The sequence below is a fragment of the Psittacicella hinzii genome (assembly GCF_003585885.1).
GTDB lineage: Bacteria > Pseudomonadota > Gammaproteobacteria > Enterobacterales > Psittacicellaceae > Psittacicella.
In genome coordinates this window covers 1-44,419 of the sequence record NZ_NRHC01000048.1, presented here as the reverse complement: position 1 = coordinate 44,419, position 44,419 = coordinate 1, and the positions used below count along the sequence as shown (strand labels likewise).

The following is a 44,419-nucleotide window of genomic DNA, read 5'->3' as shown; positions in this document are numbered from 1 at the left end:
GGTCCGCAAGTGCATTGAGTGCCACAGTTACAACCACATGAACATTTGTTATTTTCTAATGTCATAATAAACTCCTTTAATTAAGATAAACTTATCTTTTAGAAAATTTAGGGGAAGTTGACTTTGCTAGATGTGTAACTTTAAATTTTTCACTTCAACTTTGTAAAAATTTAAAAATTATTTTTCTTTGAAAGTCTAAAAAGATTTAATTAAATTATAAGGCAATTTTAATTAATTTAAAGTAGTTAAAGAAAAATATTTTTAACTTTGTTATTTAGTGTTTCTATTGTAAAGTTAGATTTTCTAACTTAAGATAATCTTGTTTATCAATATTTTAGGCTAGAGTATTTTGTCTTGTAGAGCTGTTTTTTTCCTAAAAATACTTATGTTTGTGATAGGTGTTAGTTATCTTTTGTAAGGTTGTTTTGTTAAGTAAAAATAAGCATGGTATTGATAGTTTTTACCTATAGTAAAGTGAGGTTTATCTAGGAACTACATAGGTTTTTACACAATACCATAAAATAGCAAGGAGAATAAAATTTGCTTTTTATGTACTTCAAATTCATAAAAAAGTATAGATTGGAGATTTGAAGTCTTTAATAAAATTTTTCTTTTAGGGAAAAACCTAGGAGATTGCGACTTAATTATTTGATTTTACTTCATTAAAAGTAAAAATTAGCTAAGTCTGAGTTAAAAATAACCTTACATTTTGTAAGAGAATTTAGGTTAAGAGACTAGTTTGCAGATAAAATAAATTAGCATTTTGCTAAATTTATTTTAGAAGTTCTAGAGGCAATGTTGCAGAAGAAAGTATACCTCGAGCCCCTGATACAAGGAAGAAAGACTTTTAGTGTAATCTTGAGAGTACTTTGGAAAGAGGATACAGGGAAGCAAGGATATTTTTAGCTTTAGTTTGAGATTTAGTTTGAGTTTGAGCTTCTTGAGTTCGATAAAGGAAAGGCTTTTAAGTAAAGGAAAGGCTTTTAAAAATTGGAGAAAGGCTTTATTGAGAATTTTACAGTCACCGAAGCGTTTCTTAGTAAAACTAATAAGCTTAAATGTGTATAGGTGATATAATAGAGCCAACATTATATTATTTTAGTTTATAGGAAATATTATATGGCTCAATATTCAATTGAAATCTTTGGTCGTGAAAGCTGCCCTTACTGTGTACGTGCTAAAACAATTATGGAAGAGTTAAAAGCTCAAGGTTTAGCTGAAGGTGTTTATCACGATATGGTAGTTGAAGGTATCACTAAAGAAGACCTAGCTGCAAAAATTGGTAAAGAAGTACGTACAGTACCTCAAGTTTTTGTAAATGGTCAACACGTTGGTGGTTGTGATAACTTTGTAGCGTTCTTAACGAACGAAGGCGTAAAATTTAGTAACTAATTTTTTAGAGCTGTTTACGTATTTATAGCTATATACATAGTTATTGGTATTTACAATTTATAGCTCAATAGCTTATTGTAAAAATTTAGAGAGGTAGTTTTACCTCTCTAAATTTTTATTTTCAGTAAAATTAATTCAACTTAATTAACTTCTCTGTTAGTTTAAGTGAGCAAATAAAACTTTTTATAAGTTTAATTAGCTTTCAGGTTATAATTAAAGCTTAAATTATTTTCTTTTATTTTTCAACAGGTTGATTGTCAAATTGACAAAAAATTGTAAAAAATTATAAAATTTACTAGTCGACCGGTCTAATTTAGTGTATTATATTTTTATGAAACAGGGAGAAGAAACAAAAAACCATATTCTTCAAGTAGGAATGGATCTAATCCTGCAAAAAGGTTTTACTGGTGTTGGCATTAGTGAAATCTTAAAAGCTGCAGATGTACCAAAAGGTTCTTTTTACCACTACTTTGCTTCTAAAGAAGTTTTTGGGCAAGAGCTAATAGACTTTTATTTCGATGATTATCTAGCTAGACTAAGTGAAATCTTTGCTGATAATAGTCTAAACTTTAGTGAAAAGTTGCTCAAATACTGGCAAGTGTGGCAAGAAAATGAAATATCAGGCATAAGATGCCTTATTGTAAAATTAAGCGCAGAAGTATCAGATGTATCTGACTTAATGCGTAAGCATATCCAACAGGGAATGCAAAGAGTGATGAATAAAGTTGTTGAGGAACTTGAACGCGAGCAACAAGCAGGTAAGTTTGAGCAAGTTTCTCCGCAATTTTTAGTATCAAATATCTTTAGTTCTTTTTTAGGAGCATGCTTAATTTATAAAGTTAATCGACCATCAACAGAGAGCTTTACTTTAGTAGAGCAAAACCTTAAGCAACAGTTAGCACTATTGCAAAAATAAAAAGACCAATTTTATGAATAGAACCATTCAGAGGCGGTTCGATTTCATTTTTATCAATTTATTAACTGTTTATCACTTTATTAATAAATTTTATTTTTATCTTTTCAATCTTTTCTAACTATGACCAAGTTTAGAAAAGCTTAAAATTATCTAGACTTATTTTACTTTCTACTTTCAACATTCATTTTACATTCAACAATTAACACTTATTTTTTCAACAACGAGGAAAATCTCATGAAACTATTTTATCAAACACAAGCAACAGCAACTGGTGGACGCGCAGGTAGAACTGAGTTAGATGACGGCTCTTTAGGCTTTGACTTAACTCCGTTTACAAGTGAAAAAGAAGGTGTAAATCCTGAACAATTATTTGCTTTAGGTTACGCTGCATGTTTTGACGGTGCGTTAAACTTAGTTGCAGAGAAAATGGGTTTACCTTTAACTGGTAGCAAATGTTCTGTACAAGTAGGTATTGGTCAAGAATTAACTACTGGTGCTTTCAAATTAGAGGGTAAAATTACCGTTCGTACTCAAGGTTTAACAGCGGAACAAGCTCAAGAGTTAGCGGAAAAAGCTCACGAAGTTTGTCCTTACTCAAACGCAACTCGCAATAACATGAAAATTGAATTAGCAGTAGTTGCTGAATAATACAAATAATTTTTTGGAAGAGGAAAGAATGCAAGCGGTAATTCACAAAGTATTCGGTGAACCGCAAGATGTTGTGGAATTAGCTCAAGTTGAAGTACCTAAAGCGCAAGCGGGGCAGGTTCTTCTTGAGATGATCATGTCACCAATTCATAATCATGATCTTTGGACAATTAGAGGTACTTATGGCTACAAGCCTCAATTGCCAGAGGTAGCAGGTTCTGAAGCTGTTGGTAGAATTGTAGCATTAGGTGAGGGTGTTGAACACCTTCAAGTAGGGCAAAGAGTAAGCGTTGCAGGCATCCATCAAACTTGGGCGCAATACTTTGTTGCACCTGCTAGTTCAGTAGTACCTATTCCTGACGCTATGACTGATGAGCAAGCAGCGCAATTAATAGCTATGCCCTTTAGTGCAATAACTCTGTTAGAGTTTTTACAAGTACAAAAAGGTGATTGGATTATTTTAAATGCTGCTAGTGGTATGATTGGTAGAACTACGGCAATGTTAGGTAAAGCGCGTGGGATTAATGTAATCAATTTAGTACGTCGCTCTAGTGCTATAGCTGAATTACAGGAATTTGGCATTGAACATGTTGTTGCAACTGATGCAGCAAATTGGCAAGATCAAGTACGCGCAATTTTGGGTGAGAATAAATTAGTAGCTGGAGTTGATTCAATTGGTGGAGCTGAAAGTAAAGCTATGAGCCAATTGCTGGGTGAAAAAGCTCTCTTTGTTTCTTTTGGAACTATGGGAGGAGAACCTGTACAAATTCCAGTAGGTGATTTAATTTTTAAACAAATAGTAGTTAAAGGTTTCTGGGGAGCTCTTGTTTCGCAAGAAATGGAGAAAGAAACCCGAGCTGCATTAATGCGTGAGTTGATTGGCTATGTGCTTAATGAACAAATTAAATTACCAGTTGCGCAAATTTTTCCTTTAGAACAAGCTGCTAAAGCTTGTGAAGCTAGCCTAGCGCAAGGTAAGAAAGGAAAAGTTCTGTTAAAACCCTAACGCAAAAGATAATCATTGAATCTTACATTCCTTAAAAGAGCTAGTGACTTTAGTTATTTTTAACTAGATTATTAGTATCTAAATACGTAAAGAGAAGAGTTTTACCTCTTCTCTTTTTTTAATGCGTAGATTATTGTAACCAGTTATTATGTGGTTCTTGCTGTTCTTCTTGTTTTTTCAGTACTTATTGTTTTTCCAGTACTTCCTTTTTTTCTGTTCTTTTTACCACAAGAGCAATAAATTTTATCTCTTACACTTGCCAGTTAAAAACGATAAATCCAGGATTACTCTTAGCTTGTTCAAGATAAACTTCACGTTTATCGAGCCAGAGCTGTTCGAGTTCTCTTTCTTTAATTAAGAGACGCTCAACTAAGCGCGCATCGAGTTTTGCTTTACTATCACGGACATCTTGGGCTGCTATTGGTAAAGCATTTTTATTAAGCAGCACACAAGGCCAGTCTTGACGTTCCCCTATATAACTAGAAGCAAAATAGTATTCTTGAGGTACAAGATATCTAGGAGGTAAAACTTTTGCTTGGTAACCTATTTGCAGAGCATAGCAATTTAAATGACTTTCATCATGCCAGATGGCAATTATGCCATTAGCAAGATCTTGATCAACTCTTTGCGCTAAAGTTTTTGCCATTGTCAGAAACTCTTGGGCTGTACCTCCATAAAAAGCTCCAGCTACGTAAGTAGTTGCTTGCTCTTCAGGAATGTAAGCCAGAGAAGCAGGATTACGCTCATACGAGCGTAATCTCTCTGGTAAATGATTTTGCCCAAAATGCTCCACAAAGATTAGTCCTTTTTCTCCCTCTGGGAGCAAAAGTTCAGAAGCAAGAATTTTATTCTTACAATAGTAATTGGCATTAGCGAAGAAGATATAGTCAAATTGTTCAAGGTGAGAACTTGCCTGACTAAAGTAGTGAAAACGCTTTAAAGTTGCTCCAGGCCATGCTTCGTATGGAGTTTTTATAATTTTTACGATAGGATTGTAGCGATACAACTCTTCTAGTTCACTACTATCAGTAAAGACTACAAAAGTTAACTCACAGTCTGGTAAAAAGTTAGTATAAAAGTAAGGGAACAATACTTTGAAATAAGTATCATAAGCTCCGGTGTTAATACTAACTAAAGCTACCTTAGGTTTTTGCATAACTATAATTGGGAAATGTTAATTGCTGAAGCGTGCTTTTTCACCTCAGAGTAAAGTTTAAAACTTACTTTGTCTGCTAAATTATTAAAAATAGCAGTGATTGGGCTCTCTGCTCTTACGGCTGTGGTAATGATTCCATCGTCTAAATCTTGACGAATACTTGGATCTAGAGGCACTGAAGTTAGTAAATCAGTTTCTAAGAAACGACTAATTTCTTCAACTCCTTGACTACCAAAAATATGAGCTTGGTGACCACAGTTTGGACAAATATACATACTCATATTTTCTACAACTCCAAGCACCGGAACATTCATTTCACGGAACATGTTTACCCCTTTAAGAACGTCAAGGAGAGCAATATCTTGAGGTGTTGAAACAATAACGCTACCAGTTACCGCAAGATCTTGTGATACCGTAATGTGGATATCACTTGTACCTGGTGGCATGTCAATTACAAGATAATCTAAATCCGGCCAGTTAGTTTCTTCAATTAGTTGTTTTAACATCGAAGAAGCCATAGGTCCACGCCAAATAGTTGGATCAGTTTCCGGTACTAAAAAGCCCATAGAGTTAGCGTAGATATTGCCTACTTTTACTGGGTGCATAGTTTTATTATCATCAGAGGTAGGTTTAGTATCGCTAGCGCCTAGCATATGAGGAATTGACGGACCATAAAGGTCTGCATCAAGAATACCAACACGTGCTCCGCTATTAGCAAGACCTGCCGCTAAGTTAATTGCTACTGAAGATTTACCTACGCCTCCTTTCCCCGAAGACACGGCAATAATATTTTTTACTCCAGGGAATGGTTGTCCCTTACCTGAAGCTTTTCTTTGGCTAATATTAAAAGTAACATTTACGCTAACTTTACTAATTTCAGGATGTTGTTCTTTGATATAAGCTGTAAAAGCGTCAATAAAATCTTGCTTAGCATTTAAAGCAAAAGGTAATTGTACCGTTACCGCTAGTTGTTGATTAACCTGATTAAAAATAATATTTTGTGAAGTTAAGGCATTAAGTTCATTTAATGACTTTTGCCAAGCGGGATAAGTAAAGTTCCCTAAAGATGTAAACATTGTTTCTCCTAAAAAAGAGTAGTTAATTTTTTGTCGTCTATATTTTACCGTAAATTAAAATTTTATTATGGACTATTGCAGAGGATATAAATATATGCTAAACTAAATCGTAGGTTAAAAAGAAACGCTAAGTTTTTCGTTTTTTTTTTAACTAAAAAAGGATAGTTTAATCCATGCTTAATGATGTAAGAATCTTTGACTACGAAGATATTCAGTTAATTCCAAACAAATGTATCGTTAATAGTCGTGCTGAATGTAACACTAGTGTTAAGTTAGGTAAACATGAATTTCGTATTCCTGTAGTACCGGCAAACATGCAAACTATTATTGATGAACCTTTAGCTGAAGAATTAGCTCGTCGTGGTTACTTCTATATCATGCACCGTTTTGCTCCAGAAACTCGTGAGAATTTTATTCGTCACATGCAAGCGCAAGGTTTATATTCTTCTATTTCTATGGGAGTAAAAGAAGATGAATTTGCTTTTGTAGAGTATCTGGCAAAAAATAATCTTGTACCTGACTACATTACGATTGATATAGCTCATGGTCATTCTAATTCTGTAATTAGCATGATTAAGCATATTAAACAATATTTACCTGAATCTTTTGTAATTGCGGGTAATGTAGGAACTCCTGAAGCTGTACGTGAATTAGAACTTGCAGGAGCAGATGCTACTAAAGTAGGAATTGGTCCTGGTAAAGTTTGTATTACTAAATTAAAAACAGGCTTTGGTACAGGTGGTTGGCAGTTATCAGCAGTACGTTGGTGTGCAAAAGCTGCTACGAAACCAATTATTGCTGACGGTGGTATTCGTGATCATGGTGATGTTGCTAAATCAATTCGTTTTGGTGCAACTATGGTTATGATCGGTTCTTTATTCTCAGGTCATCAACAAAGCCCTGGTGAAACTATCGAAATCGACGGTAAATTATATAAAGAATATTTTGGTTCAGCGTCGGAATTCCAAAAAGGTGCACGTAAAAATGTTGAGGGTAAGAAAATTTTAACTCCATTTAAAGGTGATCTTTTTGACACTTTAGAAGAGATGCAACAAGATTTACAAAGTTCTATCTCTTATGCAGGTGGTAAAGAATTAGATGCTTTACGTAAGGTTGATTACGTTATCGTTAAGAACTCGATTTTTAACGGTGACCGTTAAGAACTATAGTTAGTAGATGTTTGGTTAATAACTTCTCTTAGTTAAGAATTAATAACCAGTGTCTTATAACTAACGCTTAAGCTTTTATAACAGTTTGAATTTAAGTCATATTTGTTTTAGTAGAAGAAATGTTATATTTTTTAATACTATCTCCTACTAAAAAATAAATGAAACGTAAAAAAGTCAGATCTATGATCTGACTTTTTTACGTTTTTCTTTTAGAGCAATTAGTGCTCACGAGTTGAGAAGAATCTAACGTCTGGATATTTTTCTTGAGTTAGATTTAAGTTCACCATGTTTGGCGCAATATAAGTTAAGTTATCTGCACCATCAAGAGCTAAGTTACCTTCACAACGACGTTTAAACTCTTCGAATTTTTTCGCGTCATCGCATTCAACCCAACGTGCTGTTGCTACGTTTACTGGTTCATAAATAGCTTCAACGTTGTATTCATTTTTTAAACGGTTAACCACAACGTCAAATTGTAGTACCCCAATTGCCCCTACAATGAGATCATTGTTAATTAGCGGACGGAATACTTGTACAGAACCTTCTTCTGATAGTTGAATTAGACCTTTAAGAAGTTGTTTCATTTTTAAAGGATCTTTTAGACGAATACGTTTGAAAAGTTCTGGAGCAAAGTTTGGAATCCCAGTAAATTTAACTGGCTCTTTAAAGGTAGAGAAAGCATCACCAATTTGGATAGTACCATGGTTGTGAATACCAATAATATCACCTGCGTAAGCTTCTTCTGCATTGGTACGGTCACCGGCTAAGAAAGTTAAGGCATCGTTAATGGTTATTTCTTTACCAATACGGTGTTGGTTTACTTTCATACCGCGAGTATATTTACCGGAAACAATACGCATGAAAGCAACACGGTCACGGTGTTTTGGATCCATGTTTGCTTGGATTTTAAAGATAAAGCCCGAAAATTCCGGAGCTGTAGCCGCAACTTCACCATCTAGAGTTTTACGTGCTTGTGGTGCTGGAGCATAAGCTGTTAGGTAATCTAACATGTGATCAACCCCGAAGTTACCTAGAGCAGTACCGAAAAATACTGGAGTAAGTTTACCTTCAAGGAACTCTTCTTTATCAAACTCGTTACTTGCACCTTGAACTAATTCAAGTTCATCTTTAAGTTGTTGGTGAAACTCTTCACCAATTGCTTGAATTAGATCAGGGTTATCAATACCATCAAAACGTACTACTTCTTGGATTTTACTACCTTGGCCTGATTTATACATTACAGCATAATCACCAACGATGTTGTAAACCCCTTTAAAGAATTTACCTGAACCAATTGGCCAAGTAATTGGCGCACATTTGATTTTTAAGATATCTTCAACTTCATCAAGAAGTTCTAATGGATCACGAATATCACGGTCTAACTTGTTCATAAAAGTTAGAATTGGCGTGCTACGTAAACGAGTTACTTCCATTAGTTTAATTGTACGTTCCTCAACCCCTTTAGTTGCGTCAATCACCATTAACGCAGAGTCTACTGCGGTTAGAGTACGATAAGTATCTTCAGAGAAGTCTTCGTGCCCTGGGGTATCAAGCAGGTTTACCATGCAACCATTGTATGGAAATTGCATAGCTGAGGTTGTAACCGAGATACCACGTTGTTTCTCGATTTCCATCCAGTCTGATTTAGCTTTTGCTTGGTTACCTTTACCTTTTACGGCTCCGGCAGTTTGAATAACTTGTCCGACAAGTAAAAGTTTCTCGGTAATAGTTGTTTTACCGGCATCCGGGTGAGAGATAATTGCAAAAGTTCTACGTTGTTGGATCTGTTCTAAAGTATCGTTAGACATAAAGAATATGAAAAATTAATTTGTTTCGCTTGGCGTTGCTAGGATATTGGTTGCTTCAGGAATTGCAAGAGTACGAGAAACATAATTAGTGTAATTATCGATTACTCGACTGTTACCTGAAACAGAAATACTAATTAAAGCTGCATTTAAAGCAGGACCTTTAAAATAGTTAACTAGGTTTAAACCTAAAACATTTTGAGAATGTTGTTGGGCAATATTGCTTTGAGCAATGGCAACAGCTACAGCATTAAAAGCTGGAGCTATGTCTTTATAGTTATTTAAAGAAGCAATCTCTAGGAAAGAATTAACCATTTGACAAGATTGAAGTAATAACTTACTGACATCCTTTAGATCATTAGTGTAGTATTCATTTAAAGCACCTACTCCTTTTTGGATATAGTCTAAATCTAAATCAAAACTACCAATCTGACATTTGGTATTGTACTGCTGTAAATATTCTGCAAAGTTTGCAGTATTAAAGTTTATGCTTACTCCATTTTGTTCCATTAATTCTTGCCAATTAAAGGTTGTATGGTCGTATAAGTAACGATATTCCGCCATAATATAATCAAAATAGAGATTTAACGCGCGAAAGATTTCGAGTTTATTTTCAGGGGTAGCATTAGCATATTGATCAGCATAAACGCGTAGCATACTTCCCATGTATCTAATACCGATTAAAGAGTAGCTAGATACGTAAGAGGTACGACGCAGACTATAAAGAAACTGATCTTCACCTTCTTGCGCTGAGAGTAGAGGGTTGCTTGGAGAAGTTTGCGTAAAAAGTTCACTAAGGGGATCTGGTTTTACAGAAGCTGGAAGCTCTGTAGTGATCCCATATCTTTCTTCGGCAACCATACGTAAAAGAGATTCAATCACGACTTTATTAAAATCAAAGTCCTCACTAAAGTAGATATTACCTTGATAGAAACTAGGATCGATCTGTACACTTGGATAAAGTTGATGAGTGAAATCTAAATTTTCCGTATAGGTGTTTGTAACTTGAGGTTCGGGATCTGATTTCCCGCAACCAACTAAGGCAAGAGCTAAACATGCTACCATAAAAGCTCTTTTAAGCATATATAGTCCTTAGGAATTTAGCAAACTATAATCGTAATGGAAAGTTTGCCCTTTAACAGGTTTTAAAAGCAATTGAGGCGTGTTAGGTAAAGCTGGTAAGTAAAAGTAATTACGTGCTTTAATAAAATCAACTAGCTCTTTGTTTTCCTCTTGCTCGTTAATCCAGAAATAAAGCTCTTGGTTACTTAAACTCACAAGTTGTACTTGTGAGCTAGTTGTTTGTTCCAGAGCTAGTTCAATTGTTTGACCTTGATCTTGATTTGCCTCCAATTGGTTGCTTTGTTCTTGGCTCTGTTGAGCTAGCAGGATACGGTGCGCAACCTCTTGAGCTTGAGGATCTAAAGTTTGCCAAGCAGGTGTTAAGCTAAGCTGGTAAAAAATTTCACTTAAACTCCCCAGACGATTTAAAGAAAATTGATAGTCAAAAGGAGTAGTTAAATTTTGACAAGCTTGGCATACTTGTTGTAAATGTTGTAAATCAACACGGTTAAACATTGGATCACGAGGGTTAATCTCTAAATGTCCTTGTTGTACCCATGCGTATAAAGCGCTTAAATAGTTAGTAAAGGTAATATTCTCGAGATCGATATTATAGCCATTTTGTTGTAAACGACTAATTTGCTCTGGGTACTTTTGTCCTACTTGTAAATTGTAATCTTTTACTAAGTAGAACTGCACAGCCATTTGTTGCATGATTTTTAATAACTCAAGATTGATAAAGTCTAACTTTTCTTGGTAAGAAAGTGGTTCTTCATCTTGGTTATTAAAGTCAAGACTGTAAATACGGTAAGTTAAATTGTTAGCTTCACGATAAAGTAAAGAGAGAGGATATTCAAAAGAGTTAATTGAAACGCCTCTAAAATTAAAGTTAATTAGCTCTTGCGCTGGTAGTTGGTAACCATAGTTAGCAACAAAATCAGCAGTCATTTGCTTTCTTTCATCTTCGATTTGTAAAGCTACACGAGTATCACTTGAATTAGTATAGTAAAACTCTTGGTAAGCTTTTTGCATATGACTAGCTAAAGCTAAAAATACTGGTTTGTAAAGATCGTAAGAGCGATTAAAAACTGGATTGTCTTGACTAAAGTTTATGCGTGGCAGTACTTGATCTGGATTGTTAGGATCAACTTTAACTAAAACGCTAGAGTTTACATAGGTTGCTTGATAGCTATTAGCATAAGCATTTGCATCAAAGTCTTCGAGGGATTGATTGTACTCGCATTGTGGAGCAAGCTCATTAGCTTGTTGATTGCAATAATCTCCACTTAAAACATCGGTATCGATCGCATCGCTTGATGTATGCGCTGTAATTTCTTGGGCTGGCTGGGGATCGCAAGCTGTGAGAAATAGCACAGCAACCAGTGGTAATAGTTTTTTCATATTCATCAAAAGGATAGATTGATAAAGCTCTGCTAGTTAATGAGGATATTCATCAGAAATCTCATTAGGTGATTAACCGGATTTCTGCCTAGTTCTAAGTAAAAATTTGCTTCTATATTGTATCACTTTTGACAAAAAAAAGCCCGTAAATAATTTACGGGCTTGGAGATTTATACTAATATTATTTAGCTAAAAATTAGCTTAATGCACGGTAGATTGCACGAGTTTCTACTGCATAATTATCAAAATCTTTTAATAGACGGTAACCGCGTGGGTTAGCTTGTCTAAATTGTAATTTTGCTTGATCTTCAATAAAGTCGTCAGTTAAGTTATCGTAAGTTAAGTTTACGCCGTAAGTACCAGCTTGTTGTCTATACACTTGGTACACGTGCTCAGCATACTCAGAGTAAAGAGCTAAGTAGCTTTTGAACTCAGGTAAGTTGATTAAACTAGTGTATTGCTCAGATAGAGTACATAAGTTTTCGAAATCACGTGCGTAACCATTTACTTTACGAGCTTCTTTGCTAGTTAAAGAAACTGATAAATTGTTGTTTACTGCGCTACGGTTAACTGTTAATTGACCTGTATTACATGCAGCTGTTAAATCTCTTAAGTAAGAGTTTAAAGTAACTTGACTTGCATCAAAACCTAGTTTGTTGTCTTGAGTTTGTGCAGCTACTTTAGATACTACGTAGAAAGTTACAAAAACATCTTCAAAATGTTCAGCTTTATCTTCTACCGAGTAGAAGTCATCATCTTTAGCTAAATCAAATAAAGCACGAGTAACTTGTTCGTAAGCTCCAACACCTGGTAATGGTAAGCGGTAAGAGTTACCTTCAATGTAGCTAGCTACTGCTTCGTTAGCTGTGTAGTCACCAAAGAATTTGTTTGAACTATAGTTAGCAGTTTGGCTTGTTGCTGAAGCAAAAGCTAAAGTAGGGATTGCTACTGCTAAAGTTGAAAGTGCAAATAATTTTTTTAATTTCATATTAATGTCCAGATAGAAGTCTCTCTATTTGTTGTTTTATAAATGTTTGAATTTATCACAAACTTTGAGTTTGTTTCAATAGTATATACACGAAAATTTTATTTCCAAGTTTTTCAAGGTGAAAATTTTACTAAAGATTTCTTAAGTTGTTGAATATTAGGTTATCGCTTAGCACTATTCTCGTAAGGAAAAAATGGTTATCAGGGGTAAATTTGCTTTATGAGTTGTTTATTTAAGCAGCAATAAGAAAACGGGATCTAGCAGAGCTAAATCCCGTCAAGACTAATTTACTTTTAAATTAGATATTATCGTTTAAATGTTCGTAGTTACGATCATCGTCCTCATCATCCCAATCGCGAGGTTTACCTGCAGGTTGACGATTCATAATGCGCTCTACTTGCCATTTGTCGATAGTTTCATATTCCATTAAAGCGTCTTTCATTGCTTCAAGGATATCGCGGTTTTGTTGTAACACTAAACGCGCTTTATCGTAGTTACGTTTGATAATCGCTAATACAGCTTGGTCAATACGTTCAGCAAAAGCGTCTGAAGCTTGTGGACGACCATATGGATCATTTTGATCAGGAGCGTAGTTAATTGGACCTAACTCATCATCAAAACCGTATGCAGTAACCATAGCACGCGCCATGCGACTTGCATATTGAATATCAGAAGAAGCACCAGTTGATACATAGTCTTTACCGAAGATAATTTCTTCAGCTAAACGACCAGCGTAAGCCATTTGTAACTTAGCTTCGTAGATTGAGAAGCTTTGGTATACTTGATCTTCTGTTGGTAAGAAGTGAGTAACCCCTAAAGCACGACCACGAGGAATAATTGTAACTTTGTGTACTGGATCGTTACCTTCTACTAAGTAGCCAACAATTGCGTGTCCAGCTTCGTGATAAGCTGTACGTAATTTATCAACTTCTTTCATAGTTAATGAAGGACGTTCAGTACCTAAAGTAATTTTATCTTGTGCTAACTCGAAGTATTTCATAGTTACTTCTTTTTGACCATTACGAGCTGCCATTAATGCCGCTTCGTTGATTAAGTTAGCTAATTCTGCACCTGAAAAGCCTGGAGTACCACGTGCAACTGTATTTAAGTTAACATCACGAGCTAAACGAGCTTTCTTAGCGTGCACTTGAAGAATTTGTAGACGACCTTTTAAGTCAGGTAAGTCTAGGTTTACCGTACGGTCAAAACGACCTGGACGAACTAAAGCGTCATCTAGAACGTCAGCACGGTTAGTTGCTGCAATTACGATAATGCTTGTTTTCTCATCGAAACCGTCCATTTCAACTAGTAATTGGTTTAGAGTTTGTTCACGCTCATCGTGACCACCACCAAAACCAGCACCACGTTTACGACCTACGGCATCGATCTCATCGATAAAGATAATTGCTTTACCGAATTTTTTCGCTTGATTAAAGATTGCACGTACACGTTGTGCACCCACACCGGCAAACATTTCAACGAAATCAGAACCGGCAATAGTAATAAATGGAACACCAGCTTCACCAGCTACCGCACGCGCTAATAAAGTTTTACCTGTACCTGGAGGACCTGCCATTAGTACACCTTTAGGAATGCGTGCACCAATGTCATTGAATTTTTGTGGGTCACGTAAGAAGTCAACAATTTCCGCAACTTCGCGTTTTGCTTCTTCACATCCAGCTACGTCTGTTAAACGAGTTTTGATATCTTTGGCTTCGTAAACACGACCAACTTGTTTATCATTACCCATAGCGCTAGCCATACCACCAGTCATACGGCGCATTGCCCAGAGGTATAAACCTAGAAATAATAACAGTGGAATCATGTTAACTAAGATTTCCACGATTGCGCTAGGACGCTCTGGTAATTTACCGATTACTGTGATGTTTTTCGCAAGTAATTGATTTAGTAGTTGATCATCACGCATTGGTAGAATTGTTGTGTATGTTTCACCTGATTTTAGGCTAACAACAATAGTACCTGTTTGTGAAATTTGTACTTGACCAATTTTATCACTTTCAATTTGTTGAACAAAAGTTGAATAAGGTTGTGTATTTCTATTACTATTAGCATCAGAGAAGAAGCTAAATAAACTAATAGCAGCTAGAAAAACCAATAATACTAAAAAAGCATTCTTTCTAAGAAATGGTTTCACTTAAACTCCTTTTTCCCTGATCTATAAAAATAGATAGGGTTATAACTTTATACTGTAGGTTATATAACTATTTGATTTTTATCAAGTCAATTTTACCATTTTTTAGTAAAGTGGTCTAATATAAGCTTGAGAATTGCTAGTTAGATAATTACAGTCAAAAGTAATGTTAATAAATAATTTTTTACTACTCTATAATAGCGTTTTTTTTTAAATTTTCAAGATATTTTTATATGCTTATATAGTAATTAGGCGATCTTCTCTGTTAATTTATACTCATTCTTATCTAAAAGACAAAGATTAGTAAGTAGCGAGGTAAAAATCTTGCGAGAAAATTTTATACTAAGCTAGCATAAACAGCTTAAACTAAGGGGTATAAGTTGTTTTAAACGGGCAATCTCAAGTAAAGGAGCTTGGCATGCAAAGTTACTCTACATGCAAAGTTGCTTCACATGGAGCATAACTTTGTCAGCAAGTTACTTTATCAGCAAAGTTACTTTTGCTCACTTTTTTCAAGAGCCTGCTTAATTGCTTGGGCTAAGCGATAAATTACAGGAACGACAACAGAGTTACCTGCTTGCTTATATAAATGGGAAGTAGCAATATTTGGTAACTTAAAGTTATCAGGATAACCTTGGAACTTGAAACACTCTTCAGGAGTTAGTTTACGAATACCATGTTTTGTTAAAACTAAAGGAACATTATGTCCGCCAGTTCCCATGTTAGCTGTTAGAGTTGGACAAGAGTTAGATTTGTTCTCACGTACATAAACACGACGCCATTGGTACACTGTGTCGCGGTTAACTATGGCTTCTTTTAGTTGCGGATAGAACTTAGTTTTTTCTGGAGTATAGTAATAACGGTCATCTACCTTTTGGTTGTAATCAACTATATCCGCAATTGACCTTTCTAATGGTATAGCTTGAGGTGGAGTAAAGTTGTAAAAATCCTCTTGGTTTTTAAAGCCAATAATATAGATACGTTCACGATTTTGCGGAACATTACCATATTGTAGGGCATTTAACAGTAGAGGGATAATTTGGTAACCATAGCTTTCTAAGGTTTCACGAATTACTTTAAAAGTATTTCCTTTATCGTGTGAAAGTAGGTTTTTAACATTTTCAATAAAGATAACGCGTGGTTGTTTGTCTTTAATAATACGCGCTAATTGAAAGAAAACCTCACCTCTTTCATCTTCAAAACCTTTACGATAGCCGGCAACAGAAAAGGCTTGGCAAGGAAAACCACCAACAATAACATCACAGTCAGGCACGTCTTCACTCTTAATGTTGTTGATATCATCAACAACAAGTTGATGTTGGTGGTTGAAGGTAAAGGTTTTGGCTGCATTTTGGTCAATTTCGTTTGACCATATAACATCGAAGCCTGCTTGTTCGAACCCTAGTTCGATACCACCAACTCCGGCAAAAAATCCAACTAATTTCATCTAAGAGTTTCTCCTAAAGTTATACTTAGGTTTTTATGTCAATTTTTTTACTAAATAGTAACGGTTACGAATTGTATTCTTGAGCAAATTTTTCATAGGATCCTAGTGGAAGAAAGTCTAAAGAGTAGTTAAACTCATCATGTTTATAGAGAATAACGCTGTCAATACCGATTTCATTTAAATCACTCTTTGTAACAATAACGCCTCTAGGTATATCTAAAATTTTTCTTAATATCCATTCTCCTAAGTATGAGTTAGGGTTGCTCATTAAAGCTTTACCTCCCTGTTGTACGATCCTCATACTTATTACTTTTCCACTAGGAAGTTTGACATCAAAAGAATCTGTCTTGAAGTCTTGGGATTTATAGGTAAAGAAGCCTTTCTTCTTTTTATGTATCCATGAAGGTACAGGAATGTAAACTTCATCAAGTTCACGTTTACGTCCGCCTGCATTCCATTGGTTTAAACCTGATTTTAATTCAACTTGATTACTTCTAGGGCTGTAAAGAGGTAATATTATATAATCAAAATTATTTTTCGCGAGATTTGTTTCATTAAAATCTACTGAGGAGTTACTAGATAAGATTTTTGAACTTAATGAGCTCTTGCCAAAAAGTGAGTTTGGTAAAGCAGTTTTGTTTTTGGCATCTAATTTTTGGATACTCGATTCTTGTGTACCAAAAGCATTGAGTAAGAATTGATAAGGGTCGTCTTTTATATGTATCTCAATTTTTTCTAGATAGCTTTTAGATTGCAATTTAAATTTTTTGAATAAAGTACTCTTGGACTTATTGAATGATTATTCATTTTTATCGTCTTCGAAAGTTATGGATTTGGGGGAGTCAACAATATTTATGATCTTGTCTACATTTATAGTATCCATTGGTTCTTCATATATGTTGAAGCTTTCCGGTTCCCTAGTGATAAGATGATAAATGAGGGTTTCTAGTTCATATATCCCTTGGGTAGACTTTAATCTTTTATTTCTTAGGTGAGCAAGACGTTGGCAAAGCTCTAGGGGTGGTAAGTTTTTTAATGAATCAGCTTCAGCGTTAAACTCTGCTATTTTTTGATAAGTGTTTCCATGATTGTGTAAGAATGTTTTTAGACCTATACCAATTTTCCCTATATGTGCATCAATAGAGTTATCTTTGCGAGAATCGTTTATAGTTTTAAAGGCCTTACAAAAAATATTTTCAGATATTCTGTAGTGTAAATAAGGGATGGTATTGTCAGAAAAAAGTTTAGATAAAGAGCCAAATATTTGCAGTAAAGTCTTATATTCGTTTTTATCTGTCTCTTTTTGCAAACTATAGAAAAACTTTTCAGTCATAGGGGTGCTCTCCTAAAGTTAAATCTTGATATATTTTAACTTATTTTTTGCTTAAAATATTAGAAGTAATAAGGTGTGAGTGCAAATAATAAGAGCTATTTATTACGTAACAATGAAATGGCTAAATGTAGTTTTCTAATGTAGAATTAAAAATTTTTTTGTGCCAAAATCAAAGAGGTTAATGAAAAAATCTTAAAAAACGATTGCAAAAGGATAAAACTTATACTATAATTACAACGTCTAATAAAAAGATAGAGAGCACCCATAGCTCAGTTGGATAGAGCATTCGCCTTCTAAGCGAACGGTCACAGGTTCGAATCCTGTTGGGTGCGCCATTCTTTTTAAAGACCCTTTTTTTTGCCCTTGTAACTTTAATAACTTTAAGTTATAAAAGTTAAAGTATTTATATTTACACTTGTAGCTTAAATGGTAAAGCGTCTGTTTCCGATGCAGGAAGATGTAGGTTCGACCCCTACCAAGTGTGCCAGTTTTTGCAAGATTTTTCGAAACTAAAAAGGTCTCCTTCAATTGAAGGAGACCTCAAACGTTATGAGTATCTAAATTTAAGTAAATTGCTCTATCGCAAGTCATAATTGACTTTCAAAAGAGTTTTACTTCAATGAGGAAAAATTATGATTATTACTTACCTAGAGCTTTATCAATTACAGTAGGGTTAAAGATCTCTTTAACTTTTTCTGTAATGTTAAAACCAGAGTTGCAATAATCAATCACTCTCTTAGAGTAAGATTGATCAAAACTGCTTACGATATGATCAACATCTACACCATTCTCTTTTAATAAAGTGTAAACTACAGAGATTACTAAAATAGTAACAAAAGCGTAGATTACTCCACCTAAAAGAGATAATAATGGGTTAGATAATACGATTGATCTACCAAATAGCGCTGTTAAAGCACGAGCAGCTAGACCTAAGAAAATGTATGAGATTAGGAAAACAATAATTAAAGCAATAACTGGGTAGCTAGTTACATAAGGTACTTTTGAGAGGGTATTATAAAAGTCACTTGTGTAATTTAAAGCAATAAAAATAGATCCCGCTAAAGCAACTAGAGATAATACTGAACCTAGAAATCCTTTTAAATATCCACGTACAAAGAAAACTAGGACAATAATTCCTAAAAATAAATCGGCAATTGAAAACATAGTAATTAAATTCCAATATGTTTAAGTAGTAATTTTTTTACTAGCTTAATTATACACTATTAGCAGTAAAAACGATAAATAAATGCGACAAAGGTTTGATTGAAAAAGCTTAAAGCTAAAGTCTAACCTTTAGCTTTAAGCTTTTAACAATGATTTACCAATTATCTTGTATTTATCAATTATCTTGCAGGTATTTTAAGAGTTTAGGCTCTTGCTTTGTTTTTACTTTGCAAGTTTAAGCTCTCCTCTTATAAATTGCTTACTTAATTAAAGAAAAGCGCCAATAAAGTAAACTACGACAAAATAGATAATTAAACTTAAGCACAGAGGCTCTAATAAACCACCTAAAGTACGTAGTACGTACGGGATTACGGAAGCAAAAGTAATTTGTTTACTATCATTAGTAATTAGGAAACGATGATTTACTTTTAACGCTACGAGAATAGCAAAGTAGATAATTGCAGGGATATAAGCTAAACTCTCCGTAAAACCTACAAAGTAGTAGATAACTCCTCCGAATACTCCCAAAGCAGCAATAAAACTTAACCAAAAGGTTAGGACGCGGTAAGTTCCCACTGTGAGTACATAGAAGAAACGACAAGCTACTACCGCAAGTAAAAGCATGCTAACAGTATTGTTGCCTGTAAGGACTTCAAGTACAGGTTCTTCTAGACCTTTACTAAAAGCTATTGGATGATGCATGTACATCACAAAAGCATACAGAGCAATAATTGCTTCTGCTAAAGCACAAAAAACTACAGTTTTGCGACTAAAAAGGGTATCTTTGTACTTTTGGGCAATATCAATAGCAAAATTACTTCTTGTAAAAAAGAGGTAAAGGACGTTTAGTAAAGCAAAAGCTAAAACAAGCAGTAAAGTATGATCATAAGCGCCATAATCCATTAAATGAAAAGTATGGAAGCCAATGACATAAAGAATAAAGCTAATACTTCCTGCAAGGATAAACATAGTAGCATCAAAGCTGTACTTGGTTCTCTTTAAGTTGAGCGCTAACCTGCTTCCCCAACATAGAATAAAGAGTAAGCTTTGAGGATAGTAAGTAAAAAAATTTTGCATAACAAAATAAGGCGACTAAGAGTTAGTCGCTAAAAGTATGATTTCAAAAAAGTTAAATCAGTATAGGAATTTACAAAGATTCCTAGGATCATTAGGCTAGCAATTAACTCTGCAAGGGCTGTTAAACCGTGGAGGAGCATTGCAAAACGTGCTTCTGATAACTTAGTGCGAGCAAAGAAGTTGTAAAAGTTCTCTTCGGTAGCAATATATCTAAAGATATAACTAACGGCATATACATATAAAAAGGTATTAGTAGCAAAGTACTCACGATGACCAATTAAAGTATAAGTGAAAAAGAAAATTATGCTTACGCTCCAGAAGACAAAAGTTTTGTAATTACCTAATAACAGGTTGTAAAAGAAGCGAACAACAATAAGCGTAACTATAGCAATAAACCAAAAGTTACTTGTAGCTTCTTGAGCACGGCTTGATGAGGCAACAAGCCAAGAGCTAAATTGCGCAAAGTCAGATAAACTTAAATAAGCAAGGAATGAAGCAATAATTTCTGTAACAATTACAACTTCACGTGCGTATAAAGTTGCTGCTTGCGTAAAACCTGGATAGCGACGACGTATCCTTTGGTGTAACCATTGGCTTGAAATTAAGTGATAAAAAGCAAAGCCTAGCAGGAAGTAAGAGGTTACCACAAATAAAGGTTTATACGGATTTAACTGTAAAAAGCTTGAATAAAAGAAGTTAGGCGATAGAGCAGAGGAAATTAACTCTAAGAAAATAACTGTAGCACTTAAAGCAAAAGTACTAAAGCGTGGATCCCTAAAATTATGGGTAGCTCTAAATGCCACAAGCATAGCTATAATTACAAAGTTAGGGGTAGAAAAAAGCATAAATTCCTTAAATCTAAAGAAAAAAGTCCGGTGTTGCTCACCGGACATTTTTCTTGCTCAGCAAAGCAATTAAATTAGAATGCTGCGTTATTAGGTGTACGTGGGAATGGGATCACGTCACGAACGTTTTGTACACCAGTTACATAACTGATTAAACGTTCAAAACCTAAACCGAAACCTGCGTGAGGTACTGTACCGTAACGACGTAAATCTAAGTACCAATCGTAATCTTCTGGTTTCATACCTAGATCTTTAATACGTTGTTCTAATACATCTAAACGCTCTTCACGTTGTGAACCACCAACGATCTCACCAATACCTGGAGCTAAGATATCCATAGCTGCTACAGTTTTACCATCTTCATTTAGACGCATGTAGAAAGCTTTGATCTCTTTAGGATAGTTTTTCACAATTACAGGAGATTTGAAGTGTTCTTCAGCTAGGTAACGCTCATGTTCTGATGACATGTCAACACCCCAGTAAACAGGGAATTCGAATTTCTTACCGCAGTTTTCTAGGATTTTAATTGCATCTGTATAGTCAACATGAACGAACTCAGCGTCAACTAGTTGCTCTAAACGCTCTAGTACACCAGGTTGAACAAATTTATTAAAGAACTCTAAATCTTCGCGGTTTTTCTCTAAAACACGTTTAAAGCAGTGACGTAATAAATCTTCTGCTAATTTAGCATTGTCTTCTAAATCGTAGAAAGCTACTTCAGGCTCAACCATCCAGAATTCAGCTAAGTGACGAGTTGTGTTTGAGTTTTCCGCACGGAAAGTAGGACCAAAGGTATAGATTTTACTTAAAGCTGAAGCATAAGTTTCACCATTAAGTTGACCTGATACAGTTAAGAAAGTTTCTTTACCGAAGAAATCTTGTTTGAAGTCTACTTTACCTTCTTCTGTTCTTGGTAGATTGTTTAAATCTAACGTAGAAACACGGAATAGTTCGCCAGCACCTTCAGTATCTGAAGCTGTAATTAAAGGGGTAGCACACCATAAGAAGTTGCGATCGTTAAAGAACTCATGAATTGCAAATGCTAAAGTGTTACGTACACGAGCAACAGCACCAATTAGGTTTGTTCTTGGACGTAAGTGAGCAATTTCACGTAAGTATTCAACTGATAAACGTTTGTTAGACATAGGGTATTGATCAGGATTTGCTACCCAACCAACTACTTCTACGTTTGTAGCTTTAATTTCTACAGCTTGACCTTCACCAGCTGATTGTACTACTTCACCAGTCACAATTACAGAACAGCCGTTAGTTAATTTTAAAACTTCGCTTTCGTAATTTGCTAGATCGTTAGCAACAACTGCTTGAACTGGATTAAAACCAGAACCATCATATACTGCTAAAAATGAAAAACCAGCTTTAGAGTCACGACGAGAACGTACCCAACCACGTACAGTTACTAGTTCTCCGACTTTAACTTCACCATTTAATACTTGCTGTGTAGAAGCTATAGTAGCCGTCATTGTAAAAATACTCCGAAAATTTAATTAGGGAAAAGTTTATTGAATTAACAAGAAACTTTTGAATAAAAATCTTTGTTATCTCTAAAAAATATAGACGTATATGTAAATAGACATTTTAGCATAATAGCGTGCTAGCTTAGAAAAAATTTGTATTTACTAAATAACTTAAGAAAAGTAAATTTGAGATAGTTTTACGTTAGTTACGAGTTATTTTAGTTATGGCAAATTATGATGCTAATGCTCAAGCGTATACAAGGGGTTAGTTGAGCTTTCTAAATTTAGAAGTCTGTTTTATACGTCTCACCAAACTGTTAGACAATTAAATTTTGCATTTAGCAAAACAAAATTTTAAAAGAGGCAATTAGAAGAGGCAATTTAGAGAGTGCTTTTAAAGTATAGCTTACTTTGATCTGGTATTTATTGGTGAAATAAGAGATAACTTTTGAGGGAAAAGTTCGCTAGTTCTTTTTTCGAAAAAATAACTTTTTTTCTTAAAAATTGCTATATGTGAATTTTACATTTTTGAGAGAAAATCTTACTTTTTCTTTTAAAGTTCGCCTTATGGTTTCTTATTTTTTATCTTTATTTATCAGGTATATAAGTGTTATTTTGGTAAAAAGTAGAAAATAATCTAAACAATTAGCTTTTTTTGTTTTATAATATATCCATAATTTAATCCTATCGATAATTTTATTTAAGGAATCTAAGACAATGTCATTAATTAATACTAAATTATTACCTTTCAAAGTTAACGCTTACAAACAAGGTAGTTTTGTTGAAGTTTCAGATAAAGACTTAGCTGGTAAATGGTCAGTATTCTTCTTCTACCCTGCAGACTTTACATTTGTATGTCCTACAGAATTAGAAGACTTAGCTGATAACTATGCAGAATTCCAAAAATTAGGTGTGGAAATCTACTCAGTATCAACAGATACTCACTTTGCTCACAAAGCATGGCACGATCACTCTCCAGCAATCGGTAAAGTTAACTACACTATGTTAGCTGACCCTACTCACGTTTTATCACGTAACTTCCAAGTATTAATTGAAGAAGAAGGTGTAGCTTTACGTGGTACTTTCTTAGTAGACCCACAAGGTAACATCAAATTAGCTGAAGTGAACGATAACGGTATCGGTCGTGAAGCTAGCGAATTATTACGTAAAATTAGAGCTGCTCAATACATCGCAGCTAACCCAGGTGAAGTTTGTCCAGCTAAATGGAAAGAAGGTGCAGAAACTCTTAAACCATCTTTAGACCTAGTTGGTAAAATCTAATCTAGACTGAGAGTTTAGTATATAAAAGAGCATAGGCATGAGTGCCCTATAAGTAGGTACACTACCTTATGGGGCACTATGCGGTGCTCTTTTTCTCAATTGTGAATAATGTTAAAAAAGAATTAGTGAATATTATGTTAGATAACGCAATTAAATCTCAATTACAAACTTACCTAGAAAGAGTAGAATTACCTATCGAGCTTCGTGCAAACTTAGGTACTGATGCTAAATCAGCTGAATTAAAAGAATTATTATTAGAAATTGCTTCTTTAAGAAGTGACAAAATTTCTTACGTTGAAGTTGAAGAAGCTACTCGTAAACCAGCATTTACAATTGCACGCGTTGGTTCTGACGTGGCTGTTACTTTTGCTGGTATCCCAATGGGACATGAGTTCACTTCATTAGTACTTGCTTTATTACAAGTAGGTGGTTACCCAGCTAAATTAAGCAATGAAGTTGTAGAGCAAATCAAAAACCTACCAGGTGATTACTACTTCGAAACTTACTTCTCACTTTCTTGTCAAAACTGTCCAGATGTAGTACAAGCATTAAACGCTATGTCTGTAATCAACCCACGTATTAAACACGTGTCAATTGACGGTGCTTTATTCCAAGAAGAAGTTGATAGACTACAAATTATGTCAGTGCCTTCAGTTTACTTAAACGGTGAACTATTTGGTCAAGGTCGTACAAGTGTAGAAGAAATCTTAGCTAAATTAGATACTGCTTCAGTTGAGCGTAAAGCTGCACAATTATCTGAAAAAGAACAGTTTGATGTTTTAGTAGTAGGTGGTGGTCCAGCTGGTGCGGCAGCTGCTGTATATGCTGCTCGTAAAGGCATCCGTACTGGTGTAGTGGCGGAACGTTTTGGTGGTCAAGTACAAGATACTATGGACATCGAAAACTTCATTTCTGTATTAAAAACAGAAGGTCCTCACTTAGCAACAGCTTTAGAAGAGCACGTACGTTCATATGGTGTTGATATCATGAACTTACAACGCGTTTCTAAATTAATTCCAGGTGAAAAACAAGTTCAAGTAGAATTAGAAAGCGGTGCTACATTAAAAGCTAAAACTGTAATTCTATCTACAGGTGCTCGCTGGAGAAACATGAATGTTCCAGGTGAAGCTGAATATAAAGCACGTGGTGTAGCTTACTGTCCACACTGTGATGGTCCTTTATTCAAAGGTAAAGATGTTGCAGTAATTGGTGGTGGTAACTCTGGTGTTGAAGCTGCTATTGACTTAGCGGGTGTTGTAAGACACGTTACTCTAATTGAACGTGATGAAAAATTACGTGCTGACGAAGTGTTACAAGCTAAATTACGTAGCTTACCTAATGTAAAAATTATTACGAACGCAGCAACTACAGAAGTTCACGGTGACGGACAAAAAGTTGTTGGTTTAAGCTACCAAGATCGTGCAACTGAAGAGTTACACCGTTTAGATTTAGCTGGTATCTTCGTACAAATCGGTTTAGTACCAAATACTGATTTTGCAAGAGATGTACTTGAAGTAAATCGTATGGGTGAAATCATCACTGATGATCGTGGTCAAACTAACGTTCCAGGCGTATTTGCTGCAGGTGACTGTACAAACGTACCATACAAACAAATTATTATCGCAATGGGTGAAGGTGCAAAAGCGTCTTTAGCTGCATTTGATTACTTAATCCGTAACAACTAATTTGTTTTTTACTTAAGTTTAATTTTACTTAAGAATTAAAAGGGTTACTCTTAAACGAGTAACCCTTTTAACATCTTATAAATAGCAGTAAAAAATTAATTTTTGTGTTATAATATGCAACGTTATTTTTATACATAATTTTTTTAAATGAGGTCTCATGGCAAAAGAACCAGCAATTGAGTTTCAAGGAACTGTAATTGAAACATTACCTAATACTATGTTCCGTGTAGAATTAGAAAACGGTCACAAAATCATTGCTCACATTAGTGGCAAAATGCGTAAAAACTACATTCGTATTTTAACAGGTGATAAAGTTACAGTTGAAGTAACTCCATACGATATTAACAAAGGTCGTATCGTTTTCCGTTCAAGATAGTATTAGGTCTGGAAAATCGGCCGCAGAATTTACCTCTAGTAACATGGCTCAAATGTTACTCTTAGGGTTTTGTTTTTAAAAGCCATAGCCAAAGAGCTATGGTTTTTCTTTTTTGTTTTGTATAGCTATGCAAGAAAACTATCGTTTAAATAAACTAAGTAAACGCTTACGTAGTGAAGTAGGTAAGGCTATTGCTGACTTTAACATGATTGAAGAAGGTGATAAGATCATGGTTTGTTTATCTGGAGGTAAGGATTCTTACGCATTACTGGATATCTTACGTTCTTTACAAAAGTACGCTCCAGTAAATTTTGAATTACTTGCAGTTAACTTAGACCAAGAGCAACCAGGCTTTCCTAAAGAAGTATTACCTAACTACTTAGAGTCAATTGGCGTACCTTATCGTATTGTCAATGAAGACACTTATAGTGTAGTTAAACGCGTAATTGCTGAAGGTAAAACAACTTGTTCATTATGTTCACGTTTACGTCGTGGTATTCTTTATCGCGTTGCGCAAGAAGAAAAATGTACAAAAATCGCTCTAGGTCATCACCGCGATGATATGGTAGAGACGTTATTTTTAAACATGTTCTTTGCCGGTAAACTCAAAACCATGCCACCAAAACTTGTAAGTGACAATGGACTGCATACCGTAATTCGTCCTTTAGCTTACTGTCGTGAAAAGGATATTGAGAAATTTGCGAAATTAAAAGAGTTTCCAATTATTCCTTGTAACCTTTGTGGTTCTCAGCCGAACTTACAGCGTGCGATGGTAAAACAAATGTTGCAATCATGGGATAAGCAGTTCCCTGGCCGAATTGAAACAATTTTTAGATCAATGCAAGATGTGAGTCGCTCACACTTACTAGATCATCGCTTATATGATTTTGCGAGCTTAAGCTCTTTAAGTCAACAAGAGTTTAACCCTCATCATAATCCAAATGCTAAAGCGGTTAATGTTTTAGCCTCTAAACCAGCAAATGCAGAGCAAGATAATGCAGAGCAAGTAGTTGCGTCAACTGCAGAGCAAGTTGAAACAACTCTAGCAGGGCAAGCACCGCAAAATATTGCACCAGCGACTTTGTTAGCTAAAGAGCAAGCTCAAGGAAGTAAACAAGAGTTTACTGAAGAAGAGCTAGATAAACTAGCAACTGATGAGCTTTTTGGGGGTGAAGATTATGATGCTTTAGCGCGTCAAATTCATGAAGAGCACACTAAGCAAGAACAAGAAGAGCTTGCGATTAAAGGTTTAAACGTTAAACAACTATAAACACAAATTTAAATAATTTTACTCCTTATAAGGGGCTCTTAATATAAATAGTCTTGTAAACTGCCTGAATCTAGCTTCAGGATTAAGAGCTAAAATAATTTTAGGGATAATAAATGTCAGTAGTATATGCTAAACCAGAACTATTAAGTCCAGCTGGTTCATTAAAAAACATGCGCTACGCTTTTGCTTATGGTGCAGATGCAGTGTACGCAGGTCAACCAAGATACTCATTACGTGTAAGAAATAATGAGTTTAACTGGGAGACTCTTGAGCAAGGGATTAACGAAGCTCATGCTTTAGGTAAAAAATTCTATGTGGTAGTAAACATTGCTCCCCACAACGCAAAATTAAAAACCTTTGTTAAGGATATGCAACGTGTAGTTGACATGAAACCAGACGCTTTTATCCTTTCAGATCCAGGTTTAATTATGTTAATGCGTCAAAACTTTCCTGAAGTAGCATTACACTTATCTGTGCAAGCTAACGCAGTTAACTGGGCTTCTTGTAAATTCTGGTATGACTACGGAGTTGAGCGTGTAATCCTTTCACGTGAGTTAAGTCTAGAAGAGATCGAAGAGATTCGTCAACACGTTCCAGAGCTTGAGCTAGAAGTATTTGTCCATGGGGCATTATGTATGGCTTACTCTGGTAGATGTTTACTATCAGGTTACATTAATAAACGTGACCCTAACCAAGGTACATGTACAAATGCTTGTCGTTGGCAGTATGACCTTGCAGAGGGGCAAGAAGATGAGTTAGGACAAATTGTTGAGAAAGTAGCTAAAGGTGAAGTACACGATAACCGTGAACAAGATCCAAACGCAGCAATTATTAACGGTGAAGCTGATCTAAGCATTAACGTTAAAAATGTTGAACCAACTTTAGGTATTGGTGAACCAACAACTAAGACTTTCTTAATTACTGAACCTCGTCGTCCTGATGAAAAAATGACGGCTTTTGAAGATGAGCATGGCACCTACATTATGAATAGCCGTGACTTACGTGCAATTCAACACGTAAACCGTTTAACGCAAATGGGTGTGCATTCGTTAAAAATTGAAGGTCGTACAAAATCTTTCTTCTACTGTGCACGTACAGCGCAAATTTATCGTCAAGCAATTGATGACGCTGCCGCTGGTAAAGAGTTTAACTCTGAATTATTACGTAAGTTAGATTCATTAGCGCACCGTGGTTATACTGACGGTTTCTTACAAAGACATACTCACGACCAGTACCAACACTACACTTCAGGGAACTCAACAAGTGATTACCAACAATTTGTTGGTGCATTCACAGGTGAGCGTGAAGGTAATTTAGCTTTAGTTGAAGTTAAAAACAAATTTGTGGTTGGTGATATGATCGAAATCATGACGCCAAAAGGTAATTTAAGTTACCGTTTAGAGAAAATGTATAACCGTAAATTTGAAGAAATTACAGTAGCGCCAGGTGATGGTCATAAAGTATGGTTAGAAATTGATCCAGAGTTATCATTAGACTTTGCTTTAGTTTTACGTTATCTAGATCAAGGTTTAGATACAACTGATCCACACGGTCGTAAAGCTGCAGCTTCAGCTAAGATTACAGAATTAGCATAGTAACTAGGTAGTTAATTGCAAAAAAACTACATAGGAATACATAGAAAATACATAAAAATAAAGGTGATTTGCATAGCAAATCACCTTTATTTTTTGTCAATCCTAAATTGATTTTCTCCATAGCTTTCAGTTTTGTTTTATCTCAGTCCGAGACTGGGAACTGCAAGACTTTTGCCAAAGCTCTGATTTCTTGGCGCAAGTAAAGGAGTTTTCAATCTTAAGATTATTTTGAAACTTGGATACTTGGATCTGTATCTTCTTGGTCAACTTGTTCAGGATTTAAACCTTCGTAAGTTGAGTCAGAACCTGATAATGATAAAGCTTTACCATACTCTTGTGGTTGTTGTACGCTAAAGTGGTAATCATTACCTGGTAAAATTGCATTTAATAAGATACCAGAGATAGCAGCAATTGCTAAGCCTGATAAAGTAATTGTTGTGCTACCTACGTTAAACACTAGCGGGTTGTTTGCAAAACCTAGACCTGTTACTAAGATCATTGAAGCAATGATTAAGTTACGAGATTTAGTTAAGTCCACTTTGTTTTCTACAATGTTACGCGCACCGATTGCAGAGATCATACCGTAAAGAACTAATGACACCCCACCGATAATTGCTGTAGGAATAGAGTTAATTACGTCTGAAATAAATGGTACGAATGCAAATACGATTGCAAACATAGCAGCGTAACGCGTTACACGAGGATCGTAAACTTTAGTTAGAGCTAATACCCCAGTATTTTCACCATAAGTAGTACATGCTGGACCACCAAAGTATGAACCTACCATAGTTGCAGCAGCGTCACCAAATAAAGTACGGTGTAAACCTGGTTTTACGATATAGTTGCGATTTGTTGTTGCAGATACTGCAGAAACGTCACCAATGTGTTCCATAGTTGTTGCAAGAACAATAGGGACAATAGTGATAATTGCAGAAAGATTAAATGTCGCAAAATATTCAGTGTGAAGAGGTAAGTGGAATGCTTTTAAATCACTAAAGTGAGATTTGTCTACTAAACCAAATGCTAAAGCAACTAAGTAAGAACCGAAGATACCTAATAGTAATGGAATGATTTTCATCATGCCACGACCCCAAATAGTGGTAACAACGATAATAGCAATAGCTAATAAAGCTAAAGCCCAGTTAGTGCTTGACATGTTAATAGCTACAGGTGCTAAGGTTAAACCGATACAGATAACCATTGGACCTGTTACAACTGGAGGGAAGAAACGAATGATACGTTTAATACCAAAAACGTAAATTAGAACGGCGAAAATTGCGTAGATAATACCAGCAACAAATACACCACCAAGAGCCATAGATAAACTTGCTGGATCTTTATTAGGTGCAACTGCGGCATAACCAGCTAGGAAAGCAAAAGATGAGCCTAAGAAGATAGGAACTTGTCCACGTGTGATTAAGTGGAAAATAAGAGTACCGATACCCATCATTAATAGAGTTGTAGAAACATCTAACCCAGTTAAGATAGGAACTAAAACAGTTGCTCCAAACATTGCAAATGTATGTTGCAAGCCTAGAAGAAATTTTTTCCCAAATGAAAGATTTTTTATGTCGTAAATAGGTTCTTGACCTAAGGATACTTTTTCTTTTGTTGTCATGATAATTATTCTTCTTTGTATTAGACGCAAATTGTCAATATTATACAGAAAATAATTTGATTGTAAAGAAAAATTTTTGAAAAAGTTTTTTGAGCTAAAAAATTGGGGCTTTGTCTAGGGTAAAAGTTGTTTAGCGCAGGAATATGAGGTTGTAGTTACACAAATGAGGCTGAAGCTTTAGAGGTAGATTAGAATGCCGAAAACCCAATACAGAATACAGAAATGAATACTTGCGTTCTTTATTCGCTTTCTCCATAGAAGTTTGGAGTAGGTTTTAAGTTAAGTTTCGCTTGACTAATGAGTTAACTGGAAATAAAAATGTGAAGAGGTAAACCTTAAAAAGATTTACCTCTTCATCTTAAAGCAATTAGCTGTTTAAGTGCATAATTTAAACTAGCAAATTATTAACTTTAGTTACGATTAATTACTTTTTAGTTGCTTTATCAGCAATGATGTAGTAATCACGGTAGTAACGTTCGTCATTTTTCTCGTTATAACCACCTAATGCTGGAGATACTAAAGCATATAATAATCCCCAGTTGAATGGTACGTTAACTTGGTTGTCTTGTAAATACTTATTAGCTTGTGCATATAGCTCAGCACGTTTAGTTGCGTCTACTTCAGAGTTTGCACGGTTTACAAGATCATCATAATCTTTGCTACAGAAACTTGAGTAGTTTGCAGAGTTTGCACATAAGTAGATATTGTAGAAAGTAGAAGCCTGATCATAGTCAGCTCCCCAACCAGACATACGTACTTGGTAGTCTTTATTTTTGATCTTATCTAGGTAAGTTTTCCATTCAGTTTGGTCACCAGTTAGTTTAACTAAACCGCCTGAACCTTTATCCCATTGACTTTGTAAAGCAACGAATGCTCTTTGGATAGTTTTACCTGAATAGTAAGTTAATTCAATTTTTAGAGGGTTGCTCTTAGAGAAACCTGCTTCTGTTAGAAGTTTAACTGCTTCTTTTCTTCTTTCTTCTAAACTTCTATCCCAATAATCTGCTTGAGTAGATAACTGTCCGTCTTGTACATAAGTAGGTACGAAGATAGAAGTTGGTGTACCAGCTGTGTAGATACGCTCAACGATAAATTTGTTATCTGTTAATAAAGCGATTGCACGACGAACTTTAGGATTTTTAAATGGTTCATAGCTGTGTTGGAAATCTAAGTAACCAGCTAGAAGAGCAGGTGATTGACGTACTTCTTCAGGTCTCTCTTTTAAGATTTGTTCTTTTAATTGTGGAGGGATACCTGTAAATAGAAGTTCACCAGACACATATTGATAGTATGAAGTGTTAGGGTCTTTGATGAAAACAAAGCGAATGTCTGTTAAAGTAGCATTAGCTGCGTCCCAGTAAGTATCTACTTTTTTCAGTGTGATTTCATCATTTACTGCATAGCGTACTAATTGGTAAGGACCGTTACTTACGATGTTACCTGGTCGAACCCAAGCATCACCGTGTTTTTCAATTAAGTCTTTACGAACTGGAGCTAACACCCCATAAGATACTACTTGCGTTAACCAAGGTGTAGGTTGTGTTAATTTCACTTCAAAAGTGTAATCATCAACAGCTTTTACCCCTAAAGCAGATGGAGGTAATTTACCCACTGAAACTTCTTCTGCATTTACCACATTAGCATTGTGTGCTAAGTAGTTACCATAAGAAGAACCTGTGCTAGGATCTGATAAACGTTGCCAAGAGTAAACGAAATCGTGCGCAGTTACTGGTTTGCCATCAGACCATTTAGCTTCTTTACGTAAGTAGAAAGTCCAAGTTAAACCGTCATCAGAAACTACTGCTCTTTCTGCAGCTACAGGAATATAGTCACCATTTGGCCCTTGACGATACAGAGTATCGAAAATTGCACGAGCAACTGCTGCTGAAGTACCATCTGAGAATTTACCTGGATCTAATGTATCAGGGAAAGAACCTAAGTTAATGTTAATTTTTTGTTCAGCTGCTAATTTAACGTCAGCAGGAGGAGCTGCGTGGCTAACTGCTGAGAATGCCAAAACACTTGTGAGAGATAAGCTTAAAGCTAATTTTGTAAATTTATTCATATAACTAAATTCCTTAAAGCTGTCAAAAAGAAATCAAATACTAATCTGTAAAAAAATTAAAATATTACTTCTAGTTTAATATACTTTTAACAAAATAAGCAATACTTTACTGCAAAATGAGAGGAAGATCACATTTTAGCGTTAAAAATAGCTGAATAACATGGGAAATTTTTCAAGTTGGCAAATAAGGATCGGCAAACTTGTTTTAAGTTTAATGAGAAGTTTGGATAAGTTATTCCCACTAAGTGTAGTCTTCTAAGTGCGAGATAAAATGAAAAATCATTATTTAGGGAAGAGATAACCTTATTGCTCACAGCTCACAGCTCACAGCTCATTGTTCATTGTTCATTGTTCATTGTTCATTGTTCATTGTTCATTGTTCATTGTTTAATTAAAGATTATCTCTAGGTAATGCACAAAGTTTAAGAGAGATACTCTAGATTGGTAGAGTGACAGAAAAAATTATTTTATTTTTATCTATGCCCAGTTTTTTATGTTATCCTATGGTTAAACCTAGTAAAAATAACTTTAATATTATTAATTTAGTAATGCTAAAGTCTCTCTAAAATTTGTTAGCTAGCATAATGAAATAATTACCAAATCATTAGTAAAGTATTGCGAAAGTATTAGTAAAGTGTTACGAAAATCATTATGAAGCATTATGAAGTGAGAAATATTCTCTCGTCATAAAGATAACTACAACTTTTTAGTTAGGTGAATACTTATTTTTATCAATATTCGAAGTTTTTTATGTTTTGTAAGGCTTTTTTAAAAGGCTTTGCAAGATAATTAGTAACTGATTAAGAGGCTCCTCTTTTATTTCGACGACAATCTTGAGGGATAACTCAAGTTGTAGTTAAGAGGTAAACTTACATTCTTAGGGACGGCTATTCATGACACAAAGCTACAAAGATTTTTTAAAGAGTTTGTCTGATGTCGTTGGAAGTAAATATCTTCTAACTGATGCCAATGCAACTAAACGTTATCGCACTGGTTTTTTCTTTGGTTCTGGTGATGCCCTTGCGGTAGTAAGACCAGGAACTTTAGTTGAATACTATAAAGTAGTAAAACTTTGTGTGGAAAATGATGTAATTGTTTTAAACCAAGCACAAAACACAGGCGTAACTGGAGGTTCTACTCCTTGGGGTAATGATTACGATCGTCCAATTGTTATCATCAATACTTTAAGAATTGATGGTATTAAATTAATTAAAGAAGATACAGATGAGCCACAAGCAGTTTGTTTAGCTGGTTCAACTCTATATCGCTTAGAAGAAAAGTTAGCTTTAATTAATCGTGAACCTCATTCAGTTATCGGTTCATCATGCATCGGCGCCTCTGTAGTTGGGGGAATTTGTAATAACTCGGGTGGTACGTTAGTACAACGTGGACCAGCTTACACCGAACTAGCTTGTTACGCTCGTGTTAATGAGCAAGGTGAGCTAGAGTTTGTTAACAATCTAGGCATAGATTTAGGTGAAGGTACACCTGAAGAGCAATTAGAGCGTTTAGAAAAAGGTGATTACTCTAAAGAAGCAGTTAGTGATCCTGAAGGTAAATTAGCTTCTTCACGAGACTATAAAGATAAAGTTGTACAAGTTGACGCAGATACGCCATCTCGTTTTAACTCTGATCCAGAGCGTTTAAAAGAAGCTTCAGGTTCAGCAGGTCACTTAGCTGTATTTGCGGTGCGTGTTGATACCTTTGCCAAAGCAAAACGTCAACAGCTTTTCTTTATCGGTACCAATGATCCGCAAGATTTAAATGAAATCCGTCGTACAGTGCTAACTAAGTTTGACGGCTTACCTATGCAAGGTGAGTACATGAGTGCTTCATCTTTTGATGACGCGGTAAAATATGGTAAAGATACTTTCTGGGTACTAGATAAGTTTGGTACTAAACACTTACCACGTTTATATGCTTTAAAAGACGCATATGATCGTAAGTTAGGTCGCTTACCTTTCTTACCATCGTCAGAAACAGTAATGCAATTCTACTCTGATTGCTTACCTAACTTATTGCCACAAAGCTTATTAGATTATCGTAAGAAATTTAAACATTACTTAATCTTAACAACAAGCGGTGACTTAATAGAACAAACTGACAAATACCTAAAAGAGTATTTTGCAGAGCATTCAACTGGTGACTACTTTGCGTCTACTCCAAAAGAGGCGAAAAAAGCATTGCTTCTTCGCTTTGCTGTCGGAGGTTCTTTAGCTCGTTCGATGCATGTGCTTAAGAATGAAACTAAAGGTATGATTGCCCTAGATATTGCGTTACGTCGTAATGATGATAATTGGGCAGATCCTCTTCCTGAAGAAATTAGTCAGCACTTAACGCACGTGAATTCTTGTGGTCACTTCTTATGTCATGTGTTCCACTTAGATTATCTTGTGAAAAAATCGTCACCATACTCAGTGGAAGAGTTAAAAGAGAAAATCTTAGAGTTTTATCGTGCTCGTGGGGCGCAGTATCCTGCAGAACACAATGTTGGACACTTATATCATGCGCAACCTGCGCTTGAAAAACACTATCGTACTCTAGATCCAACGAATCAGTTTAATCCTGGAGTTGGTAAACTTTCAAAAAACAAAAACTGGGCAGATACACCTTGTTCATGTTCATGCCAAGCAGAGGCTGACAAGGCTTAAGCTAGCTTAAGTTGGTTTTATCCTCCTTAGTTGAGTTAATTTTTGCTCTTAGTTGAATTTACTTGCCTTGGTTGGATTGATCTTCCGAGTACTACATTGCCTTAAGTTTATTTTTATTAAAATTTTAAATAAAGCTAAAGCTTAAGGAAGATGAAAAAAAGCAATGAGCCGGACTCGTTGCTTTTTTTCATGATCTTTATGTTAAAATATAACTATAAACAGTTTGTCTTATTAAAATTATGAAATTAATCCGTTATCTGTGCTATCTTTTATTTTTGGTAGCTTTATTGGTATTAGTTTTTATTTTTACTTCTGCCAATGATCAAGTGGTGCATGTAAATTTCCTTTTAGGGGAATTTGATGGCGCTTTATCTTTCATTCTCGGTATGGCTTTTATCTTTGGCTTTGTTCTTGCACTTGTAGTTTTATTCCTACTATATTTAGTTCTCAAAACTAGAGTGGTGTTAGCAAACAACAAAGCGCACGCTTTAGAGAAGAAAGTACAAAAATTAGAATTAGCTTTAGAATCTTACAAACTAGATGCTAAAACTCACCCCTAGTTATATTTAACTAGGGTTTTCTTGAAATGAGATTAGATATGTATGAGTTTCTCTTTCTTATTCTTCCTTTAATTGCTGTTGTTTCTTTCTTCCTTGGTTATGTTTTTAAAGGGAGTTTTTCTGCTTGGTTATTAAAACGTCGTACTAAGCAGTCTTACCTTGATGAAGTTAAGACCATAGTCAAAGATGATAGCTCACAGTCACAAGAGGTGGTAAATCGTTTACTTGATACTGTCGAATATATTATTGATGGTAACTTAATAGCCAACGCCCCGCCGGTACAAAAGCTAAATAAAAATGGTAAAGCTACTATTTTTAGTAAGAGTAAAGAAGCTTCAACTCGTGTTAACAGTGAAAGCTATCCTGAAGTTGATTTAGCTATTGATGACTTTTATGAGCAAATAGCTCAAACACCTGTGAGCAAAAAAGAAGAGGTTGTAGCTCCACAAGAAGAGCAAAGCAACATCGAGGCAACAATTGAAGCTCTTGATAATGAGCTAAAAGGGCAGAATTTAAATAACCCAATAGTATCAACTTTAGAAAATGCGCTACAAAATCAAGCGCAAAAAAGAGCTACTAAAGTTGTTGAAGAAAGCGAAGAAAAGATTTTAGCTTCTCGTTCTTTAAAAGACCTTCAACATCCTTATGGGGTACTTGCTGAAGATGTTGGGCATTTACTTGAAATGCAAATGCTTGGTGGCGTTATTTGCATGCAACGCGGAGATTACTTCCGTGCGATTAAGATTTTTCGTCATATCTTAGCTATTCCTACTTGGAAAAACCAAGGGCATGTTCTCGCTAATATCAACTTAGCGCGTTGTTATTTAAAAGCTGGGATGTACTCTCGTGCTTTGGAAACTTTATTACCTCAAGTTGGTAATGTAAAGTATGAGGGCGAAATCTTAAATTTATTGCTAGAAATTTATATAGTTACGCAAGACTGGAAGCCAGCTTTAGCTGTAGCTAAAGCTATTTACAGCTTACAAAAAAATAACAATAATTTAAAACAACTTTGTAATTTCTATATATTTCGTCTATGTAGTTGCTACTTAGATATAGGGCATAGACGTACTATGTTCTCTTTTCAGAGAATTATAGAATTAGATCCAACAAATGTGCGTGTCTATGTTACCCGTGCAAATTATCACTTTGCTCTTGGGGATTATTTAAGTGCACTTGAAGATTATCAACAAGCTTTAAATTTACGTTTTGAGCTGTTACCAGCAGTAATTAGTAACATAGCTTATTGTTATGCAAATATTCGTACTTTTGGTAATGATTTTGCGAAGTTCTTACAAAGTTTAGAAGTTCCTGAAAAGTGGCAATATATTCTTGATCTTTATTTAGATCAAGTTATAGATAACTTTGATTTTCTTCCTTATGCTCATAGCTATGAATTTCGTGATCAAGCGAAAAGTTCAGCGGAAGTTTTTCGTGAACTTGTGTTAGGGCAAAAGACCACGCAAATGCGTGACTTTAAAGCAGAGTTAGCGCAAAAAGCGAAAATGTACCAACAGGGTGAACGTAAATTTATTGGGAATTTAGTTTCTTTTTTAAGTGAATCGCGTATAGAAAGTAAGCCAGAACTATATGATCGTCTTGAAGTTCTGCTTGAAAGTTATAAAGCAAATCCTCAGGCAATTGTGCTTGAACGTATTTTTATGCTTTTAAGTGAGCTTTTAGTTGAGCTTCCGGTTGAGGTTGCAGAGACCAAGCAAACTAAATCAAACCTTTTATCTTTACTACTAAGATTTGGTAATCGTCAACAAGCTGTTGCGCAGAACCAAACGGAAAAGTTTGAGCAGTTTTTAACGAAACTTGATGAGAATACGCGTAATGCGAGAATTGTAGCAAGCTATCATTGTAGTTCATGTGGTTACCAACACCACGAGCTATTTTGGCTTTGTCCATCTTGTCATAAATTAGAAACTTTTGCTTTAAGTAAAGTAGAATTTACCCAGAAAAAACCTTTAGACTAGTCTAAGGGTTTTTTATTTGCTTAAATGAAAAAACTTCTTTTATAATAGTAAGAAAAAACTAGCATAAGGATATAAATATGAGTTTAGTTTATAGCACCGATGGTGGGCGCGTTAAACCTGAAAAAGAACAAGAGCTGCCACCAGAAGGTGATGGTGTAGTACGTCTACATAAAGAAACTAAAGGACGCAAAGGTGCCGGAGTAGTTTTAGTAAAAGGCACTGGTTTGGATAAAGCTGCATTAAAAGAGCTTTGTTCTTTTTTAAAGAAAAGATTAGGTACAGGTGGGAGTATTGAGGACTGGGATATAGTAATCCAAGGAGCTGATAAACGCCCACAGGTACAACAGCTTTTAGAACAGAAAGGTTATAAAGTAAAGCTGGTTGGAGGTTAATATGAGTATCAAAGATGCAATCAAGTTAGCTTTACAAAAGTTAAGTGGTGATTCGAGTCAAGTTTTAACAAGTTTAGAAGAGGCAAAGTTAGAATTAGCTAATGCCGTAGATCAAGGTACAGGTGAGAATATCTTTACTGACACTTTAGAACTTGGTCAAAAAGAGATGCAAGAAACTTTACACAGTCTATTTGATGACAGTGGTAAAGATATTGAAGGGAATAAAGGCAAAAGTATCTACAATACTGGAGAGTTTCAAGTATTAAATGCGCCTGCTGTTTATCAAGATGTGGAAATAGATGAACAAGCTTACACTGATGAGCGTGGTAAAGTGCTCGGTAATACTACTTTTGCTGAACAAGTAAAATTTGCTGCTCCAGATTATAATCCGGAAACTATGTTAGCTAAAAGCGCTCGCCGCACAGCTTTCCCACGCGCAAATTTCCCTGTGGTAAAAAGTACTAATCTCGCTGAAGTTAAATCAGTACAAAACGAAAGTCAGGATCACGAAGTAAAAGTTGCGGAAACTAAAGGCAATCCAGATGGTATTGTGCGTTCAGTTGTGCAAAAAACTTCTTACACTCGTACAATTACTCAAGTGCAGAGAGTTGACGGGCAACTTGAACAACAAATTGAAGATAAAAGTATTAGTGAGGATGTTGAAACTTTAGCTTTAGCTAATGGTAACCTGCAAACAACTACTAATATTAGTACCAATACTAAAGTTACAGTTTACTCAAATAAAGAGCAACCTCGTGCTTTACCGGCTGAAACTAAACGTGAAGAAAGTTTTGCAGATTTATTTGAGGGAAGTGACTTTGCTCTGCCTTCGCCTCAAGCTAAAGAAGAACCGCAAGCAAGACTTGGTTCTTCGAAGAACAAAGCTTTCAAAGATGAAGATAAAGTTGCATTAAAACAATTAATGCAGGATTTAAAAGAAGAGGAAAGTTTTGCAAGCTTACTTGATAGTTATAGTGAGCCGAGACAAGAGCAAGGTTCTGGCAAAAAACACAAGTTTTTTGCACCAAACTCTTATGCCAATAAAGTTGCCAATAAATCTTTTGATTTAGATGCTGATGAAGAAGAAATTGCTTTTAATTTAGATGAAGTAAACCAATCTAATAAGCAATTTAACCGTGAAGTTAAATTTGCGCAAATGTTTGAGCAAAAAGAACCGGTTAAAGAAAGTAACTATATAGATATAGATGACTCTTTTAGAAAAGCATTCCAAGATATTAAGCCACTTAAAGGAAATAATTCTAACCATGCTAGTCTTGAACAACAACGCCGTCAAGCAGAGCATGAACGTCGCCTTAAAGCTGGATTAAAATCAGGTAAAGAGTTTGTTGAACAACAAGTTGCGCAACAAGATTATGCGCGTTTAAGTAGTCAAGACAATGTAATCTTTTCTGATATAAACATGCGTTTTAACGAGTTTAACTATGAAAATGCACGTTTTATGGTGGAAGGATTAGATACAGAAGTATCGCACGTATTCTTTAATGGAATGTTACCTATAGATCGTGAAGTTGACTTACATGGTTATACTTCAGAGGATTTAAAGGCGATCATTCCGGCAGTAGTTAAAGATTGTTGGCGTAATAACGAATATACAATTCGCTTTATTACAGGTCATGGTAAGGATATTCTTAAACAAAACTTACCTAACTACTTAGTGCAATATGAGCGTGTAGCTGCTTTCTACCCAAATAAAGAAAATAATGGACGTGGTAGAACAAATGGCTTTATTGTTTTATTACGTAACTATGATAAAGAAGTAGCTGCCAACTATTCATTTAAGAGCAAGTAAAATATGCCTAAAGAATTAACAAGTTTTAAGCAGGTAAAAAGAGTTTGCCTTTTTAGATTATCAGCTATAGGGGATATCTTAAACTTAATACCTAGCTTAGAAATCTTATTAAAAAATTACCCAGAAGTTGAAGTAACTTGGGTAATTGGTACTGGGGAATATAACTTATTCCGCCATCTTGCCAACAAGTATCCTCAACTAAAATTTGAAGTTTTTAATAAGAGTAAAACCTCTTACTGGCAGGCATTTAAGCAATTACGTGCTATGTCACGTGAGCCATTTGACTTATTGCTTCATGCTCAAACTTCAATGCGTGCAAATATTTTGTCAACGTTTATTCGTGCAAAATTAAAAGTTGGGTTTAGTAAGGAAAGAAGTTTTGAGGGGCATTCATTAGTAGTTGACTACTCAATTCCTTATCAAAAATCGATGCATGTAATGGTCGATTACTTTGATCTTTTTAAACCATTTTTTACGGAAGCAGACTGTCAAGAATTTGCTAGTTTAGTTAAAGATACAGCTTTACTTTATTCTGGCGAATACCCAGCTAATCTAATTAAACAAGCAGATTTGCAACCTATGTTTGATTTAGGCCTAGGGTTACCTAATACTGAACTTGCTTTAAGTAATGTAACACCGCAAAATCAAAACATATATAAAAAACTAGTAAGTTATAGTAGATTTGCAGGGCAAGATAAACGTCAATCACGTTTAATTTTTGTAAATCCAGCTTCTTCAGCTTTAAAGAAAAACTGGACGGCAGAAGGCTATATCTCCTTGATTTGCAATTTACTTGATCAGGGGCATAAAGTCGTAATTACTGGTGGTAAGAACCAAAAAGAACTAAATTTGGTTAACCAAGTAGTTAAAGGTGTCGAGCTTGTTTTTTCTCAAGATGAGAGTAAAGTTAAAGGCACTGATAAGTTATTCTTTAATTTAGCTGGACAAACGACTTTAGCAGAGCTATATCTTTTCTTAAGTTTAGCTGATTTAGTAGTAAGTCCAGACTCTGGTCCGATGCATATGGCTTCTTGTTTAGGCATTCCTACAGTTGGTTTATTTGCTTACATTAATCCACTGCGTTCGGGTCCAATCCAAGGGGTAGCTGATGTTGTAAGTGTTTTCCACTTAAATACTTATGGTAAAGACATTGAGTTTACTCAAGAGCAGTACCTCAAGGACTTAAAAAATTGGCGTAAGAAACCACCTAAAGGTGGAGAAAAACTTATGGAGCAGATTACTGCAGAACAAGTTATCACTCGTGTAAATGAGGTTCTTGCTCGTCAATTACCAAACTAATCACTACTCAATTAATATAGTTAAAGCACCTCTAGTTTGAGGTGCTTTAACTATATCTAAATTTAGGTAATGAACTCGGCTAGTTAAGGTGTCTGTGTTTATTCTCTTACTACCTATTGCCTCTAACAGGAGCTAAAGGTGAATTGGAAAAATTATTTCCTGTTACTTGAAGGTTCGAGACTTGGAACTTGAACTTGAAATTGAAAATTTGTATTAAGCTGATTTTCAACTAAATCGCTAGAATAGTAAAATGCAAGCCCAAGTAATAACAGCAATAACTATAGCAATAAATACACAAGCAGAACCTAAATCTTTGGCTTTACCTGAAAGCTCATGAAAATCGGTGCTTACTCTATCAACAACCGCTTCAATTGCACTGTTGAATAGTTCACACAGAATAATCAGTAAGATACTACAAACAAGTAATGCTTTTTCTACGCCACCATCTCCAAGGCAAAAGCCTAAAGGAATTAAGATAATCGCAAGGAATACTTCTTGACGAAATGCTGCTTCTGTTTTAAAAGCACTTTTAAAACCTTTGATTGAATAGTTGAAGGCTTTAAAAAAATGAGTTAAACCGGTTGTTTTTTTCATATAAACAAATAAAGTTGAACTAATAAAAGTTAGTTAAACTGACAAAATATTTGTATATATCTTAGAACACTTTTAGCTTTTTTGCTGGAGATTGTCGTTAGTTAAATTTTCTTGAGGTTTATTTAGTTAGAGCAAAACAGGGGTTTGCTAATCCATGAAAGTAAAGAAACCAAAGGAATAAAGTTATAAGAAAAGCAAAGCTAAATTGGGTAAAATAAGAAGAAAAATTTTTAGAGGTTGATATGACGGAAAAAGATAAAGAAATTAAGTATATGGAAGCAGATCACATTGATGAGGTTGCTCCAGACTTTAAAGCATCTATGCAAGCAATGTTAAAGTTCATTCAAGATCGTAAACTAAAAGCTGATGAGGAGTTAGCACCTGCAGAAGATTTAACATCAGAACCTAACGGTGTGGTAAGTCCAAAAGAGCAATTAGAATTTAAAGAGGGAATGAGTTTAGAAGATTTTCTTGAAGAGCAACAAGATATAGTTGCTAAAGAAATGATGGCTTACATGGTTAACTCTAATCCAGATAAAGATGAGTAACGTGACCTTTTGGCAAGATGTTTTTGCTCGAGGAGAAAAATTTCTTACTTCTCGAGTAAAATCTGCAACAGAGTTGGAAGAGCTTTGGCAAAGTTATCTATTGAGTGAAAAGCGCGATAATTGTGTAGCTCTAATTTGTGATTTTGCTGATGGTTTAATACTTGCGCAGTTACAACTTCCTGCAGACTTAATTAGTGAAACTAGTCAATTGTCTGAGTTAGATCTATACCTAGCCAAACATCAAGCTTATGCACAACTTTTGCAAGGACTTAACTTAAATCAAATAAAAGCGGTAGAGTTTGTTGACCTACGTGCGGGAAGTTTGTTGCGACCTGTAATTCCTCAAGTAGGTTTGACTTACAATGCGCAGGTTACTGAATTAGATATAGCAAATAATCAAGCATTTGTTGATTTAATTACAGAGGATAAAGCTGAAGTTAGTAATCAGCAATATTGGCAAGCTTTACTTAAGTTAAGTGATTGTAAGTTACCAAGTGCTAAGATTAAATCTATAAAAGAAGTTGTCCAAAATAAACAAAAGCTCAAGGTTCGTCTAAAAAGTCCAGCCTACAGCGACAAACTAGCATTAGTAAGTTTAGCCCAACGTTATCAAGAAATAAACATTCTTGAAAATGTAGAAGATTTATCCTTAGAGGATTACTTTATTAATCTTTTAGGGAGATCTACCTTTGTCTGCAAGAGATTAATGGTGCAGGCGCAAGTTGTATTTGTAAATAGAGTTCAACAAGAGTTTGTTGAACTTGGTTTAGATTTACAAAAAGCTGTTATTCTAGATAATTTTACTTTATGGCAAAGTAAATTACTGCCGATAGTGCAAGCTTTGGCACTTAACCCGCAAGAGAAGATAAAGCAAGAAGCAATATCTGACTTTAACCAGCAGGTTAAATTTGACTTAAAGCAAAAGCAGGTAAGTAAAGAGTGGAATTATGTTTTTACAGGTCTAGACTACACAGATAAACATGGCTTAAATTATCTTGTCAGTCAAGATCAACAAGCTACTCATATAGATCTTAATAAAGCTAATTGGCAAAAAGCTGATTTGACACCATATCAAACTCAAGGAAATGGTAAAAGTAAAGTAGAAGAACTCTTCAAAGGTCAAGTAGATATAAATATGCAAATAAACCTTACAGCCATGCCAACTATTTTGCAATTGATAGAGCTAACTAAGGCTAACGGACAAATAAATATTGATCTTCTACCAATTCAGAAAAAGCATCGTCAACTATTTGCCCAAGCTTTAGATTTATTAGTGCAAAACTCTGGTTTGGGGAAAAATTTAGTTTTACAAAGCAAGCATCCGTTTAAAGACTATCTAACGGCTTCTGGTTATCTAGAAATTCAAAGAGAACGTAAAGGTTTAAATCTTGGACACCACTTAACAGCATTAGAAGTAAATAAAAAGAATCTTTTAAATTCTTTTTATAACTTTAGGCTCAATCTAGCTAGATGTCTACATGCAGAGAAAGTAAGAGAAGCAACTAGGGGAAATAACCAGACCTCTGTAGGAAATAAGGTTGCTAAGATAAATTTAAGAGAGGAAAATCTGCTAGAGAAATTAAAGAGCTTACAAATATATGCAAATTTAACTCCAGAGCAACAACAGAAATATTTAGAACAATTGCAACAAGTTCATCGAGACTTTTCTTTTAATTATCAATCAGCTTTTGCTTTGGCTAATTTTAATAAAGAGGTTCTTTCACTAGAGTTGCTTGTTAATTCTCCAGAAGATAAGCTGAAAAAACTTGATAGTGAGTCAATGCCGACTAATCTCAAAGAAGAGAATAGTAATAGTATAGGGCTGGAAGAAGAAAAACAAATTTCAGCAGAAACTGCAAATAGTGCTAATGAACTTAGTGATAAGTTGCAAGCAGAACTATTTGTTGGACTACCTGCAAGTTTTACTTGGAAGTAGGTCATCATTAATAAGAGAGTTCTCTCTTATAAATAGATTGCTTTTAGTGTCATTTTCAGCTGAAATAAAAATATATCTCTTATATAAGATAATAAGTAAGATAATAAGATCTAGCTAAAGCTTCTAAAAATTCTAAGATGGTCGAATAATCTCTAAGAGAAATTGGAGTATCTCATGTTGAGTTTGGGATACTCCAACTTAATTAAGATTGAATAAAATTCTCGACAAGATTAACAGTCAATCTAAGCAATAAATTAGTGATTAAGATTTGGATTAAATTTAATCAACTGGGTAAGGCAAAAAATATACTAAAAATAAAAAATAGGTTTTTAGTTGCTTGGTTAATAAATATCGCAAATTTATTGAAATTATTGCAATATTTATTAGGTGGTAAAGAAATAGTTAAAATTAATATTGACGTTAAATCATTATTTTAAGAAAAAAGTCTAATAAATGGTTTGACAAATTATTATTAATTTGTCTATAATATGCCTCGTTGTCGAAAGGAAGAAAATAAAAAATTACTTCGATACCTAAAGAAATTTAGAAGATTGAAGAAATAATTATTTGACAAATCCTTTTTAATATTGCTATAATATTTTGGTCGATCAAAGTATTATAGAAATCGACAAAATAAAGTTCTTTAAC

At 34.9% G+C, this 44,419-nt stretch carries 35 protein-coding genes and 2 tRNA genes; 20 read left to right on the top strand and 17 right to left on the bottom strand.

What is annotated here, in order from left to right; all coding sequences use genetic code 11:
* The first annotated feature begins 1,119 nt into the window (after window positions 1-1,119).
* From CKF54_RS04475 to CKF54_RS04460, 4 genes are all read left to right on the top strand, one after another.
* Entirely contained in the window at window positions 1,120-1,392 is a 273-nt protein-coding gene (locus CKF54_RS04475; protein WP_119525174.1) for a GrxA family glutaredoxin, read from the top strand.
* Between the two features lie 331 nt (window positions 1,393-1,723).
* Window positions 1,724-2,308: a TetR/AcrR family transcriptional regulator gene (locus CKF54_RS04470; protein WP_119525173.1), complete on the top strand. Its 585-nt coding sequence runs from the start codon at window positions 1,724-1,726 to the stop codon at window positions 2,306-2,308.
* 234 nt (window positions 2,309-2,542) lie between these two features.
* Entirely contained in the window at window positions 2,543-2,956 is a 414-nt protein-coding gene (locus CKF54_RS04465) for an Ohr family peroxiredoxin (protein ID WP_119525172.1), read from the top strand.
* Between the two features lie 28 nt (window positions 2,957-2,984).
* Complete coding sequence (locus tag CKF54_RS04460; RefSeq protein WP_119525170.1) at window positions 2,985-3,962, top strand: zinc-binding dehydrogenase; 978 nt, start codon at window positions 2,985-2,987, stop codon at window positions 3,960-3,962.
* 250 nt (window positions 3,963-4,212) lie between these two features.
* Here CKF54_RS04460 and CKF54_RS04455 read toward each other — a convergent pair whose 3' ends face one another.
* Complete coding sequence (locus tag CKF54_RS04455; protein ID WP_119525168.1) at window positions 4,213-5,118, bottom strand: hypothetical protein; 906 nt, start codon at window positions 5,116-5,118, stop codon at window positions 4,213-4,215.
* Between the two features lie 2 nt (window positions 5,119-5,120).
* On the bottom strand, window positions 5,121-6,194 hold the full coding sequence (gene apbC, locus CKF54_RS04450) for an iron-sulfur cluster carrier protein ApbC (RefSeq protein ID WP_119525166.1): 1,074 nt from the start codon (window positions 6,192-6,194) through the stop codon (window positions 5,121-5,123).
* 173 nt (window positions 6,195-6,367) lie between these two features.
* Between apbC and guaC the strand changes: the two genes are divergently transcribed.
* Complete coding sequence (gene guaC, locus CKF54_RS04445) at window positions 6,368-7,354, top strand: GMP reductase (protein ID WP_119525164.1); 987 nt, start codon at window positions 6,368-6,370, stop codon at window positions 7,352-7,354.
* A gap of 227 nt (window positions 7,355-7,581) precedes the next feature.
* Here the strand turns inward: guaC and prfC are convergent, their stop codons facing one another.
* From prfC to CKF54_RS04405, 8 genes are all read right to left on the bottom strand, one after another.
* Window positions 7,582-9,171 carry a peptide chain release factor 3 gene (gene prfC / locus CKF54_RS04440; protein ID WP_119525163.1) on the bottom strand — a complete coding sequence of 530 codons (1,590 nt, stop codon included), beginning with the start codon at window positions 9,169-9,171 and terminating at the stop codon, window positions 7,582-7,584.
* Between the two features lie 15 nt (window positions 9,172-9,186).
* The gene (locus tag CKF54_RS04435) at window positions 9,187-10,251 is read right to left on the bottom strand and encodes a hypothetical protein (RefSeq protein WP_119525161.1); all 1,065 of its coding nucleotides are present in this window, start codon (window positions 10,249-10,251) and stop codon (window positions 9,187-9,189) included.
* Between the two features lie 9 nt (window positions 10,252-10,260).
* On the bottom strand, window positions 10,261-11,631 hold the full coding sequence (locus CKF54_RS04430) for a hypothetical protein (RefSeq protein WP_119525159.1): 1,371 nt from the start codon (window positions 11,629-11,631) through the stop codon (window positions 10,261-10,263).
* 196 nt (window positions 11,632-11,827) lie between these two features.
* Window positions 11,828-12,619, bottom strand: coding sequence for a hypothetical protein (locus CKF54_RS04425; protein ID WP_119525157.1), 792 nt, complete (start codon window positions 12,617-12,619; stop codon window positions 11,828-11,830).
* A 298-nt stretch (window positions 12,620-12,917) separates the two neighbouring features.
* Window positions 12,918-14,774 carry an ATP-dependent zinc metalloprotease FtsH gene (gene ftsH, locus CKF54_RS04420; RefSeq protein WP_119525155.1) on the bottom strand — a complete coding sequence of 619 codons (1,857 nt, stop codon included), beginning with the start codon at window positions 14,772-14,774 and terminating at the stop codon, window positions 12,918-12,920.
* A 490-nt stretch (window positions 14,775-15,264) separates the two neighbouring features.
* A complete protein-coding gene (locus tag CKF54_RS04415; RefSeq protein ID WP_119525153.1) occupies window positions 15,265-16,218 on the bottom strand; it encodes a DNA cytosine methyltransferase in 954 nt (317 codons plus the stop codon).
* 64 nt (window positions 16,219-16,282) lie between these two features.
* Complete coding sequence (locus tag CKF54_RS04410) at window positions 16,283-16,975, bottom strand: restriction endonuclease PLD domain-containing protein (RefSeq protein WP_119525151.1); 693 nt, start codon at window positions 16,973-16,975, stop codon at window positions 16,283-16,285.
* Window positions 16,976-17,017: 42 nt separating this feature from the next.
* Entirely contained in the window at window positions 17,018-17,551 is a 534-nt protein-coding gene (locus tag CKF54_RS04405; protein WP_119525149.1) for a hypothetical protein, read from the bottom strand.
* Window positions 17,552-17,809: 258 nt separating this feature from the next.
* On the opposite strand from CKF54_RS04405, the gene CKF54_RS04400 reads away from it, so the two are divergent.
* Both CKF54_RS04400 and CKF54_RS04395 read left to right on the top strand, forming a co-directional pair.
* A tRNA-Arg gene (locus tag CKF54_RS04400) sits at window positions 17,810-17,886 on the top strand.
* Between the two features lie 76 nt (window positions 17,887-17,962).
* Window positions 17,963-18,038: transfer RNA gene (locus CKF54_RS04395), tRNA-Arg, on the top strand.
* A gap of 152 nt (window positions 18,039-18,190) precedes the next feature.
* Here CKF54_RS04395 and CKF54_RS04390 read toward each other — a convergent pair.
* The 4 genes from CKF54_RS04390 to asnS all read right to left on the bottom strand — a co-directional run bounded on the left by CKF54_RS04390 (window position 18,191) and on the right by asnS (window position 22,118).
* On the bottom strand, window positions 18,191-18,715 hold the full coding sequence (locus CKF54_RS04390; RefSeq protein ID WP_119525147.1) for a CvpA family protein: 525 nt from the start codon (window positions 18,713-18,715) through the stop codon (window positions 18,191-18,193).
* A gap of 267 nt (window positions 18,716-18,982) precedes the next feature.
* Window positions 18,983-19,792, bottom strand: a complete 810-nt coding sequence (locus tag CKF54_RS04385) for a hypothetical protein (RefSeq protein WP_147396815.1) — start codon at window positions 19,790-19,792, stop codon at window positions 18,983-18,985.
* A 29-nt stretch (window positions 19,793-19,821) separates the two neighbouring features.
* The gene (locus CKF54_RS04380) at window positions 19,822-20,637 is read right to left on the bottom strand and encodes a hypothetical protein (RefSeq protein WP_119525143.1); all 816 of its coding nucleotides are present in this window, start codon (window positions 20,635-20,637) and stop codon (window positions 19,822-19,824) included.
* Between the two features lie 74 nt (window positions 20,638-20,711).
* Complete coding sequence (gene asnS / locus CKF54_RS04375) at window positions 20,712-22,118, bottom strand: asparagine--tRNA ligase (RefSeq protein ID WP_119525141.1); 1,407 nt, start codon at window positions 22,116-22,118, stop codon at window positions 20,712-20,714.
* 711 nt (window positions 22,119-22,829) lie between these two features.
* Between asnS and ahpC the strand changes: the two genes are divergently transcribed.
* From ahpC to yegQ, 5 genes are all read left to right on the top strand, one after another.
* Window positions 22,830-23,393, top strand: coding sequence for an alkyl hydroperoxide reductase subunit C (gene ahpC, locus CKF54_RS04370; RefSeq protein WP_119525139.1), 564 nt, complete (start codon window positions 22,830-22,832; stop codon window positions 23,391-23,393).
* Between the two features lie 134 nt (window positions 23,394-23,527).
* Window positions 23,528-25,078 (top strand): alkyl hydroperoxide reductase subunit F, encoded by a 1,551-nt coding sequence (gene ahpF / locus CKF54_RS04365; protein WP_119525175.1) that lies wholly within the window; start codon window positions 23,528-23,530, stop codon window positions 25,076-25,078.
* 157 nt (window positions 25,079-25,235) lie between these two features.
* On the top strand, window positions 25,236-25,454 hold the full coding sequence (gene infA / locus CKF54_RS04360; RefSeq protein WP_119525137.1) for a translation initiation factor IF-1: 219 nt from the start codon (window positions 25,236-25,238) through the stop codon (window positions 25,452-25,454).
* 127 nt (window positions 25,455-25,581) lie between these two features.
* On the top strand, window positions 25,582-26,724 hold the full coding sequence (gene ttcA / locus CKF54_RS04355; RefSeq protein WP_119525135.1) for a tRNA 2-thiocytidine(32) synthetase TtcA: 1,143 nt from the start codon (window positions 25,582-25,584) through the stop codon (window positions 26,722-26,724).
* A 113-nt stretch (window positions 26,725-26,837) separates the two neighbouring features.
* The gene (gene yegQ / locus CKF54_RS04350) at window positions 26,838-28,319 is read left to right on the top strand and encodes a tRNA 5-hydroxyuridine modification protein YegQ (RefSeq protein WP_119525133.1); all 1,482 of its coding nucleotides are present in this window, start codon (window positions 26,838-26,840) and stop codon (window positions 28,317-28,319) included.
* Window positions 28,320-28,542: 223 nt separating this feature from the next.
* Here yegQ and CKF54_RS04345 read toward each other — a convergent pair whose 3' ends face one another.
* A complete protein-coding gene (locus CKF54_RS04345; RefSeq protein WP_119525131.1) occupies window positions 28,543-29,937 on the bottom strand; it encodes a uracil-xanthine permease family protein in 1,395 nt (464 codons plus the stop codon).
* 424 nt (window positions 29,938-30,361) lie between these two features.
* A complete protein-coding gene (locus CKF54_RS04340) occupies window positions 30,362-32,002 on the bottom strand; it encodes an ABC transporter substrate-binding protein (RefSeq protein WP_119525130.1) in 1,641 nt (546 codons plus the stop codon).
* A gap of 893 nt (window positions 32,003-32,895) precedes the next feature.
* Here CKF54_RS04340 and dld point away from each other — a divergent pair.
* The 6 genes from dld to CKF54_RS04310 all read left to right on the top strand — a co-directional run bounded on the left by dld (window position 32,896) and on the right by CKF54_RS04310 (window position 40,693).
* Complete coding sequence (dld, locus tag CKF54_RS04335) at window positions 32,896-34,653, top strand: D-lactate dehydrogenase (RefSeq protein WP_119525128.1); 1,758 nt, start codon at window positions 32,896-32,898, stop codon at window positions 34,651-34,653.
* Between the two features lie 287 nt (window positions 34,654-34,940).
* Entirely contained in the window at window positions 34,941-35,213 is a 273-nt protein-coding gene (locus CKF54_RS04330) for a LapA family protein (RefSeq protein ID WP_222987509.1), read from the top strand.
* Window positions 35,214-35,239: 26 nt separating this feature from the next.
* Window positions 35,240-37,192 (top strand): tetratricopeptide repeat protein, encoded by a 1,953-nt coding sequence (locus CKF54_RS04325; protein ID WP_119525124.1) that lies wholly within the window; start codon window positions 35,240-35,242, stop codon window positions 37,190-37,192.
* 77 nt (window positions 37,193-37,269) lie between these two features.
* Entirely contained in the window at window positions 37,270-37,584 is a 315-nt protein-coding gene (locus CKF54_RS04320) for a stress response translation initiation inhibitor YciH (RefSeq protein ID WP_119525122.1), read from the top strand.
* A gap of 1 nt (window position 37,585) precedes the next feature.
* The gene (locus CKF54_RS04315) at window positions 37,586-39,394 is read left to right on the top strand and encodes a Smr/MutS family protein (RefSeq protein WP_119525120.1); all 1,809 of its coding nucleotides are present in this window, start codon (window positions 37,586-37,588) and stop codon (window positions 39,392-39,394) included.
* 3 nt (window positions 39,395-39,397) lie between these two features.
* Window positions 39,398-40,693: a glycosyltransferase family 9 protein gene (locus tag CKF54_RS04310; protein WP_119525118.1), complete on the top strand. Its 1,296-nt coding sequence runs from the start codon at window positions 39,398-39,400 to the stop codon at window positions 40,691-40,693.
* A 237-nt stretch (window positions 40,694-40,930) separates the two neighbouring features.
* On the opposite strand, the gene CKF54_RS04305 is transcribed toward CKF54_RS04310, so the two are convergent.
* Window positions 40,931-41,287: a diacylglycerol kinase gene (locus CKF54_RS04305; protein ID WP_119525117.1), complete on the bottom strand. Its 357-nt coding sequence runs from the start codon at window positions 41,285-41,287 to the stop codon at window positions 40,931-40,933.
* Window positions 41,288-41,529: 242 nt separating this feature from the next.
* On the opposite strand from CKF54_RS04305, the gene CKF54_RS04300 reads away from it, so the two are divergent.
* Together CKF54_RS04300 and CKF54_RS04295 are read left to right on the top strand one after the other, a co-directional pair.
* On the top strand, window positions 41,530-41,835 hold the full coding sequence (locus tag CKF54_RS04300) for a hypothetical protein (protein WP_119525116.1): 306 nt from the start codon (window positions 41,530-41,532) through the stop codon (window positions 41,833-41,835).
* A complete protein-coding gene (locus CKF54_RS04295) occupies window positions 41,828-43,771 on the top strand; it encodes a hypothetical protein (protein ID WP_147396814.1) in 1,944 nt (647 codons plus the stop codon). Before CKF54_RS04300 ends, CKF54_RS04295 begins: the two co-directional genes overlap by 8 nt.
* The last annotated feature ends 648 nt before the right edge of the window (window positions 43,772-44,419 follow it).

Bases quoted from the DNA above. Each gene is read 5' to 3' on its own strand.
- CKF54_RS04415 (WP_119525153.1), bottom strand. From the start codon at position 16,218: ATGAAATTAGTTGGATTTTTTGCCGGAGTTGGTGGTATCGAACTAGGG.
- yegQ (WP_119525133.1), top strand. From the start codon at position 26,838: ATGTCAGTAGTATATGCTAAACCAGAACTATTAAGTCCAGCTGGTTCA.
- CKF54_RS04390 (WP_119525147.1), bottom strand. From the start codon at position 18,715: ATGTTTTCAATTGCCGATTTATTTTTAGGAATTATTGTCCTAGTTTTC.
- guaC (WP_119525164.1), top strand. From the start codon at position 6,368: ATGCTTAATGATGTAAGAATCTTTGACTACGAAGATATTCAGTTAATT.
- asnS (WP_119525141.1), bottom strand. From the start codon at position 22,118: ATGACGGCTACTATAGCTTCTACACAGCAAGTATTAAATGGTGAAGTT.
- CKF54_RS04470 (WP_119525173.1), top strand. From the start codon at position 1,724: ATGAAACAGGGAGAAGAAACAAAAAACCATATTCTTCAAGTAGGAATG.
- CKF54_RS04315 (WP_119525120.1), top strand. From the start codon at position 37,586: ATGAGTATCAAAGATGCAATCAAGTTAGCTTTACAAAAGTTAAGTGGT.
- CKF54_RS04475 (WP_119525174.1), top strand. From the start codon at position 1,120: ATGGCTCAATATTCAATTGAAATCTTTGGTCGTGAAAGCTGCCCTTAC.
- CKF54_RS04455 (WP_119525168.1), bottom strand. From the start codon at position 5,118: ATGCAAAAACCTAAGGTAGCTTTAGTTAGTATTAACACCGGAGCTTAT.
- ahpC (WP_119525139.1), top strand. From the start codon at position 22,830: ATGTCATTAATTAATACTAAATTATTACCTTTCAAAGTTAACGCTTAC.
- prfC (WP_119525163.1), bottom strand. From the start codon at position 9,171: ATGTCTAACGATACTTTAGAACAGATCCAACAACGTAGAACTTTTGCA.
- CKF54_RS04435 (WP_119525161.1), bottom strand. From the start codon at position 10,251: ATGCTTAAAAGAGCTTTTATGGTAGCATGTTTAGCTCTTGCCTTAGTT.
- CKF54_RS04460 (WP_119525170.1), top strand. From the start codon at position 2,985: ATGCAAGCGGTAATTCACAAAGTATTCGGTGAACCGCAAGATGTTGTG.
- CKF54_RS04310 (WP_119525118.1), top strand. From the start codon at position 39,398: ATGCCTAAAGAATTAACAAGTTTTAAGCAGGTAAAAAGAGTTTGCCTT.
- CKF54_RS04385 (WP_147396815.1), bottom strand. From the start codon at position 19,792: ATGCAAAATTTTTTTACTTACTATCCTCAAAGCTTACTCTTTATTCTA.
- CKF54_RS04430 (WP_119525159.1), bottom strand. From the start codon at position 11,631: ATGAAAAAACTATTACCACTGGTTGCTGTGCTATTTCTCACAGCTTGC.
- apbC (WP_119525166.1), bottom strand. From the start codon at position 6,194: ATGTTTACATCTTTAGGGAACTTTACTTATCCCGCTTGGCAAAAGTCA.
- ahpF (WP_119525175.1), top strand. From the start codon at position 23,528: ATGTTAGATAACGCAATTAAATCTCAATTACAAACTTACCTAGAAAGA.
- infA (WP_119525137.1), top strand. From the start codon at position 25,236: ATGGCAAAAGAACCAGCAATTGAGTTTCAAGGAACTGTAATTGAAACA.
- dld (WP_119525128.1), top strand. From the start codon at position 32,896: ATGACACAAAGCTACAAAGATTTTTTAAAGAGTTTGTCTGATGTCGTT.
- CKF54_RS04345 (WP_119525131.1), bottom strand. From the start codon at position 29,937: ATGACAACAAAAGAAAAAGTATCCTTAGGTCAAGAACCTATTTACGAC.
- CKF54_RS04465 (WP_119525172.1), top strand. From the start codon at position 2,543: ATGAAACTATTTTATCAAACACAAGCAACAGCAACTGGTGGACGCGCA.
- CKF54_RS04425 (WP_119525157.1), bottom strand. From the start codon at position 12,619: ATGAAATTAAAAAAATTATTTGCACTTTCAACTTTAGCAGTAGCAATC.
- CKF54_RS04405 (WP_119525149.1), bottom strand. From the start codon at position 17,551: ATGACTGAAAAGTTTTTCTATAGTTTGCAAAAAGAGACAGATAAAAAC.
- CKF54_RS04320 (WP_119525122.1), top strand. From the start codon at position 37,270: ATGAGTTTAGTTTATAGCACCGATGGTGGGCGCGTTAAACCTGAAAAA.
- CKF54_RS04300 (WP_119525116.1), top strand. From the start codon at position 41,530: ATGACGGAAAAAGATAAAGAAATTAAGTATATGGAAGCAGATCACATT.
- CKF54_RS04340 (WP_119525130.1), bottom strand. From the start codon at position 32,002: ATGAATAAATTTACAAAATTAGCTTTAAGCTTATCTCTCACAAGTGTT.
- CKF54_RS04295 (WP_147396814.1), top strand. From the start codon at position 41,828: ATGAGTAACGTGACCTTTTGGCAAGATGTTTTTGCTCGAGGAGAAAAA.
- CKF54_RS04325 (WP_119525124.1), top strand. From the start codon at position 35,240: ATGAGATTAGATATGTATGAGTTTCTCTTTCTTATTCTTCCTTTAATT.
- CKF54_RS04305 (WP_119525117.1), bottom strand. From the start codon at position 41,287: ATGAAAAAAACAACCGGTTTAACTCATTTTTTTAAAGCCTTCAACTAT.
- ttcA (WP_119525135.1), top strand. From the start codon at position 25,582: ATGCAAGAAAACTATCGTTTAAATAAACTAAGTAAACGCTTACGTAGT.
- CKF54_RS04380 (WP_119525143.1), bottom strand. From the start codon at position 20,637: ATGCTTTTTTCTACCCCTAACTTTGTAATTATAGCTATGCTTGTGGCA.